Below are 56,206 nucleotides of genomic sequence, written 5' to 3'. Positions count from 1 at the left end.
CCACGAGCCTCGAGAGCCGCGGAGTTCAGTTCCTGACTGGGCTGCCGATCACGGAAGTGAACGGAGCTGTGGTCAGCCTGAAGGACGGGCGCACGATCGAAGCGGGCACCGTCGTTTGGACCGGCGGCGTACAAGGCAGCACACTCGTGGCGAACAGCGGCGTGGAAGTTAACCGCGGCCGCGCTACCGTTAACGAGTTCCTGCAATCCGTTTCCCACCCGGACGTGTTCCTGGCCGGCGACTGCGCGGTCGTCTTCGGTCCGGAAGGCCGCCCTTATCCGCCTACGGCCCAGCTGGCCTGGCAGATGGGCGAGCTGGTTGGCGCCAACATCGCGGCTCATTTCCGCAGCGGCAAAATGGCCTCCTTCCAGCCGGTGTTCTCCGGTACTCTCGCGAGCCTGGGCCGCAAGGACGGCATCGGCGCCATCGGCGAAACGGGCATCGAGTTGAAGGGCCTTCCCGCTTCCCTCATGAAGAAAGCGAGCAATGCCCGCTATCTGACGCACATCAACGGATTGTTTGCCCTGGCTTACTAATAGCCGGCCTGCACGATCCGGACACATTCATTCACCGCCAACCGTTTCCCCGGCCGCGTGCCGCCCGGGGGAGCGGTTTTTCTATTGCCATGACGGACAAGTCCGGTCTGCCCGATCGTATGGCAGGCCTATGTAGCAAGGGGCGGATCAGCGGGTAATCTATAGGAGAAAGCATTTCACCGATAGAAGGGAGAGGCAGGCATGAACATGATTCAGGAGGGCAATGCGTTTCTCATAAAGGAAGGAGACGAGGTGGTCGGGGAGGTGACCTTCCGGATGGCCGGCGATAAGACGCTGGTGCTCGACCATACTTTCGTGGCGCCGGAGAAGCGGGGCCAGAAGCTGGCCGAGGACCTGATCCGGCGGGTGGTCGAATATGCGCGGGAGACGAACCGCAAGGTCGTTCCCGCCTGCTCGTACGCCGACGCCCAGTTCCGCCGGCATAAGGAATATGCCGACGTATGGGAGCGTTGACGGCTTCCGTCCGCCCGGCATCCCTCCCCCTTTTGCCTCTGTAACCAAAAAGCCCTTCTCACTCCGATTGGAGCGGGAAGGGCTTTTGGTCTTGCCGGGGATTCCGTGCAGGGGCTATAGGTTAACAGCTGGAGCATAGTATTCGTGGAAACGGACGGGCTAGCAGCGGCCCGGCTTCGCTCAGCTCTTGGAGTACGAGCTTTGTAGCCGCTGCTTCCGTTCGCGGAAGGCGCTACGCCTCCATACGGGTGTGCGCGCTCGCCGCGAGAAGCTCCGGCAGCTCGGCCTTGTAGGCCTCCAGCTGGGCGGGAGTCAGGCTGCCCGCGGCGCACCGCTCCTCCAGCTGCGCGGTCAGCTCGGCCATCTGGAGGCCAACCACCTCCTGCACGCCGACGCGGCGGGCCTCGGCCACATCGGCCAGCGAACGGCCGCCGTAAAGCTCCTCGCGGAGTTCCTCTCCCGTCATGCCGAGGAGACCGGTCAGGTCCTTCCGGTCAGGCAGGGAGGGGGCGGCGGACGCTTTGGCGAGCTGGGTTTCCGGCTTGTCCGGGGCGGACGTTTTGGTCCGGTCGGAGCACAGGGTCCCGCCTACGGTAATGGTGAAGGCCATGGTGCTTATGATTAGAATTTGTTTGGGATTCATAAGGGATAAATCCTCCTTCAAGAGGTATGTACAACAGGTAATGGTTCGCGAGCCGCCATGCGGGCGGTTAACGTTTCTTACGTTTGAACGGACCGAAGGTTTCGCTTCCTGCCCTCTTCGTACCTCCAGTATAACGTCCAATTCTTAAAACCAACTTAAGGATCGATTAACGTATTCTGAATAAACGAGGCATATGCCGCCGGGAACCAGGGAAAACCATAAGAAGCGCAAGCATACCCTGGAAGAAAGCGGTGGCTCCTTTGGAAACGAAGTATGCAAAAGAAACTCGTTGTTTCAAAACCTCCCGGGTTTTCCCGACGGATGTCAACAACCATGAGACGCTGTTCGGCGGCAGGCTCATGTCCCATATTGACGATATTGCCTCCATCTCGGCGTCCAAGCTCTGCCGGGTGACGGCGGTGACGGCTTCTACCGACTCGGTGGACTTCCTGCAGCCGATCCGCACGACGGATTCGGTTTCGCTGGAGTCCTTCGTGACCTGGACGGGCAAAAGCTCCATGGAGGTGTTCGTCAAGGTGATCCGGGAAGACCTGAGGAGCGGCGAACGAAAGATTGCCGCCACCTCGTTCCTTACCTTCGTCGGTCTGGATGAGGACAACAAACCGGTTCCCGTTCCCCGGATCATTCCGGAAACCGAGGAAGAGAAGAAGCTCTACGAAACGGCGGAGATGCGGGCCCAGATGCGGAAGCACCGGCGGGAGGAGAGCAAGAAATTCGCTGATTATCTCGTGAGCACCTACCCTTGGGAATAAGGCTCACCAGTGAAGCACTCCGCCGTCCGTCCGTTTGATCCCCCGCACCTTCGCCAGCTCCTCCGCAAGCCGGAACAGGGAGAGGTCCTTCTGCTTGGCTTCCAGCATGACGTCGATCTGCTCCATGTCATGCTCCCGGCAGCGGCGGAGAAAGGCAAGCAGCGGCTCGGGATCGACATGATCGGCGTGGGAGCGGAACTCCTTGTCGTTCTTCGGGGTCGACACGTGAATCTTCATCGCCCGGTCTCCCCAGGTGGCCCGGATACGGGGAAGGAGGTCGGCGGCCGGCACAGCCGAAGGGTTGCACCAGTCATGGTGCAGATCCAGCACGAGCGGCTGCCCGAGCCGCTCGCACACCGCCAGCGTTTCCTCGGCGGTATACGTCTTGTCGTCGTTCTCGAACGTAAGCCGTTTCTTGACGGCTTCCGGAACGGCAGGGAAGTTGCGGTACAGGCGCTCGACGGCCGAGGCTTTGTCCCCGTACATTCCGCCTACATGAATATTGATGATGCCGTTCTCATCCATCCCCATCCCGTCCAGAATCGCCGCATGATAATTCAAATCGTGAATAGCGGCTTGGACAACGGAATCTTTGCCGTTCAGGAGCGTAAACTGGTTGGGATGCATGGAAAGCCGGATGCCGTGAGCGCGGGCGAATGCCCCGAGCTCCGCCAGCTCGTCCCGGTACAGGGCGCCGGCATCCAGCATCACATCGGGATGGGTGGCGAGCGGAATGAGGGACGAGGACATCCGGTAGAACCGGATGCCGTGAGCGGCGTTATAGTAAAGAATGCGCCGGGTGGCCTCCAGATTGCCCCTCCCAATCCTAACCGCATGGGCTATGGCTTCCTCGCGGGGAAGCTGCGCAAACCGCTTATACGTAAAAGTGGAGCTCGGGGTATTGTTATAGATGGCCAAAGCAATGGATACGAACCCGAGCCGGATCCTCACAAGCTTCCTCCTCCTAGCGCCTTATCCGTTAGAGTTACCGGATAAACCGTTGTCAGCTCGGCCGCGTTATCGGGCAGCCGGCCGCATACGTTTTTAGTTTACCCGGAATCCCCGTAGGTTGAACCTGGTAAGGCGGCAAAGCCGGGCAAGGGAGACGGGGGAGCCTCTCTTTGGTACAATGACAAGACGGGAAGAAGAGAAGGAGGCGGTGTTATGGAAACGACGGCGGAGCAGGTCGCCCGGTGGATGTTGGAGAAATTGAAAGCGGCGGGTATTCTGTACCAGAGCGAGGCGGTCAACTACATAGCGGCTCATTTCGGGGAGCGTTTCATTTATGTGAATGAGAACGGGAACCGGTCCATAGACAAAGAGGTTAAGAAGATTTTCAAGAAGCTTCACGGCGGACATGCGGCTTGGGAGCGGGACGGATTTTTCTGGGGCTGGCATTAATATTCCGGCCAGGCTCCTTATAAAAACAGGTCGACCAAGCTAACCTGCGAAAAGTTTAATTGACGGAATTGTCGGAATTTCGTTATAATTCAGATAATTCTTTCGAGAAGGAGGCTGGTTCATGTACGAGCTGAAAGACCGGGAGTATATTATCGTGTTCACCGGTCCCGACGGATCGGGACGCAAAGCGGTGGCGGATGCCGTAGGCCAAACCTTTCATATGGTCAAGGTACTGTCCCATACGACCCGGGCCCCGCGCCCCGCGGAAGCCGACGGGCAGGATTACCACTTCATTACGGAAGAACAGTACGACCGGATGGAAAGGAACGGCGAGTTCCTCGAGAGCATCCGGCTCGGAGCAAGCCGCTACGGCATCCGGGAAGAGGATGTGGCGAACTGCTTTCGCACAAGCGGCTGCCTTTATTTGATTCTGAATTGTGAAGGCGCTTCCATTCTGAAGAAGCTTTACGGGGACCGTGTCGTCCGTTTCTTTATCTATGCGGACCGCTCCGTCGTGGAAGAGAGACAGCGGGCGAAGGGAATCCCCGAGGACGCCATTCAGGCGCATATGAGCCGCTACGAGCAGGAGATGGAATGCCAAGCCGACTGTGAGCATGCTTACGAGAATTACGATTTGGCCCATACCGTCTTCGACATCACCAATACGCTCGAAGGTTACCTGAAGAGGGAGCTGGTGGAGAGGGACTAACCGCCTTATTTGTCGTATCCCGCCCCATCCGGGAGGAAAGGGCAGGAAATCTTCGAACGCCCCCCGCTCCGCCGTCCTCTCTCCGTTCTCTTCGAAAGGAGTCCGCATTCTCCGTCCTCAGCGCATTTTATTGGTTTCTCCCGTTCCGCTATACTTAAGAAGTGCCCTGTTACAACAAGCTTTACAAGAAGTTTCACACAGGGTGACGACTTAAACAGCTGCTCAGGAGGGAAAAGAATTTTGACTAAAACGGAAATGTTGGGACGACGGAGCGAGATTCTAAAAAGAACGATTGGCAGTCTGATTGTGAAAGACAACCAGCAGGGGCTCGATCACCAGGAAAGCCATTTTCTGAGGAATATGGTTAAGGAGCTTCACCAGAACGAGCACGAATTGCTGGCTTCCCGCAGCGGCAGCTAAAGCGTAATGCCCGCCGCCTTTCAGCGCTCCAGCTAAGAAGCTGAGTGCGTCATGATTCCTTATATAATCGAACGATAAAGCGAGACCCGGGTTCCCTTGGCAAGGGAGCCGGGGTCTTTTTGGTTAACGTACTGGTGGAGCTGGATGCCGGATTCAAAGCGGAGCTGACCGAGGCCATCGATACGATGCTGAGCAGAGGCTTCCCGAAAGAAGCGATCCGCGTGGAGCTGGAGACGGACGGGACCTTGGCTGTCGAATAGAAAAAGCCGGATTCGGGTTAACCGGATCGGGTTATTTTTGGTGCGGTGAAAGCTGGTTACAATGGTGGAAGGCCGGCCGGGGGGGCATTCCCTGCGGTTTCCTGCTTTCTTCCCCGGAAGGTCTCTTCCTTGGCATGATAGCCGACATTCCGGGAAAGGGTGACCGACACTTCCTTAGGGGCGAAGCGGCAAACCAACGTTTCGCAGAAGGGAGTCTCGGTAAAGCGGATGGCGAGCTCCAAGGTCCGCTCCTCTCTCCAGGCAGCCGCTGCGCACACGGGCGAGGAGTGGCCGTGAAGAAATTCGGTCGTGCCGCAGGCCCATTCGCCCATCCCGAAGGCCAGCCGATGCTCCCCGAACTGGTTCTCCAGATCGACGAGCAGCCTTCCTTCTTCGTCGAAATGCAGGACGAGGGTGCGGATGCCGAGCCGGTTGTCGTCAAGCTGGTAAAGGACTTCGGAGAGGGAGGAAGCGATAGGAGAACGGAGGCTTCCATCAGGAGGACGGTGCGCGAGCAGCATCAGCCGCTCCCGCAGGCGCACCTGCCCTTCCGGATCAGAGGGAAGGGGACGGCTCGACAGGGCGGGCAGCAGATGGGTCCAGACGGCATTCAGGATGGTCTTCTCCTGAGCGGTCCCTCCCGTTACAGCCAGCACGGCTTCCTGCTCCGGCAGAATGAGGCAGATCTGGCCGAAGGCGCCCGATGCCCGGTAAGCTCCATGGCGGCAGCGCCAGAACTGGTAGCCGTAGCCCTGGTTCCAATCGCTGCGGGGATCATCCCCGTTCGCGATCTGGCGGGCCGACGCCTCGGCGACCCAATCCGGCGGCAGCAGCGAGGTCCCGTTCCAGATGCCGTTCTGAAGGTAGAGCAGCCCGAACTTGGCCAGGTCTTCGACCGGCAGGCACAAGCCCCACCCTCCCGCGGAAATGCCCTCCGGGTTCGCCTCCCAGGAGGGGTCCGTTATGCCAAGGGGCGTGAACAGCCTCGGCAGCAGGTACTCCAGCAGGGAGACGCCCGCCACTTTAGTTACAAGGGCCGAAAGAACGTAAGAGGCCCCGTTATTGTAGACAAAATGAGTTCCCGGAGCATAGTCGGCCGGGGCGTGCAGGAAGCCCTTCACCCAGTCGCCATCCTCCCGCCCGTACAGCCACCGGGTCGTGTCTTCGCTATGACCGGAGCTCATGGTGAGAAGGTCCTTTACCTTCATGGCCAGCAGGTGGGGGGAGGGCACCGCCGGAAGCTTATCCGGAAAGAAGGAAGCAACCGAATCCCGGAGCCGGAGCTTTCCTTCGGCGGCCGCCAGACCGATGGCGGTGGCGGTGAAGCTTTTGCTGACGGAATAGAGCATGCGCCGCTCCTCCAGGGAGTAGGGGGCCCAGGCGCCTTCGGCGACGACGCGGCCATGGCGGACTAGCAGAAAAGTGTGGAGCTCGACCCGGGCTCTCTCCAATTCTTCCAGGAAGTGGGATATGGCCCACGAGGACAAGCCTTGCTTCTCCGGTGTGCTGCGAGGCAAACGTGTCTGTTCCATCTGTCCACTCCCCCTTGGCCGTGCTTGCCCGTTATTTGAATGTCGACGCGGGTTTTGAATCCTTTTACCCAATCCTTTCCCTTTCGAATAGGGGAGGAGACCTTCTTCGACAATGGGATGAATGAACATCATCAACCTGAAAAAAACCATCCTTAACGTCAGTTAGTGACGTCCGGGATGGTTTTTTGCTTTCAGGCGGGCTTAGGTCAGGCTTCTCCACAAGTAGAAGACCGCATAGGCCTCCCAGCCGCTCCACGGGGAGAAGATCCGGCGGATTTCCTCCTCCGTCGGCTTGCGGTCCAGGCCCAGCTGCTGCTTGAGGGCGTTGTGAAGCCCGGCGTCCCCGATGGGGAAGGCGGCGGGATGGCGGAAGCAGCGCATCATGGCGTAGTGCGCGGTCCAGGCGCCGATGCCGCGGATGGCCAGCAGGCGTCGCTCCGCTTCCGCGAAGCCTAGGGCGAGCAGGCCTTCCTTGGACAGCTCCCCGTCTGCCATCAGCCGGGCGATTCCCAGCAAATACTCGGCCTTCCGTCCGGTAAACTGGAGCGCCTTCAGCGCTTCGGCGGGAACATCCGCGAGCTCCTCCGGCTGCGGAAAAAGCCAGTGCCGCCTGCCGCCGGCCTCCAGGCTGCGGCCGAAGCTTTCCACGAGCCGCCGCTTGAGCATGTACGCGAACGGCAGGTTAATCTGCTGGCCGGTTACCGCCCAGCAGAGCGCCTCGAACAGGTCCGGCGCTCCGATGATCCGCAGGCCCCGGTAGCGGCGGGTCAGCGGCCCGAGAAGCCCGTCGTTCTCCGCCATCCGGTAGAAGGGCCGAAGGTCGGTATCTCCGTCGAGCCACTCCCGGATGTAGGAGACCGCCTGGGATAACGGCCAGGACGGACGGGGAGCCCCTTCGCCGAAGGTCAGCTCCAGGGCTCCTTGCCCTTGCTCCTGCAGCCGCACCAGCCCGGGTTCTCCCTGGAATTCCAGCAGCTTGTAGACGGTCCGCCCCTCCACCTGATGAAGGCACTCGGCCGGAGAGCGGGTCAAATAGTGGAGCGTTTCGTCCCAGCTGAACTCCTCCGGCATGGAAACCGAAAGAGATTTTCCTTCCTCAGAAGGAATAACGGGCATGTCCGGTCCGTTTGTAGTCATGTACTCCCTCCAATCCGAGCAGCAGCTCTTTGGCCTGAAGACCGCCCCGGAAGCCTGTGAGGGAGCCGCTTTTGCCGATCACCCGGTGACAGGGGACGAGGAGTGGCACGGGGTTCGCCCCGTTGGCGGTGCCGACGGCCCGGACCGCCGCGGGACGGCCCACCGCCGCGGCAATGTCCGAGTAGCTGCGGGTTTCCCCGTAAGGAATTTGCCGCAGGGCTTCCCAAACGGCCAGCTGGAACGGAGTGCCGCGAAGGTCAAGCGGAACTGGCAGCTCCCTCCGGCTGCCTTCGAGATATTCCTCGATGGGGAGGAGGCGGCTGCGAAGCTCTTCCGGAGCTTCCTCCAGCCGGGCTCCGGGCATTTTGCCAGTAACCCAGTCTTGAAGGGCTTCGAACGTTTCGTCCGGCCAGGTAATCCGGCAGATCCCCTTCTCGGTAGCGGCCACGTACAGGGGGCGCTTCCCGAACAAGCGGGGAGAGAAAGCCGACCAGTAGATGGGGATGGCGGTGGGTTGTGTCATGGTAAAATCCTCCTTATGGCAGCGGCTGGCTTCAGCCGTTTTGGAAATGGATGAAGGTCTTTTTAGGAGCAGAGGGCCCTGGTCTTCATTATAGACGGGTGAGGGGGCGGAGATAAGGAAACCGGAACAGGAGAGCAAGATTTCGACAGAGTGAGCATCGGCAGTCCGGCCATTCCGTTGGCTTCCCCGTCAAAGCGGGGGTATAATGAGACGAAAGTAAACCGGCCAATCTCTGGATGGAGGGTAAAAAGATGGAACGTTTATGGACCAAGCCTTTTGTACTTATGACCAGCGGCATGCTGTTTCTGTTTACCGGGTTTTATCTGCTTGTCCCGACTCTGCCGATTTACATCAAGCAGCTTGGCGGGAATGAATCCCAGGTGGGCCTCTTGATCGGGCTGTTCACCTTGACGGCGGTTGTCTTTCGTCCCGTGGTGGGCGGCCTGCTGGACCGGTACGGGCGGCGTCCTTTTATTCTGTGGGGGCTCGTTGGCTTTGCCGTTTCGATGCTTCTGTACGAGTGGGCCGCAGGGCTCTTCTTTCTGGCCGCCCTGCGCGTCCTGCATGGGTTCAGCTGGGCCCTGTCGACCACGGCCGTCGGCACGGCGATTACCGATATCATTCCGCCTGCCCGCCGCGGGGAAGGGATGGGGTGGTACGGGCTTGCCATGACGGTCGCGATGGCGATAGGGCCGCTGCTCGGCATCTGGCTCATCGGGGAGCATTCGTTCCGCGTGCTTTTCTACTTCGCCGTGGTCCTGTCCGCGATCGCCCTGGCGCTGGCGTACGCCACCCGGATTCCGTTCGAACGCCGGGCGGAGCGCGGAAAAATGCAGCTGTTCGAGCCATCCGTTCTCTCTGTATCCGTCGCCGTCTTCTTCCTGGCTATCGCGTACGGCGGAATCACGACCTTCCTTCCGCTTTTCGCCGAATCCATCCGGGTCAATGCCGGAACGTTCTTCCTCGTCTACGCCATCGCGCTGACACTGATCCGGCCGGTGGCCGGAAAGCTGTCGGACCGCCTCGGGGAAGCGTTCATCCTGCTGCCCTCCCTGCTCGTGACGGCGGGGGCCCTGCTCGTGCTGGCCTTCTCGACGGGTCTTACGGGAGTCGTCGTTTCGGCCGTGCTGTACGGCATCGGCTTCGGCTCGGCCCAGCCGGCTCTGCAGGCCGCGACCTTGCGCCTCGCGCCGCCGGACCGCAAAGGCGTGGCCAACGCTTCCTTTTTCACGGCGTTCGATTTGGGCATCGGCTTGGGAGCGATCGGCCTTGGCTGGATTTCACAGCGGACGGGGTACCCGGAGCTTTTTGCGGTTGCCGCAGGCTCAGTTGTGGTGTCCCTGCTCGTGTTCTTCTTCCAGGTAAGACGGCTGCTTCACCGGCCCGAAAGGGAACCGGTGGTTCGGATCGCAGGCAAGGACCGGCAGGCTTGAACCGGCAGGCTGCAGGAAGGCGGCGGGTCTCTTGGGGCGGATTTGGATAGTTGGGTAAAAACGTAAGTAGACGAGAAGGAGAGAAGATGCGAATGGAACAATCGGTGGAGAGGCTGTTCGGAGAAGCCGTCTTGGAGGAAGCGGCGTCACGGTTCGGCCTGAAGGCGGGCGGTCTGAAGAAGCTGGGGGATTTTGAAAACTACGTGTACGAAGGGGAAGTGGAAGGTGAAGCAGAGGGGGAGCCGCGTATTCTCCGGCTGACTCACAGCTCCCACCGCTCGGAGGAGGAGCTTCTGGCGGAGCTGGATTGGATCCGTCACTTGGTGGAGGCAGGGCTTAGTATTCCAAAGTATTACTCCTCGCTGGAGGGGAGACGGACGGAACGGGTGACGGTCGGGGACAGTTATTTCACGGCATGTGTCTTTGCCAAAGCCCAAGGGCATGCGGCGGACCCGGCTAACACGGCCGATTGGAACGAAGAGATGTACGCCGCGTGGGGGATGCTGACCGGCCGGATGCATGCGGCTACCCGGAGCTATGTGGTTCCGGAGGGATTGACGCCGAGGCCTTCGTGGGCGGAAGACGAGCTCCTGCAGGAGCCGGAAAAACTGGTGCTGCCCAGAGACGAGTACGTTCTGCAGCGGCTGGAGGAAATCGTGACTCATCTGAAGGGGCTGCCCCGGGGCCCGGAGGCGTACGGCCTCATTCACACGGACATCCATTCGGGCAATTTTTTGGTGGAGGACGGCCGGCTGACCGTCTTCGATTTTGATGACTCCGCCTACAATTGGTTCGCCCATGATCTGGCCATCCCGCTTTATTATGCCGTATCGGCGGGCAAGCTGCCCGAAATGTACAAGGGAGACCGGGGGGCTTATGCGGAGGACTTTTTCCGGTCGTTCTGGGCGGGCTACCGAAGTGCTTACGACTTGCCGGCCGAGTGGCTGCGGGAAATCCCTTATTTCCTGAAGCTCCGGGATGTGACCCTGTACCTGGTCCTTAACAAAAAAATCGATCCGGCCGACCGGACGCCCGGGATCGTCAGGTGGCTGGAGGAGATCAAGGACCGGATCCGGCGGGACGTTCCCGCGGTGGAGCTCGATTACAAGGCCATGGCGGCAGGGGAGGCGGGACGATGACAACTCCCCGGATCCACGTGCTGGCCTTGTCCGGCAGTCTGCGCGCAGCCTCCGCCAACACCCGGCTGCTGAAGATCGCCGCGGAGCTCGCTCCGGCGGGAATGAGCGTGGAGCTCTACGAGGGGCTCGGCGACCTGCCGCACTTCAATCCGGACCTCGACGGGGATGATCCCCCGGCGGCGGTCCGGCGGTTCCGGGAACGGCTGCAGGCGGCCGACGGGGTGCTCGTCTGTACCCCGGAATATGCGAACGGCGTTCCCGGCATGCTGAAGAATGCGATGGACTGGGTCGTTTCGTCCGGCGAGTTCTACGAGAAGCCGACCTGCACCATCAGCGCTTCGCCTTTGGCTATCGGGGCCCGGACGGCGCATGACTCGCTGCTTCTGACGCTCGGCATGATGACGGCGAAGCGGGTGGACGGCGGGAGCCTGACGATCCCGCTCGTGAACAAGAAGCTTAGCGCCGAAGGCGGGCTGACGGATGACGCGACGGAAGCCGAGCTGCGTCGGCTGCTGGAGGCGTTGGCAGCGGCTTGTGGCTCGTGAGCGAGAAGCTGCGGGCGGAGGGCGGGTTGGCGGAGGCGGGGACAGGAGCGGAGCTGCATTGGCTGCAGGCGGGCGGCCTTGTCGGCGGCCTGCGGCTCGTGAGTTAGTGTTTCAAAGGCTTCGCCGATCCGATTTGATCCGGCAGCCAGCTCCCCCTTGCCCGCCTTGCTTACCGAGAAGCGGTATCTCTGCTGGCTGCTGCTTCTGAATGCCGCCGACAAGGGATCAGCAGTTACCTTGCTTCCGGTTACCCGTGCTATGCGAATAGCGGAACGGAAGTTCCTTATTCCGCCAAATGGGAGGAAGCCAGAGAAAATAGAGGAACACAGAGGCTCTATTTCGGCGGAAATGACCCGAAACGGCCTCTTTTTGCTGATTGGCCGTCTAAATAGAGGATTTTCGTTCCGCTAAGTTCGGCTTCTGCCGGGAAAAGGGGCCATTAGCGAACCGTAGTTCCTCTATCGTTGTCTTCCCGCAGAGGAATGGCGCGGAAGACCGGCGTGAGGACCCAGCCTAAGCTTCCTCACTCCTCTTGCGTCTCACTTTCTCCACAGCAGCCCGCCCAAGCCTGGCATACGTCTCGACCCGCCCAAGCCTCTCGCGTCCCGCCTTCCTCCATGGCGGCAGGGCCCTGCCCGGCAGCCTGCCGCTGATTATTTTCTCGAGCGCCGTCAGATCGGGCTAGACGGCGTCCCACCGGCCCGGCGTCTCGATCGGCAGCTCCTGGATGTTTTGCGGAGGAGGACGAGTCCGACCACGAGGCAGACCATGCCCGCCGTCAAGAAGAGGCCGGACCAGATCAGCTTCAAGGACCGGTCCAGCGCTAGGGACATCCGCACGGCTTGCTCCATTCCCTGGCCCCAAGTTGGGGCGAAAGGGTTTCTTCGCGCCTCCGCTACCTCAAGTACTCCAATCAAGGCCCAAGTGACGAAGAGCAGGTGGGCCGCTAACCATCCGTAAGCGGAACGGTGTCTTCGAACCCATAGTCCCAGTAAGGCTAAAGAGACGGAAGCTGACACAAGCCCGAGTCCCCCCTTCACCCAACCAATCATTTGTTCACTCATCAACAAGGCTGCTCCATTCTTTGATTAATGTATTACATATTTTACCATATTAAGGATTAGGGATCGAAGACATTGCCCAAAAGCTGTAAGACAATGAACTAATAACGAATCGATGTACTACAAACCCATGCTGTATTCCCGTATCCAAACACCATTATATGGTATTATTTGTTAGATTGGATTGATAGGAGTGGGAGGCGGACTTTATGATTTATGTCGTAAGGCATGGGCAGACGGATTTGAACAAAGAAGGAAGACTTCAGGGACGAAAAGGCTTGCCTTTAAATCGGCAGGGCAGGGAGCAAGCGGAAGCCTTAAAAAACGAATTAACCCATATCCGCTTTGACTACGTGTACTCCTCCCCGCAAGAACGGGCTGTTCAAACCGCCGAACTGGCAACAGGGGCGGCTGTTATCATCGACGAGAGGCTGGACGTATTTGACTTAGGGGAAGCCGATAACCGGAAAAGAAGTGAAGTGACGATGGCAGGCGTCATTCCGAACCCGAGGCTTTATAAGGGGGTGGAGGATATTCAAAATTTCATGAAGCGAGTCTTTGAGTTTATGCATCAACTCCAAGCCAAGTTTAAGGGAAGCGGCGCCACGATCATGTTATCCGGGCATAGGTGTACGACCGGTTGCATAGGTGCCTACTTCGAAGGAATCCCAGCAGACGGGAATATCTTGAAATTCTCCTCCGACAATGGAAGGTTTAAGGTCTACCCGTTCTAAAACCGACGCCCTCTCAGCGGGTAAAATCTCTCTGGGCTTGCCATTTCCGGCTGTTCCCGCTATACTACTGGAAATTGCATAGCGGAATCAGGCCAATGATGAGAATCCAACTCGGAGGCGTTTTCGTCAAGGGGATCCGACTCGGATTCGTTCCGGATCCGTCCCGGACTCCCCCTAAGTCATCCGGCACCGCCCGTTACCGCGGAACCAAAGTGGATCGGACCTCGCGTCCGGTCAAGTTGGGTGGCACCGCGAGTACAGAAGCGCTCCTCGTCCCATAAGGATGAGGGCGCTTTTTGTGTTTTTTAGAAAAGGAGCGGATGCGGATGCTGGACATCAAGTGGATCCGGGATAACCGGGAAAAGGTACAGGAGGCGGCTGACCGGAAAAATATCCGGCTGAAGGTGGAGGACCTGCTGGAGGCGGACCGGGTCAAACGCCTTCTGCAGCAGGAGACGGAAGGGCTGCGGCAGGAAAGAAACCGGCTGTCCCGGGAAATCGGCCGTCTGCTGGCGGGCCGAGTAGAAGGCCGGGCGGAAGAAGCCGAGAGCCTGGCGGAGGAGGTCAAAGGCCAGGCAGGAGATGATAAGGCGGAGGAGGCCAAGGGCCGGGTCGGCCTTATCCAGGATAAGCTGAACGTCCTGCAGCCGAAGCTGCAGGACGCCGAGCGGAGGTTCGGGCAACTGATGGCCCTGGTGCCGAACGTGGTCTCCCCCGATACCCCGGACGGGGAATCGGACGAGGACAACGTGGAGCTCCGGCGGGTCGGGGAACCGCCGGCGTTTCCCTTTGAAGAGGCGGACCATGTCACGCTCGGGGAACGGCTCGGCCTTCTGGATTTGGCCAGAGGGGTCAAGACAGGCGGAAGCCGCAGCTATTATTTGAAAGGGGCAGGCGTCCTGCTTCACCGAGCCGTCCAGCAGCTGGCGGTAGACCGGCTGGCGGCCAAAGGTTTTACCCTTCTGGAAGTGCCCGTCATGGTTCGCACGGAGGCGATGCGGAATACCGGCTATTTTCCGCTTGGGGAGGAGCAGACCTATCGGCTGGCGGAGGAAGACAAATGGCTGGCGGGCACCTCGGAGGTGCCGCTCGTCAGCTATTACGCGGACGAGGTCGTGGACCTGCGGGAGCCTATCCGGCTCGCGGCGGTGTCGGCCTGCTTCCGCCGGGAGGTAGGCTCGGCCGGCCGGGACGTTCACGGGCTTTACCGGGTCCACCAGTTTGCCAAGGTGGAGCAGGTGGTCTTGTGCGAAGCCGATCCCGCGCTGTCGGAGAGGCTCTTGCAGGAGATCACGGGCCATGCGGAGGAAATCCTGCAGCTTCTGGAGCTGCCGTACCGGGTCATGGCGGTGTGTGCGGGAGATATGGCGCAGAAAACCTACAAGCAGTACGACATCGAAACGTGGATGCCGAATCGCGGGGCGTACGGGGAAACCCACTCGGCGTCGAACCTGCACGACTTCCAGGCCCGCCGTTCGCGTATCCAGTACCGCGGGGCCGACGGCAAGCTGCACTTCTGCCACACCCTGAACAATACGGCAGTGGCAAGCCCGCGCATCCTGATTCCTCTCTTGGAGATTCATCAGCAGGAGGATGGAAGCGTGCGGATCCCGGACGCTCTGCAGCCGTATATGGGAGGACGAAAAGAGCTCCGCGCGTAAAAGCTGACGGACCGGCTCAAGGAGCTTCTTTGCAGCTGACTTAGACTTTGACTTAGATTTTGACCGTCTTCCATCAAACGTTGACGTTAACGTTAACTATTGATATACTAAAGTATAGAAAGCACAACCGGAGAGAACAGTAATAAGGAGCGCCGATGAAATCGGCGCGCTTTTTTATGTATAGAAGGGAAGCGCTGGGCACGGCGGGCTCTTGCTGCCTCGCCTATCAGCCAATCATCACATCCCGGACGTGCGACTTATACGGAAGTGGAGGATGTCATCTATGAAATCTTATTCAGCAGGGTCTGACGGGCTCCCGCGGCGGGGCGGTTTTTTTGACCAGCCGAAGGCGGTTTGGGCCGTTGCTTTTGCTTGTGTTATTTCCTTTATGGGACTGGGGCTGGTCGACCCCATCCTTCCAGCCATTGCGGAGAAGCTTCATGCCAGCAAGAGCCAGGTCTCGCTGCTTTTTACAAGCTATAACCTCGTAACCGGGATAGCGATGCTCATTACCGGGGTAGTCTCGAGCCGGATCGGCGTCAAATGGACTTTGTTGAGCGGAATTCTGCTCATCGTGCTCTTCTCGGCTCTCGGCGGTGCCGCCGGCAGCATTGAAGGAATCGTCGGGTACCGCGGCGGCTGGGGACTCGGCAACGCCTTGTTTATCGCCACCGCCTTGTCCGCCATCGTGGGCTTGTCGACCTCCGGGACCGCCCGGGCGATCATTCTGTACGAAGCGGCGCTCGGACTCGGCATCTCGGTCGGTCCGCTGCTCGGCGGGGAGCTCGGCTCGATCTCGTGGCGGGGGCCGTTCTTCGGGGTCAGCGTACTGATGGCGATTGCCTTCATCTCGATTGTCTTCCTGCTGCCCAAGACCCCCAAGCCGAAGAACCGCAGCTCGCTCGCCGATCCGTTCAAGGCCCTCGGCTATCCGGCGCTGATGACCTTGGCGATCACGGCGCTCTTGTATAACTACGGCTTCTTCACGCTGCTCGCCTACTCTCCCTATGTAATGGAGCTTAATGAGCACGGATTGGGCTACGTGTTCTTCGGCTGGGGCATGATGCTCGCCATTACGTCGGTCTTCGTGGCGCCGAGGCTGCAGCGCCGGTTCGGTTCCGTGCGGTCCATCTGCGCCATGCTCATCTTATTCGCTGTCGACCTGCTGGTGATGGCCGCCGGTACGATCCAGCATTCGCCGAAGACGGTCATCATCGCCGTCATTGCCGCGGGCATCTTCCTCGGCATCAACAATACGCTGATCACCACCGCCGTCATGCAGGCGGCGCCGGTCGAGCGTTCCGTCGCTTCCGCGGCTTACAGCTTTGTCCGGTTCGTGGGCGGAGCCATCTCCCCGTGGCTAGCGGGGAAGCTGTCGGAGTGGTACCGGGCGGAGTCGCCCTTCTATATGGGGGCGTTCATGGTGCTGATCGGCGTTGTCGTCCTGATCGCAAGAAGAAGACATCTGAGCGGAATCGACGCCGCCGATGCCCATTAAGGAGGAGATTCCTATGTACGAAAAGCTTCTTGTGCCGGTGGACGGATCCGAATCCTCCGCCCGTGCCCTTGCTCACGCCGTATCGCTGGCCCGTTCGCTTCCGGTCCCGCCCGAGCTTGTGGTTCTTCACGTGAACCCGAGCTTTGCCATGAACGAGCCGCCAATCGGCGTCAATCTGGAGGAAGCGGTGGAGGAGGAGGGACGCCGCATTCTGGAGCCGGCCGTGGCTGCCCTGAAGGATGCCGGCATCCCGTACCGCTCTCTCGCCCGGAACGGCGACCCGGCGGAGATTATCCTGCGGCTTGCCCGCGAAGAGGAATGCGGACTGATCGTCATGGGCTCCCGGGGCAACGGGCTCGTCAAGGAGCTTCTGCTTGGCAGCGTGAGCCATGCCGTCATCCAGCAGGCTCGCTGTCCGGTGATGATCGTCAAATAAGCAGCGGCTAACGCCAAAAAGGCAGACCTCGCAGGGTCTGCCTTTTTTGGTATGGAGCAAGGCCGGGCTGCCCGCACTGCGGCGAAAGGCCATCAGCGCCTTCCTAAGAGGGCCCGATGATCACTGGCGCGCAGCCGGAAGCGAGCCGGCGCTCTCTTCTTGGCCGGGCGGGCCGTTCCTGCCAAAGCGGGCCGCTCGTTCGATCGCGAGCGCGGCCCTTTCGTCACTCGATCGCAGCCCAGCCTGCTGCCCCTGGTCTCACCCTACCGGGCGTAGCCCCGCCGGCGGCCCATGTCCGTGTGCCGGCCCCTTTGGCCCTTGCGGCGGATATATGCGCCAAGCGCCTCCAGGTGGTCGCCGATGATCAAGGATTCGATGCGCTGGCGGTTCTGGTGATGGCTCTTCTTCGGGTTGGTTCGGCCCACCTCGATGAATTCGACCGCCTTCATCCTGAGGCCGGACGCGGCGGCCACGGCGTGGGCCTTCGGAGGCACGGCCAGCTTCCGGGTGCCGATCCTGCGGACAGCTTTTCGGCTGAGCGCATGCGGAATCGTCGTTAGCGAGGCTCCCTTTAAGTCAGGGCGGGAGATGAGCAGGTTAAGGGCATGCTTAACCAGCGGGATCTTGTGTACAGGCCGGCCGGAATAGCGGTTCAAGGCGACATCGACCCCGTTGTCGACAGCCCTCACGAGCTTTCTAAGCTGATAGGCCGGGATAATGATGTCCCCGTCGGTAAACAGCAAAATCCGGCCTCTTGCCTTGCGTGCGCCGATGCTGCGGCCCACATCGAGCCCGAGCGAATGCCCGTAGCTGTAGACGCGCGCACCCATTCTTCGGGCCAGCTGCTTGGACCCGTCCGTCGAGCCATTCGCAACCACGACGACCTCGGTATGCGGATGCACCTGGTAGGCCTGGTGGATGACGCGCCTCAGGGTCCGGACCTCGTTCTTGACCGGAATGATAACAGAAACCTTGGGATGCCGCGCGTTGCGGTATTTCCCGTGGAAACGGGCAGTCATTTCGCATCCCCCTTCAAAATCCGTTATAGGGTATTGTATGGGAATGCTCCGCCCGTGTACACGGCGTTTGTACCGGCGGCGGTCAGGCCGGCCCGCAGGAAATGGCCAGCTCGGTCACGAGCGTTTCCCCGGCCGGAATCATCACGAGCTCCTCTTTGAGATTCATTTCATTTGTCTTCGCCATCCAAGGCTCCACACAGACAAAAGGCTTGTCCGGCACCGACCACAGGACGATATAGCGGAATTCCCCGCCGTAGGACATCCGGATTCCGTACCCTTCCGCCGGCTGAAAGGCAATCTCCCGCTGCTTCGTCCCGAGCAGGAACACCGCCTCCTTCCGGCCGGTAAGGTCAACCGAGCCGTGGAAGGGCTTCTCCCTCCCGTCATTAAGATCGAGAACAGAGGAAGCATCCGAGGCGTAGGCCAGCTCCTTCCGGTCGGAGGCAAAGTACGGATGGAACCCGGCGTAGACCGGCAGGCTTGCTTCCGAGCGGTTTCCGTACTCCTGCCGAATGGTGAGCCCGCCGTCCTTCAGAAGGTAAGTAAACCGCAGCTCAAAATCAAAAGGATACGACTCCAGCGTCCCGGCATCGCTCGTGAGCTTCAGCGTAATCGCGGCATGTCCCTCGGTTTCCGTACCGGCAACCTCCCACGGCCGGTTCCGGGCCACTCCGTGATTGGGCATCGTAAAACTTTCCCCGTCCCATTCGTAACGCCCGTCGGGCAGCTGGCCGCAGATCGGGAACAGTACCGGAATCCCTCCCCGAATGTTCGCCTCGGGGTCTTCGTACGTTTGCCGGTCCAGATACAGCAGCTCCCGCCCCTTCGACCGAAATCCGGTTACGATGCCGCCCCGTTCCGGGCAGATCCGGACGACCGAGCGGGTGGCCTCCTCCACCAGCTCCCAGACAGGATAACAATCTACGGTTTGAACGACTTGATAACGGCCCATGGGTTTCTTCTCTCCTTTTTCCTTTAACGGTAAAAACGCATTCTTCCCCATCATCCGGTTCATACTACCCAATAAGAATAGAAAGATCAAGGAGCGAAGAGCCCATGCCGCATGAATCCACCCGGAACCCTTCTATTAACCGTTCTCCTGAAGGGGAGATCTTCCCCGGGACCGAGGTGCCCCTCCGCCGGAACGGGGTGCTCCTCGTTCTTCTTATCGGGTATGCCGCCTTCTGGGCGTGGCTTGCGATTAAACCGGTCAACCGGCAGGATTGGCTTCTCGAGAATATTCTCCTCGTGCTGTTCCTAGCCGTCATGGCCTTGACCTACCGGCGGTTCCGCTGGAGCCGGCTGTCTTACGTCCTCATCGCCCTGTTCCTCTGCCTCCATACGATAGGGGCTCATTATTCCTACCAGCAGACGCCCTTCGACCATTGGGTGAAGGCTATGTTCTCCACCCAACGCAGCTACTACGACCGGCTTGTTCACTTCTCGTTCGGCTTTCTCCTCGCCTACCCGGCGCGGGAGCTGCTCGTCCGCCTTCTCGGTCTCCGGGGCTTTGCCTCCTATGCGCTTCCGGCTGCCGTCATGATGACGGGAAGCGCCGTTTTTGAAATCATCGAAATGCTTGCCGCGTCTCTCGTCCCCTCCAAGCTCGGAGCGCTGTATCTGGGGCTTCAGGGGGATCCTTTTGACACCCAGAAGGATATGGGGCTCGGCCTGATCGGAGCCTTGCTTGCCCTGGCCATAACCGCCTTCCGCAGGCGCCGAAAATCAGAATGATACGAAGTGTAACAAATCGGCTTGTTAAGGTGTCTTTAAGAGAGAGGGGCAAGATTTACATAAGCTTCACAAAAGAAAGCAGAGAAGGACGTTTCCATACGGGAAAGAAACGAACGGAAGGGAGGCGGAAAAGGCCGGCCCAAGGCGGAGCAGACGGGAAGGGAAAAGCATTGACAGTCCTGGACTGGCGCGGTTTTTTGCGAAAAGGTGCCGATTATGGTATACTTATGGGGTGAGGCACGACCCGGCGCGGGAGTGCTTTTTGCTTTTTCAAAGGGGTTTTTTATGTCCATATACTTTTATAGAGAACGGCTTCCTCCACCATTTACCAGGGAAAATTAATGTTTTCTTAATCTTGCATCCTTACAATAAGCGAAATATGGCGGAGGAGAGATAATCGGAAAGGAGAGGTTCGCGAGCCATGCGGCCATTACACTTCATGCGCTACTTCAAGCGGCGAAAGCCATGGGACAAACGCGATTCCTGGTCCTTCGGGGCTAAATACGGATTTATGGCGGGAGCTTTGCTTCTCTTGCCCCTGCTTCTCGTATTCGGGATTGAGCTCATACAGAGAGGCTCCGTGCACGAAACCTGGAGCTGGGTTTACGCTAATCCCAAGCTTTACGAATTGAACGCGCTGCTGACTTTATTTGTTTTTGCTTTCTTCTACGGATTGATCGGTTCCCTGCTGCCTTCGGCGGCGGTGACGACTCTGTTAATGAGTATTTTTGCTCTTATCAGCTTTTTCAAAACGAAATTAATCGGGGAGCCCTTCTTCCCTTGGGATATTCTGCTTAATAAAGAGGGAGGGAACATCATCCCTCTGGTCACCGGCAAGGAAGCCCTTAAGCGGCTCGCCGTCGTGTTCGCGGTGGTGGCCGGGCTGTTCCTGCTCCGTCTTAAGCTGCCCCGCTTCCGGGTGCCGATTGCGGGACGGCTTGCCCTTGTCGCCCTGTCCCTGTTCTCCCTGTATTCCTTCGGGCTCCGTTCCCCGTGGGCGGGAAACATGATCAACCGGGCCGGGGTGAACGAGATTCCCTGGAACCAGCAGGAGAATTACGGCAACAATGGGACGGCGCTTGCCTTCACCATGAATGTGAAGAATTCGATCGTGCCGAAGCCAGACAACTATGGGGAGTCGACGATCGCCGATCTGGCCAGCCAGATTACCGGGACGAAGGCGGAGGCCAAAGCCGCCGCGGCTCCGGCTGATCCGTTCGGCGGCAAGAAGCCCAATGTTATCTTCATCATGAACGAAGCGTTCTGGGACCCGACCCTGCTGCCGGGCGTCACCTACAGCGAGGATCCGGTTCCGACGATCCACCAGCTGCAGAAGGAATCGACCTCCGGGTATCTGCTTTCCCCGCAGTTCGGGGGAGGCACAAGCAACGTGGAGTTCGAGGTGCTGACCGGCAACTCGATGAGCTTCCTTCCGGCTGGCTCGGTTCCGTACGAGCAGTATGTAAACAAGCCGACGCCAAGCCTTGCGAGCTATTTTGATTCCCAAGGGTACAAGAGCATGGGGATTCACTCGTACGACGGCTGGTTCTGGAACCGCAACAACGTATACAAGCAGCTCGGCTTTGAAACCTTCAAGAGTAAGGAGCATTTCGATAACCCTGAGTATGCCGGACCGTTCATTTCCGATGCGGAGGTATCCCGCAATATTATCAAGGAAGTGGACAGCACCGACCGCTCCATGTTCATCTACGCGGTGACGATGCAGAATCACGGCGGCTATGATGGCGACCGGTACCCGGGCGGCAACCCGATCAAAGCCCAGGGCAACTTGACGCCAGACGCCAAGCAGATTCTCGAGAACTACACCCATGGAGCCCGGGATGCGGACCAGAGCCTGAAAATGCTCATCGATCATTTCCAGCAGTCCGATGAGCCGACGGTGATCGTATTCTACGGCGACCACCTGCCGATGCTCGGCATGGACTATGACGTATACAAGCAGGGCGGCTTCATCCCGACGTCGAACACCGAGCAGTGGACCGATGAGGAGAACCGCAAAATGCACAGCGTTCCGTTCGTCGTCTGGTCGAACGTGAACCTTCCGACGAAGCAGTACCCCGCACTGAGCGACGCGTTCCTGGGAGCCAATATGCTCGATCTGATGGGCATGGAAGCCCCGGCTCCGTTTCGCTACAACCTGGAGTTCTCGAAGCAATTCCCGGGACTTCTGCGCAACCTGGTAATCGACGGGCAGGGCAACCTGCACAAGAACGTGCCGGAGACGCTGCAAGCTCAGGTGAACCAGTTCCGCGATCTGCAGTACGACAACCTGTTCGGCAAACGGTACCTGGCGAAATTCCTCGATCAGGAGTTTCTGAACAAGGAATCGCTGCCCAACTATAACGCCGAATTCGGCGGGACCCCGCCGAGCGGTCAATCGAAGGGCAAGGGAGCCAGCTGAGGTTGCGCATATGACCAAACCCCCGGATCGTCGAGATCCGGGGGTTTTTTGGGTCTCGGACGGAAGCGTGGGCGGTTGGCTTAGAGAAAGACAAGTTTAGGTAGCTGATGAGAGGTTCTTGCCTTATGATGGAAAGAGAAGGAACCAGCCACACCACAAGGAAGGGAATGGGGAACCATGCCAGCTAACCAGAGGCCCGGAGCGGGCGAATACGGAGACTATTTCGGAAAGTACGTCAAGCTTGTGCCGGATGGAGACATCACGGACATTTTGCGGGCTCAAGGCGAGGAAACGGCCCTGCTTCTGGCGGAGCTGTCCTCCGAGCAGGCGGAGTACCGGTACGAGCCGGACAAGTGGAGCTTGAAGGAGGCTATCGGCCATCTGGCCGACACCGAGCGGGTCATGAGCTTCCGCTTGCTGTGCGCGGCCCGCGGGGAGACCGCTCCCCTTCCGGGGTTCGACCAGGACCGGTTCGTCACGAATGCCTCGTTCGGGGATCAGCCTCTATTGGCGGTTGCGGAGGACTATGCCGCCGTCCGGCAGGCTACCCTGTGTCTCTTGGAGGGACTCCCCGAAGCCGCCTGGACCCGGCAGATCGAGGCAAACGGCGAGAAGGTGACGGCGAGGGCTTTTGCTTACATCATAGCGGGTCATGAAGCCCATCATCTTCAAGTCATCCAAGACCGGTATCTCGGCGGGAAATAGGCCCGCTTGGGAATCAAGCGCTCCGTGAGAGGGGCGCTTTTTTCATTGATTATCCTCTCCCTCTGTAACGTTTCAGCCGGGTATCTTAAGGCCTATATTTTTGCGGCCGAGAAATGGTGCAGAAGGCCCAAAATGGGTTAAGTACAAAGGGCGGCCTTGGAAAAGGAAGGAAATCTTCCTTGGCACGCTTACTATGACTACGCGAAAATAGCGGGGAACCAAACGCATGCGTAAGAAAAGGATTGCGATCACATGGATATTGGCGGTGCTGGCGATGATGGGCTGTAGCACACAAAAGGGGGCGTCCGACTATATCATCTACTACGGGCCGGGGGACGATCAGGCAGTAAGCCGGCTCTCCGGGTATTCCTTGGCTGTGATCGAGCCCCGGCACTTTTCGAAGGAGGGCCTGCAGGAGCTCCGCCGGGCGGGAACCGTTCTGTACGGCTACGTCTCCTTTGTGGAGCAGAACGAGAACAGCCCCGATTTCCGCAGGCTCAAGGAAGAATGGTACTACCAGGACGACGGGAAAAAGCAGAAGAACCCCGAATGGAATTCGTGGATCATGGATCTCCGGAAGAACAGCTACCGGGAGTTTCTTATGGACACCCTCCGGGAGGAAATTATCGGCAAAGGGCTGGACGGCGTCCTGATCGATACCGTGGGGGACATCGATGATTTCCCTTGGAACGAGGAGGATAAAGCGGGCATGCGTGAAGGATACTGGAAGCTTCTAGAGCAGATCCGGAACGAATTCCCCGGGCTGAAGCTGATCCAGAACTGGGGCTTCCAGACCGCCTTGACGACTTCACAGGAGTATCTGGACGGCATCATGTGGGAGAATTTCAGCTGGTCCTCTGTCAAGCGCGATGAATGGTCGCGGGTGAATTATGAGGCGATACGCCGATCGGGCCTTAGCTTGTATGTCGTATCGTCCAAGCCGGACGAAGCCCCGTCCCAGCCGACGCCGGCTTCCTTTCACCGGTTTTATAACAAGGACTCCGTCTATAACGAATTGAACTAAGCTTATTCGCTTAACCAGAAAAAGGACACAGGAGGGCTATATGAATATTTTGATTACGGGCGGAGCGGGCTTCATCGCTTCCCATCTGACCGACGCTTTGCTGGAAGAAGGCCACCGCGTAGCGGTGCTGGATAATTTCTCGACCGGCAAAAGGGAAAATGTTAACCCGAAGGCCGAAGTTTACGAGATGGACATTCTAGATGAGGGGCTTTCCCGGGTCTTTGAAAGCTTCCGGCCGGAGGTGGTTTATCATCATGCGGCTCAAATCGACGTCCAGACCTCGCTTAAGCAGCCGATGTTCGACGCGAAGGTTAATATCCTGGGCACGATCCACCTTCTGGAGCAGTGCGTAAAGCATGGGGCGCGCAAAATCATTTACGCTTCTTCCGCGGCCGCTTACGGAACGCCGGAATACCTGGGAGTGGACGAGCGCCATTCCGTCAAGCCCCTTTCGTTCTACGGAATATCCAAGCATACGCCCGAGCATTACATAGAAGCGTTCTCCCGGCTGCATGGGCTCGATTACACGATTCTCCGCTATGCCAATGTATACGGAATCCGCCAGGATCCGAAAGGGGAAGGCGGCGTGGTGTCGATCTTCCTGGACAAGCTGCTGTCCGGCGAACAGCCTCTGATTTACGGGGATGGGGAGCAAACCCGGGATTTCATCTATGTCCGGGATCTGGTAACGGCTAACCGGCAAGCTCTCACCCGTGGAAGCGGGGGGTTGTTCAACATCAGCCGCAACGAGCAGACCAGTGTGAACGAGCTGCTTCAGCTGATGGGCGGCATTCTCGGGACGCAGGCCGAGCCAAGCTACCGCGAAGCGAGGGAAGGGGACATCGTTCACAGCCGGCTCGACAATACCCGGGCGCTGGAGGCTTTGGAGTGGACCCCCCGGTACACCCTTTCGGAGGGGCTGGAGGAAACGTGCGCCTATTACCGGCTCGCTTACCGGAAGGAGCGGGAAAAGAGTCCCGTCTAGAGGGAACGGGCTGCCAATCTCATTCCCTCCGGTTAAACTGCCGGTCATGAAAAAAGGCAAGCCCGTGGGCCTGCCTTTTTTCTCTACTACCAGCGTACGTATTCTTTGGCGGCATGATAGGGAACGAGTCCCAGGGACCGGGAATAGCTGGTGCTCTTCGCTTTGGAGGTGAAGGAAACGGTGAACACGGTGATCGGGTACCGCTTCTGGAGAGCCTTCAGCGCCTGGATCTGCTCTTGGGCCCAGTCATCCTTTTGGATCGTGCCGTAATCGAAGCTTTCCCACATGAAGCCGTCCACATAGGGCGCGGTGTAATCAAGCAGGGTTCCGATTCCCCAGTTCTGGATAAGGGGGAGAGCGGGATTCTGCTTTTTGACTTCCCGGAAGAAATCGGCCATGGCCTGCTGCTGGGCGGCCATCTGGGCCGGGCGGTCATAATATTGATCGTCGATGTCTCCGACGGTATCGAAGAAGACGCCGTCGAGACCCTTATCCGTAATCTGCATCCGAATTTCGTCGATAAGCAGCTGCTGGTAATGCGAAGACGCGATATTGGTCAGGTACGAGTCCCATTCCTCGAAATAAACCCGTTCTCCGCCGCGGTGCGCAAAGTCACTTTCCCTCATTTTGGATAGAAAGGCCTTATTCCACTTGTCGACTTCCATGGAGTTGATATAGCCCATTACCTTGGTCCCGTTTTTACGGATCTGGGTGATTTGCTCCTTGGTATAGTTAAGCGGCTCGACGATGACCATCTGATAGTTCTTCATTTGGTCCAGTACGTTCCGGGTCGGGGTGCCGTAGAAAATTTTATAGGAGGTGATTCCCTCGAGAGCGGAGCGGCCGGAAGCTTGAGCCGGTGGTGCGGTGAAGCCCGATAAGGAGAAGGCGACAAGGAAAGCGAACAGGGCGACGGATAATTTCTTCATGGTGCCGAACAACATGGTATGTAGGTTCCTCCTGTTGGGTTATTTTGGTTTCCCTTTTTGGATTATACCTGGATAGCGACTTTTTGCCTACCTAATCAATCATTTATGACTAAATACCTAAAAATGTAAAAAAATACCTGAAAAATAACCAATATGACCTATGAAGAAAAAGAGGGCGAATAAACGAGTGTAAGGGCTTGCAGGAAAAAAGTCCTACTTTTTGGGTTTCGTTAACAAATCGTTGGGGTAATGACACGTTGGATGGATTTGGAATTGTGACTATTAGACTATCCAGAGGAGTGAACTTGTTGAAAGGTCAATTCAAGCCAAAGGTCATCAGCTTCGAAATGGCGATCGCTTTTATGTTGGTTGTGTTTCTGGACAAATGGTCGGGGTATACCTTTTCGGAGGGCCAGCCCAGTCCGTTGTTGATTATCACCCTTTTGTTCGGAATCCGGTACGGCTGGCGGACGGGGCTTGCGGTCTCGTTTGCTGCCTTGGCCTACGTACTGGCGGCGGCCAGCTTCCGCGGGGAAGATCTTTATTTGATGCTGTTTGATTTTGCAAGAGCGAAGCAGCTTCTGTTTCTGATGCTGATGGGCGTCGTCCCCGGAATGTTCAGCTCCGGCTACAAAGAGAAGTACGAAGAGCAGTACAGCCGGAGCGAGAAGCTCGCCGCCTCCCAAGTCGAGCTTATGCAAACCGTGGAGCTGCTGGTGGAGTCCCGTAAGGTGCTGGAGGAGAAGGTTCTGGAGTCGGAGCAGAGCATGGCCAGCATGCTGAAAATCGTTCAAACCTTGGACGAGAAGGACCCGGAGAACGTGTTTACCGGAGCGGTCAAAGTGCTGGCCTCCCTGTTCGAATTTGAAGTGTTTGGCCTGTACCATGTGGACAAAGGGGGGCAAACCTTGAGGCTCAAGACCGGAATCGGTCACGGGAAGCTTGCTCCTACCTTAATGGTCGAGAAATCCCCCTTTCTCCAAAGGTTGATGGGGAATGCAGGGGTGCAAATCCGGCAGCCGGAAGATCACGAGGCTGATCCGGTCATGGGAGGAACGCTGATGCGCCGCGGAGCCGTTACCGAGCTTCTGGTCATTCATAAGCTTCCTCTTCAAAGGTTGACGGAAGCGAACCTCCGCATGCTGGGCATGATGCTGGAGCTGATCTCAAGCTGCGTGGATAGGGCCCATGTTCATTACGGGGAGAGGATGCCTATGCTGATGTACCCTCATACCTCTATCCATACCATGAAGTCTTTCCAAGACCGCGTGGAGTTGGAGAAAAAGCGCCAGCAGGAGCTGAATCAGCCTTTTGCCCTCTGTACCTTAAGTTTACAGGACATGCCGCAAAGGCCGCTGACCGAGTGGGAAGCCCTTCTGCGCTCCGGCATGCGGCAGGTGGATATTCTGGGATACGACCGGACGGATAACCGCCTGCATTTCCTGCTCCCTTCCACGGAGGAAGGCTATGCCCAGCTGTTTCTGAAGCGGATGGAAGCTCTGCTGGACGAGCAGACAGGAGGGTTCACGTGGGTATCCTAATCTTCTATCTGCTGCACGGCCTGCTGGTGTTCGGCGTCGGCCGCCGCCTGTTGAAGTCGGCCCGGCCGGAGGAACGGGGAGTCCTGGTCTGGATGGGCGGCGTGTCGCTGTTCCTGCCCGTGCTGGCCGAGCTTCTCTTTGCCGGGGGGCGGCTTCTGACGCCGAAAACAGCCAGGGTGGTCCCATCCGTTGCGGAGGAGCCGGCCATTCTTGAGGAGGCAGCGGAAGACGGCCTTCTTCACGAGATTAAAGAAATCCGGGCGATGGCTTCGGAAGATTACCGGCTGATGCCTCTGATCGATGAGCTGGAGGGGGAGGACAACGAGCACAAGAAAGAGCTGATCATCGGCCTCCTGGATAAGAGAGTGTCCCGGAAGGGGAAATATCTTCATGCCGCGCTGGAACATGATGATCCGGAGGTGGTGCATTATGCGGCCACTACTCTTAATGTGCTTAAGGATCAGTATGCCGACCGTATTCAGGAAGCCTCCGGGCTCACCGAATCGGGAGGCCGGGAAGCCTTCAAGGAGCTGGACCGCCTCTACCGGGACTACTTGGCGAGCGGGCTTCTGAACAAGGATATGCAGAGTCTTGTCCGCAAGGACTATGTCACCTTCCTGAAGAAGGCGCGGGAACACTATCCCGAAACGGCCCTCTATTATGAGCAGCTGGGCAGCCAATACTTGGAGCTGGGACAGTTGGGCGAAGCAAGGGCGGTGTTCCTCGAAGCCTGTTCCCGGTTTCCCTCGTTCCAAGGAGGCTATGTCGGGATGCTGCGGACGGCTTATGAGGGTCTGGATTGGAAAACGGTCCGGCACTACTTGGGGCTGATCGACAAGCATATCCCCGCCGAACAGATTCCGGAGCCTTGGAGTCCCGTTATCCGGCAGCTCAAAGGAGTGTGTGGTATTCAATGATAACCTCGCTGCGCAAGTGGATATGGATTTCCGGAGGCTTTCTGCTTCTCTTTATTGCCGGTCTTCAATTCTTCCGGGTGGAGAAGCTCTACCGGCTCATCACGCCGGCAGAGGCCGGCACGCAGCCCGTTGCGGTCATGGCCGCGGCTGCTCCTCCGAAGCAAGGGGAAGAGCTGGTCGTATACATAACGGAAGGCATGAACGATAGTGAGAAGAAGCTGCAGGGCAACCTTCAATATGCCTTGGACTATGCCAAGGTTAAGCACGAGTCGATCGCTTCCCGGGACATTCCTTCTTTGTCTCCGAATCCCTACCATATTCTGGTCCTGACCGGAGAATCCGCCAAACAGTATCCGCTCGCGGAGCTGCAGGCTTATGTTAGGCAGGGAGGGCGGCTGGTGGTGGGCATGCGGTTGGACGGCACTGGCTGGGAGCCCCTTGCCGGGGTCCGGGAGAATCGGGGATTCTATCCGGAGGAAGTCTTCGGCATGAAGGTGAACCAGGCCCTGTTCCCCGGCTATCCCGACGTGGACAAGGAAGCGGGGCTGCTCTCCAACAGCATGCTGGACGTGACCCTGGAGCCTGAGGCTAAGGTGTACCTCTCGGCGGAGAGCCATCCCATGCTGTGGACGTACGACTACGGCAAAGGAAGAGTGGTTTACTGGAACGCCTCCAGCTTGGGAAGCAAGCTGCTGAGGGGTTTGCTTCTTCATTCGGTCGGTCTGGCCTCGCCTTCCTTCGTTACCGGCCAGGCCGCCGTCAAGAGCGTGCATATCGATGATTTTCCCGCTCCCGTTCCGGGAGGGAATGCGGACATCATTACCGGGCAATATGGGATGAGTGTCGCCGATTTCTACAAAAAAGTATGGTGGGCCGATATGAAGACGTATGCCGAGCGATATAACCTGATTTATACGGGCTACATGATCGGCACGTACCGAAGCGACGATTCCCTCGACGCCGGAGCCCTGATTTCCCAGGATGAAGAAGCGTATCTGTACTACGGACGCGAGCTGCTGGCCATGGGAGGAGAGCTGGGCCTGCACGGGTACAACCACCAGCCTCTGGTGAAGGAAGGGGAGGCGGTGAATCCGGAGCTCGGGTACGAGCCGTGGAACAGCGGGGCGCTTATGGAAGCGGGACTTGCCAGGATGAAGACCGCGTTTACCCATTTCTACCCGAACGCGGTGTACCGCAGCTATGTGCCCCCTTCCAATATTCTGAGCCGCACCGGCCTGCAGGCTCTCCATAGAGCTCTCCCGGAAATCAACAATATCGCAGCTGTCTATAACGGTTCCGCCGACAAAGGGGATTTCGTTCAGGAATTCGGCTTTGATGCCGACATTCCGGGGCTCTATCACATGCCTCGGATATCAAGCGGCTACCGCTTCAATCAGGAAACGCAGTTTTATCAAGCCGATGCCGTGGCCACCATGGGCGTTTTCCAGCATTTTATCCACCCTGACGACCTGCTGGATCCGAAGCGGATCGTGGGCAGCGGCTGGGAAGACATGAAGGCGGGCTTCGAAGGCATGTTCCGGCATACGAACGAAGTGTTTCCTTATCTGGAGCCGCTTCGGGCAAGCAGCATGCGGGAGAAGCTGATCGCCTACCAGAAGGCGGAGCTGAACGTCCGTTATACCGAGGACCGCATTAGCCTGACCGGGCGAAACCTCGTCTCTCCTTCCGTATTCACCGTGCGGGTAGAGGCCGGGAAGAAGCTCGCCACCGCCTCTGTGAGCGGGGTGGAGGTCAGCCCCATGAAGGAAGCGAAGGGCCTCTACCTCGTCAAACTTTCGAAGCCCCAGGCGGAGCTTACGATTATAAAGGATGAATAACCCATGAAAATAGGCATCATTGCCGAAGGCAGCTACCCTTATGTAAGAGGCGGCGTTTCGAGCTGGATTCACATGATTCTGGAAAGCATGCCCCAGCATGACTTTCATCTTATTTCCATTTCGTCGGGGCCGCGCACGCCGGCTGACCGCAAGTATGAGCTTCCGGCCAATGTGACGGGAATCACGGACCTTATTCTGGAGACAGACAAAGAGAAGATTCCTTCCGGAGAGACCCGGCTTACCCCGGAGGAAGAAAGCGCGGTCCGGTCCTGGCTTATGCTGGAGGAAACGGATGGAGAGGCTCTTAAGCTCATCGGAAGCCGGGAGAAGATGGGCGGTCCGAAAGGTTTTTTTGAAAGCCGGGCGTACTGGAGAATAGTGAAGGACGCTTACCGCAAGGAGAACCCGTCGTCCTCCTTTCTCGATTATTTCTGGATGTGGCAGTCGATGTACACCCCGCTGATCGCCCTGGCGCAGAATCCGCTTCCTTCTCTGGATCTTATCCACGCCGTGTCCACCGGATACGCCGGTCTTCTGGCTGCTCTCATCAAGCAGCGGCAGGGGATTCCTTTCTTGCTGACCGAGCACGGGATTTACTCCCGCGAGAGGGAAGAGGAGATTCTGCAGGCGGCTTGGGTACCGGTTCCTTACAAGCAGCGGTGGATCCGCTTCTTTCACCAGCTTTCGAAACAGGCTTACCGGCAAGCGGACGACGTGATCACCCTGTTCGGCCGCAATTCCCGCTACCAGCTGGAGGCGGGAGCTCCCGAAGAGAAGCTGAAGGTTATTCCGAACGGCATCCCGTTCGAGAAGTATGCCGGCCTCCGGCCGCAGGGAGGGGGAGACACCCTGGCCATCGGCATCATTGCCCGCGTGGTGCCCATCAAGGACATCAAGACCCTGCTGTATGCGGCCAAAATGATCAAGGACCAAGGCATTCCCTTCCGGCTTACCGTCATGGGGCCGACGGAGGAGGATGAAGCCTATTATGAGGAATGCCGGTTTCTTATCCGTACGCTTGAGCTGGAAGGGCAGGTGCAGTTTACCGGCAATGTCAAGATTCTGGAGTATTTGCCGCGGTTCGATCTGCTTGTGCTGAGCAGCATTTCCGAAGGGCAGCCGCTGTCGGTGCTCGAGGGTATGGCGGCCGGAATTCCGCATGTGGTGACGGACGTCGGCTCCTGCTCGGAGCTTATAGAAGGTACGGAAGGGGATCCGTTCGGTCCGGCCGGCTTCGTCGTCCCGCCGGTCAATCCGTCCAAGCTTGCCGAGAAATGCATCTGGTTTCATTACAACCGGGAGGAAGGCCGGAAGCTTGGCGAGAACGGCCGACGCCGGGTACAGGCCTATTATTTGACCGCGGACGTGATCGGGCAGTATGAGGCTTTATATGAACGAAGGGGAGAAGAATATGGCCGGAATCGGATTTCACCTGAAGTCCCTATATGAGAAAGAAACCTTTTCATCCCGTGTAAAAGCTTACGGCTATGCCGGTTTTATTACGGCAGGGCCCTGGCTTAGCATGGTGTTATCGATAGCGGTCATCGGGTGGATGCTGCAGGCGTATCATCCGGTGCCTTATGCGGAGAAGGAGCTGTTCCTGCTGAGCGTCTCCTACAGCTTTATCTTCTCTCTCATGCTGCACGGGCTCGTTCAGCTGGTCCTGACCCGCTATTTGGCCGACCTGCTCTACGAGAAGAGAGATAAGGAGGTTTTCGCCGCTTTTCTCGGGAGCTCCAAGCTGGTCGGCTCGGCCGCTCTACTGATCGGCACGGTCTTCTGCCTGTTCTCCCCGCTGCCACTTCTGTATAAAGCGGTGCTGCTGGCCTTGTTCCTCACCGTAAACCTGATCTGGCTTCTGATGGTATTCCTGACAGCCGCCAAGTTCTACCAGGCGGTCGCCTATGCATTTGTTGCCGGTACGGGAACCGGGGCCGTCCTTGCCTTTCTTTTTACCCGGTACGCTTTGTTTCCGTCAACGGAACACGGGCCCGCCTTGAACCAGCTGGCCGGCTTCACAGCCGGCATGGCGGTGACCCTGGTCTTCCTCTTTCAGACCTTGGTCCGGACCTTCCCGGAGCGCGGGACGGAGGGACAGTTTGCTTTCCTGGCCTACTTCGACAAGTATCCAACGCTGGCCGCCATTGGTTTCCTGTACAATGCCAGCATCTGGGTGTGCAACTGGGTAATCTGGTACGGAGAGGGGTCCTTTACGGTTGCTTCCACCTTTCGTTTCCATACGGCGAACGACAGCGCCATGTTCTGGGCATACCTGACGATTATTCCTACGCTCGTCTCCTTCCTTATTTCAGTGGAGACGCGGTTCTACCAGAGCTACCGGCAGTTTTTCGGCCAGGTGAACAACGGGGGGACGCTGGAGCAAGTCGAGCAGGCAAGGGACGGCCTATACGATGTTCTAAAGAAGGAGCTCGGCAAGCTGCTCCGCAACCAGGGCTTGGTGTCCCTGGCCATTATCGGAACCGCCGGGTTCCTCACCACGCTTATGAATGTGAACGGCGTCTTCGTGTCCCTGTTCCGGTTTACGGTCGTGGGTGCCTTCGCGAACGCCATGCTGCTTGTGATCATGCAATTGATGCTGTATTTCGATGACCGCCAGGGGGCCTTGCGAAGTATCATGGTCTTCTTCGGCTGCAATGCGGGCTTGTCTCTCCTGTTTCTGCCCTTAGGGTATCGGGGGTATGGTTTGGGATTTGCCCTGGGTTCCACGCTGGCTTTAATCTATGCCGCCATTCGGTTCGCGGAATATTTGAACGAAATCGATTATTACGTTTACTGCCGCCCCGGGGAAAGGGAAAGGCCGGCCGGCCGATTCCATCGCTTGGGGGGATGGCTGGACAAGAAGGCGGCTCCGGAGAACCGGTGGTCCGCGACGGATCAACCGAAGGGATACGCCGGCTAAGCGGGGGAAAGGCTGAAACGGGGCAATGGCGGGAGAAGGGGCGAACATCGTTTCGCCTCTTCTCTCATTCTATCAACGCGCCAAAAAAATATTTTTTGGGCTTCTGTGGACCTATTAGCTTTGTGGATAACGTTGCCCACATTATACACACGCATAAAAGATGGACTTATCCCCGTTACCAACAGCCTATCAACAGGTTTTCCACAAAAGCCTGTGGATAAGGGAACAATTGTTCTTATTTCCAAATTATGATAGAGTAGCAAGCAAGGAGGGTGATGCTCATGGGCTTGCTGAATGACGCCAATCTGATTGAAGCCTATCGAAAAGCGATTGAACTGGAGCTGGACGAAGAGTTTATCGACATGCTTGAGACGGAAGTCAGAAGACGCCGGCTGCACTTGGTCTTGACCCGCAGCGCGATGTAACCCTGACCCTTTTGCCGACAAGACGCCTAAGCGCATTAGTCATGGGATAATGCCGCTTTTGAGAGCCCTTCATGTGGATGACGTACAAGCCCGGCCTTGTCCGGGCGTAACGACCTTAATCTTTCATGCGGCTAATAACCATGACGAAGCCTGCGGGACTGCCTGCGGGCTTTTTTTTGCCGGTAAAGGTGTCCTGAGCCTAAGGAGTTTGATCCGGTCTTATATAGAAAAAATGAGAGGAAGCAGAAGGGGGAAAGCTTGTGGCAGTTATAGATAGTCCGAATATTCCATCCGCTCGTATCCAGCGTCTCGTGCGGGTGCAAGCCGATCAGAATTCTGCCGTCCTTGGCGAATGGAGCTGGGAACGGTTAAACTGGATGGCCTCAAACAGGGTGACGGGTGGACTTTACCGCTTAAGAGGGACTGCATCCGTTGGGGGAAACCATTTCGCCTGGTCCCTGGTAGGCAAGCATATCCTTCCGTCGGAGGAGACGGACAGCTGGACCCACTACTGCTGCTGGAGGCGGGAGCCGGAGCTATACCGGTCAGGCCTGTTGGACCGTCTTCCCCAACCAGTTCGGGCCCCTGTGTGCTATGGAGTAGAGGAGGAACAGGACGGAACGTGGTGGATTTGGATGGAAGACGTGGCGAATACGGAAGAAGAGTCCTGGACGGAGGAGCGCTATCTGGAAACGGCCTGCTTGCTAGGAAGGTTCAACGGGGCCTATGGTAGTCGACAGCCTCTTCCGGATGAGCCTTCGCTGTGCCGGGGCTTCCTTGCCTCCTGGATTAGGGAGTGCGACAGGTTCGATAACGGCTCCGCCCTTGAGAGGAGCACCTGGAACCATCCCCGGCTGAAGACGATATTTCCGGCGGATATGTATGAGCGCTACGCCAATTTCAGGAGATTCCGTCCGGAGCTGCTGCATGTGCTAAGTCTCCTGCCAAAAGTATTTACACATAATGACGCCTGGAAGCCGAATCTATTTAGGGGAAGAAGCGGAGAGTTGATTATGATAGACTGGTCCAATGCGGGAATCGCGGGAGTCGGGGAGGAGCTTGGGCGTTTCTATGGCCTGAGCTTGAATCATGGTTTGGGAGCGCTCGAGGATAAAGAAGCGTTCGCCAGCCGGCTCTCGGAGCAGTACACGCTTGGACTGGAGCAGGCGGGCTGGAAGGGCGATCCGAGGTACCCGCGGATAGGCTTCCTGGCATCGGCCGGGATCCGGTGCGGGATGATGGTGCCTAAGCTTACGAATCAGCTTTTGGTGCTGGACGATGAAGCTTCCGTCCCGCAGACTCTCATGGAGCGGTCTCACGTGGCCGTTCATCTGCTCGGCTTAGCGGAGGAAGCGATGCGGCTCGCGGAAGAGTCAGAGCTCTTCCGCAACGGTATCGTTGAGGACTTCCGTAATCGAAAATAGATTGCATTGTTATAAACCAGTGTGAGTTACTTACACGGAAAGGAGCCTGACATGCGCATTGTATCGCTGTGCCCGAGCAACACCGAAGCGCTGGCCTTCCTGGGCCTGGAGAAGCTGCTCGTCGGCACGGACAATTATTCGGATTGGCCGGAAGGCGTCCGGGAGCTTCCCAAGCTCGGACCCGACCTGGATATTGACATGGACCGGGTGGAGGCGCTGAAGCCGGACCTTGTCGTCGCTTCGCTGACGGTTCCCGGCATGGAGAAGAACGTCGAGAGGCTGGTCGAAAGGGGGCTGCCCCATCTCGTGCTGAGCCCCAATAAGCTCGACGATGTGGCGGATAATCTGCTTACCTTGGGGGAAGCGACGGGACGCCAGGAGGCCGCGGGCCGGGCCCACGAGGCCTTCACGGAGACCATCCGCCGGTACCGGGAGATCAGCCGCCGGGCGGAGTCCCGGCCGAGCGTTTATTGGGAATGGTGGGCGAAGCCCGTCTTCACACCGGGCGGGGGCAACTGGCTCACCGAGCTGACGGAGCTGGCCGGGGGGCGCAACCTGTTCGCCGACCGGCCCGAGCCGAGCGTCCGCTCGACGTGGGAGGAGGTTGCGGAGCGGCAGCCCGATCATATCGCGCTCGCCTGGGTAGGCATCCGGCCGAAGCTGGTCAAGCCGGATACGGTGCGGGCAAGGCCCGGCTGGGATGCCCTGGAAGCGGTACGCCGGGACCGGATTCATGTAATGGAGGAGGCGCTCTTCTGCCGGCCTTCCCCCCGGCTGCTGGACGGGCTGAAGAAGCTGGCCACCGTGCTTCATCCGGAGCTGTACGGACCAATGAAGGGAGGAGAGCCGATATGACGGAGAGTAGGGAGTGGAACGGCCGGAGAGCCCGCAGCAACGAGGAAACCGACCGGGACGAAGCGGGACCGGATGCGGGCGGAGGGAGCCGGCGTCTGGTGGTGGCGGCGCCCAGCAGCGGTTCGGGCAAGACCACGGTCACCTTGGGCCTGATGGCCGCACTGAAAAACCGGGGGTACGAGGTGCAGGGCTTCAAGTGCGGCCCGGATTACATCGACCCGACTTATCATACGGCCTTGACCGGTCGGCCTTCCCGCAACCTGGACAGCTGGATGACCGGCCCGGAGGCGGTGAAGGAAATCTACATACGGGGCAGCCGCGGGGCGGATATTTCCGTGATCGAGGGCGTCATGGGCCTGTTCGACGGGAAGAATCCGCGCTCGAACCAGGGCAGCACGGCGGAAATTGCCATGCTCCTTGACGCCCCGGTGCTGCTGGTGGTCGACTGCTCGGCGATGGCCCGCAGCGCGGCTGCCATTGTTAAAGGCTTTCAAACCTTCGCGGAAGGCCTTCGCGTGGCCGCCGTCATCGCGAACCGCGTCGGTAGCATTGGCCATTACCGGATGGTCCGGGAGGCCGTCGAGCAAGAATGCGGCATCCCCGTAGCCGGGTATTTGCGCCGCGAGGACGCCGTCTCGATCCCCGAGCGGCAGCTCGGGCTTATTCCGTCGATCGAGCGGGGCGACTGCGACGAGCTGTTCGGCCGCCTCGGCTCGCTGGCGGAAGCCCACCTGGACATGGAGCTCCTGGTCCGGCTGTCCGAAGGAGCCCCGGTGCAGGCGGAACCCGTCCTGTTCCGCGGCGAGCCGCAGGAGCCCCGCGTCCGCATCGCCGTGGCGAAGGACGCCTCGTTCTCCTTCTACTACCCGGAGAACCTGGAGCTCCTTGAGCATTACGGAGCGGAGTGCGTGTATTTTTCGCCGCTTGCGGGAGAGCCGGTACCGGAAGGAGCGGACGGGCTGTACCTGGGCGGCGGGTTTCCGGAGGAGTTCGCCGGGCCGCTCTCCGAGCATGCGGAGGCGGCCGCCTCCATCCGGAGGGCCGTCGAATCCGGCATGCCCGCCCTGGCCGAATGCGGCGGCTTCATGTACCTGACGGAGAGCCTGGCCGATACGGAAGGGCGCGAGCATGCGATGGCCGGTCTGCTGCCGGGCCGAGTCCGCATGCAGACGAAGCTGGCCGCGCTCGGGTACCGGACCGTACGCGGCCGGGAAGGGAACTTTCTGCTGCCGCCCGGCGAGGAGGCCAAAGGGCACGAGTTTCATTATTCCGTGCATGAGCGGCCGGACGAAACGGACCTGCCCCCGGCCTATGAAACGGAGGGTCTCTTCGGCTCGAAGCAGGAGGGTTTCGTAAAGGGCAGCCTCGCCGCAGGCTACACGCACCTCTACTTCCCTTCGAACCCGGGCATCGTCGAACGGTGGATCGAGGCCTGCCTGCGTTACCGGGCTTCCGCCGTTCCCACCGGAAGCCGTTCCCCCGGAACAGCGCCGCTCCGCTAGCCTATAGCCGATCCCGCCTGCCGGGACCACGACAATAAGCGCCTTCCCGTAACGAACGGGAAGGCGCTTTTGCCATTATACCGGTGCGGCGGCATCCGGCTTAAGCGGAGAAAGCCCGCTGCTCCAGCCGGCCGGCGGATGACCCCGGCTACAGCCCGTCCTGCTTCAGGCGCGGGGTGGCCGGGCCCTCCTCGCTCGGAGCGAACCAGGCCTTCCCGGCCATGAGCCGGACCAGCGATACGCTCCAGGCCTCCAGCCACAAGGCGGCTGCGATAGCCAGCATCAGCCCGAGCAAGGTGACGGCCACGGCCACGGGAAAGGACCAGACTGTATCCGGATGGGCGAAGAACGGAACGAGCGAGAGGGCGAGAATGGGCGGAGCGTTCCATTTCAGCCGGGTCATCAGCCACACGGTCAAGAGCGAAGTGCCGAGAAAGCAGAGCAGCCCGGACGAGAGATGATAGGTTACCGAGCTGATCGTGGACACCAGGACCGCTCCCGCCACGACCTTTCCCAGCTCCCGCAAGTGGAACGTCCGGTGCATAAGGAGAAAGGAAAAGGCGCCGAGAGAGGGGTAGAAGAACCAATGCAGCGTCCCATAGTGGACGGAAAGCCAATAGATTAGAAGCAGATAAAGGCAGATGACTAAGGTTTTGCTGTTCATGACACGTTCCCATCTTATGTATAATGATCCTTTACCACTTTAGTCTATAGGACTTTACTCCGTCAATGGGAAAAAGCGACCTTCTTGGCCGCCGGAATTCTTCTCGGGGCCTGGCCGCTTGAATAAAGGGGGCAAGGCCCCTCCCGGAAAGGCTCTGCCCCGGGTTAGGCCATTACGCGGTATGCCTTAGAGCAGCAGCAGCGTGATGACGAGCAGCTCATACAGCACGAGCGGCAGGATGACGTTGTTGTAATAGAGCGACCGGGCACCGGGAGTCGGCACCTCCAGGTACAGGTGGCCGCCGTCGATTCCGGCGACGGTTCCTTCGTACACCTGACCGTCGATCGTCTGGACGCGGATATGGCGGTTCATGCAGCTTTGGCCGAGGGAGTACATTTGGTCTCGTTTAGATTTCAGCGTTTGGGTAACGGCCGGGTCGGCTTGATACAGCACCTGCGGCTGTCCGTAAGCGGTTGGATTCATGGGGGAAGCACCTCCGAAGCATATGGGTTGCTCCATTCTATGCATTCGCCCAGAAAAGGTGCCGGGAAGGACGGGGGGCAGGGGGCTTTATTCCTCAATCAGGCCCGTCCGCTTAAAACACGTCTCCACATGATCGTCGATCAAGCCGGCGGCCTGCAGGAAGGAATAGCAGATGGTAGAGCCGACGAAGGAGAAGCCGCGCTTCTGCAGCGCCTTGCTGAGGCGGTCGGACAGCTCCGTCCGGCCGGGAACGTCCCCTTGGGTCGTCCAGTGATTGACGAGGGGAACTCCCCCGGTAAACGCCCAGATCCAATCGGAGAAGGGGCCTTCCTCCTTCTCGAGGGCGAGATAAGCTTGAGCGTTGCGGACCACGGACCGGATCTTGAGGCGGTTGCGCACGATTCCCGGGTTGTTCTGAAGCTCCTCGAGCTTCTCCTCCCCGTAGCGGCTCACCGTCCCGGGGTCGAAGCCGTCGAAGGCCACGCGGTAAGCCTCCCGCTTCTTCAGAATGGTATACCAGCTTAATCCGGCCTGCGCTCCCTCGAGACAGAGTAGCTCGAACAGCTTCCGGCTGTCCCTTACCGGGACCCCCCATTCTTCATCATGGTAACGGATGTACAGCGGGTCTGTGTTGACCCAGCCGCAGCGGTGAAGCATCGGTTAACCGCCTCCTTCGTTTTCGCTTAGTTTATCACATTCGGCCAGCAGGTAGGAAAAGGAAGAAATCTGTCGAATACCTTCTCTGAACGCTTACTTAACCGACTGACAAGGAGATTATTCATCATGGTTGACCAGCCTGTGGCCATTGCCTTTCTGCTGTATCTTCTTCCTTCGTTCTTTCTGCTGTACATTGCTTCGGAAATTTACACCCGAAACCGCCAGGGACGGGTTAACCGGACCGGTGCGTTTTTTGTGCTATGCTTCTGCGTGTTTTTCCTCACTTTGTTTCTCGCGGCCGTCTCCCCGGAGGAGATGGCGGAAGGGCTGTACCGCACTTTTCTGATCCCTTCGCTGTTTCTCGCCGTCGGGGTCGGCATGAAGTTCTTTCTCTATCTGGGCAAAATGTCCCTGCCTGTCCCCCGCACCGTTCTCCCTCTGCTGTACTATGGGCCGTCGCTGGCCATGCTGGCCATTGATTGGTCTTCCGGGGCTTTCCTAAGAGACCTTAAGAAAACGGGCATCTGGATAAAGCCGGAGTACGGCCCCCTTTTTCCTTACGCCCTTTCCTTTCTCATTCTGTACACCTCTCTTCAGCTTCTCATGATTGTCGCCGGCATGCGCCGTTCGGGGGACAAACAGAAGGGCTATTACCGGATTCTGCTTGCCGCAAGCTTCTTTACCCTGGTCTGGGGCTTCACTGTAGCCGTAGCGGGGAGGCTTTTTCCCGGCCTGCTGGAGGGGGTGGAGCTATCCGGCCATTCCTTTATCGGCTGGGCGTTCGCGGTGCATCTCATCATGGCCAAGCATGAGTTTCTTCCCTTTGAAACGAAGAAATACGAAAGGCTTTTTCAGCTGTCTCCCTTTGCCATCGTCCTTCTGAACGAACAGGCGGGCATTGTCGAGATGAACCCCGCTGCGAAAAGGATGGCGGACAGCTTTGGCGGAACGGACGGGGAGAAGGTGTTGGATCCTTTGTTTCCCCGCCTGCAGGAAGAGGTGCTCGACAAGCTTCGGCAATCGTTCCAAAGCCGGGAAACGGAGGATAACCTGGAAGTCACCGTCACCTGCCGGCCCGGCCGGCCCGTCACCTTAAAGGTCGACTCCGCTTATATCGAAGCCGACGAAGAGGTGTTCAAGTATTACGTTGTGCGGGATGTGACGAAGGAGAAGGAGCTCGAACGCCAGCGCGCCGAGTCGGAGAGAAGGTATCGGGAAACGGCCGAGCGCCTGGAGGTGGTCTCCGTTACGTCCAATGACGGCGTGTGGGACGTGGATTTGATCCGCCAGCAGGTCTTCCTCACGGGTCGGCTCTTTCACCAGCTCGGACTGGTGGACCGGGAGCATCCGATTGCGTCCTGCGCAAAGCTGATACACGGGGAGGACCTCCCGCGCATCCACCGGACGGCGTGGGAGCAGATGGGGGAAGACCAGCCGATCTCCCTGGAGTTTCGGATCCGCAAGCAGGAAGGCGGCTATGCGTGGGTCTCGATCACCGGGCGCGGGATAGCGGGGGATGGAGGGCGGACGGTACGGCTGATCGGCTCGATCAAAGACATCTCGGAACGAAAGCAGGCGGAGGAGCAAATCCGCCATCTGGCGTACCACGATACGCTGACGGGCCTTCCCAACCGGGGGCTTTTTCATAAGGAAATGAACGGCGCGCTCGAGACGGCCCGGCGCGAAGGCCGGGTTATGGCGCTGATGCTGCTCGACCTGGACCGTTTCAAGATCATCAACGACAGTCTGGGGCATGGGGCAGGAGACGAGCTGCTGAAGCATGTGGCCCATGTTCTGGAAAGCCGGATCGGGCCGGCCGGTACGGTCGCCCGGCTCGGGGGAGACGAATTCGTCATCCTGCTTCCCCGGCTGAAGGAAGAGGAAGCAGCCCTGGATACCGCGAACGCCTTGTTGAATGCTTTTCGGGACAAGCCTTTCGCTTTCGGGGGAACGGAGTGGTATCTTACCTGCAGCATGGGAATCAGCTTTTACCCGAGGGACGGGAGCGATACCAGCGTGCTGCTCAAGAGCGCCGACATTGCCATGTACCGGGCCAAAGGGCAGGGCACCAACCAGGCGGTCGTCTTCGACGCGGGGATGAGCGTAGAGGCCGAGGAACGCCATTTGCTCGAGAAGGAGCTTCGCAAGGCGCTCGAGCAGGAAGAGTTCGAGGTGCATTACCAGCCCTTGATGAGCACCCAGACAGGCGAGATCAGCGGGGCCGAGGCGCTGTTAAGATGGAACTCGCCAAAGCGGGGCATGGTTTCTCCGATGAATTTTATCCCGATCGCGGAGGAAAGCGGGCTGATTCTTCCCATCGGCCAGTGGGTCTTGAACCGGGTATGCCGCGAGATGAAGCAGAGGGAGGCGGAGGGGTGGCCCCCGGTAACCGTGTCGGTCAACTTGTCCCCTCTGCAGTTCGACCAGCCGTATTTGGTGGAGCAGATCCACTCGGTGGTGACGGAGCACGGTCTGGAGCCGTCCCGGCTGTGCCTCGAGATCACGGAAAGCATGACGATCCAGCACGTGGATGCCTGCATAGACAAGCTTCATAAGCTGAACGAGATGGGCATCCGAACCGCTGTCGACGATTTCGGAACCGGCTACTCCTCTCTCTCGCTGCTCCAGAAGCTCCCCATCTCCTTCATCAAAATCGACAAATCGTTCGTTCAGGAAGCCGGAGCTTCCACTCCTCTCGTGGAGAGCATGATTTCACTCGCCCACAGCCTGGGGCTTGGGGTCGTAGCGGAAGGAGTGGAGACGGAGGAGCAGCTGAATACGCTCCGCCGGCTGGGCTGTGACTTTACCCAGGGTTATTGGATAGGGCGGCCGGTTCCTTTGGATACGTTTAACGCCCGGTTTCCGACAGGGAAGGTGCCCCTTGGAAACGGCAGTTTACGCTAGCCGAATCGAAGGAATCCATACGAAAGACCGGGGGCTCACTTGTTCGCAGAACACCGTTTCTTCCCGAAGCGGTGTTCTTTTTATATGTCCAGGGCGAATCCTGTCGATTAAAATTTAATTTCACCGGATAAAAATGTATTGAAATTAAATTTCAATGACGTTAAAATAAATGGGTGTGTAAGCGTTATCATATTCTCGATTTATTCCAAAGGAGTGAAGCCATGAAGTTGTTTCCAAAGCATTTGTCCCGCCGCATCCTTCCGGTTCTGTTGACCGGAGCTTTGATGGGCGGCGGTCTGCTCCCGGCCGGCTTGGGGAGCGTTCCCCCGGCCTACGCCGAGAGCGCCGGAGGCCTGTCCGTTATCCAGCCGGCCGCTTCTCTAGTGACGGATCCCCTGCACGAGAAAATCATGGCCAAGAACCCCGCCGCCGGCACGATCGAGCTGGAGCTGACGGGAACGCTGGCGCTTGCCCCGGGCTATCTCGTCCAACAGACGCTGAACGGGCAGACCCTGACCCGCTCGCTTGCCGATGTCATGGTGGGGGCCGCCAACGTGACGGTGACCCGCGATGAACAGGGACGGGCCGCGAAGCTCGTCATCGAGGGCGAGACGCCGGCCGACCGCATGCGGGTGGGCATCCGCCGGGATATTGCCAACATCGCGGACAATTCCACGTTCGATCATACGCGGCTCGATCTCCAATCGAAGGACGGCTACCGGCTTCTCGACAAGAGGGCCGGCCGCAGCTTCGACATCGCGCCCGGCAAGCTCGCCGCCTTCACGATCGTGGATGGCGTTACCGTGGTCACCGTAGACGGGACCGAGCTGTACCGCACCGCCAACCGGCTCTACGCCGAGCAAAAGGACCCGAATGCTTCCCTGCTGCAGATCATGACCTTCAAGCGCGCTCAGGGGAACCCGCTTTACCGCGGTACGCTGGAGCTCTCGCTTACGGCGGCGAAGGACAAGCTCCGGGTTGTCAACGATGTGACGCTGGAGCAGTATCTGTACCAGGTGGTGCCGAGCGAGATGCCGGCCAGCTTCGGCCGGGAAGCGCTGAAGGCCCAGGCGGTCGCGGCGCGGACCTATGCGCTGACGGATTACTACAGCTCCCGGTTCGCCGACCGGGGCTTCCATATCGACGACAGCACGCTCAGCCAGGTGTTCAACAACAGCGCGGAGAACGACCTGACCACCCAGGCGGTCAACGAAACGGCCGGCCTGATCATGAAGAGCGGAGGCAGCCTGGTGGATGCGCGCTTCTATTCGACCTCCGGCGGGTTCGGGGCCTCCAAGCATGAGGTTTGGTCGGATACCGGAAGCAATCTCTTTCCGGGGACCCCGATTCCGTACCTGACGGCCAAGAGCTATACCTATGACCCGTCAGACCCCGCCCGGATGCTGGCGCTGGACATGGCAGATGAGAACGCGGTCAACGCCTTCTACAAAACTCTGTCCTACACCGGGTATGATTCGGATTCGCTTTATTTCCGCTGGAAGGTGGGCCTGACCCGGCAGGAGCTGGAGACCACCATCAACAAGAACCTGGCCGACCGCTATGCGGCCGATCCGGCCTTCATTCTCACCAAGCTGCCGGACGGAAGCTTCGCGTCGAAAGCCATTCCGGCCGAAGGCATCGGAACGCTCCGGAATCTGTACGTGGCGAAGCGCGGGGCGGGAGGCAACGTGACGGAGCTCGTGGTGGAAGGGACGACAGGCACTTATAAGATCATTAAGGAATTTAACATCCGGTTCACGATCCGTCCTTCCAAAACGTACACCCTCGGTCCGGACATCCTTGCTTACCGGGCGAAGGGGGGCTCCCTGGATTACGATCCGGCCGGAACGCTCAAAAATCCTTCGATTCTGTATTCCGCCTTCTTTACTTTCGATCTGGCGAAGGATGCCGCAGGAGCGGTTACCGGCGTAACCTTCTACGGGGGAGGCAACGGCCATGGCGTCGGAATGAGTCAGTACGGGGCGTCCGCTCTGGGAGCGAAGGGCTGGAAGTTCGATCAGATTCTGAACGGCTACTACAGCCAAATGCAGCTCGTAACGGCCGCCGGCCAGCCTTACGAGGTGCGGGCTCTCGAGCTTGGCGGGCTCGGCCCGATGAATCCCGGCGAAACCCGGCAGGCTCAGGTGAAGGCCGTCTATAACGACGGCTCCCGGGTGGATTGGACCGCCGGGGTCACCTTCACGAGCAGCCGTCCTTCCGTGGCGGCGGTGAGCCAGACCGGTCTCGTAACGGCCATCGGCTATGGCGAAACGCTGATCACGGTCCGCTACGGCGATCTTTCGGCGGCTTACCCGCTGTCCGTGTCGAGCCGCGCCGTTTCGCTCGAGATCAGCGGCCTCGCGCCGATGACGGCCGGAGAGACCGCCCAGGCGACGGTAACGGCGGTCTATGCCGACGGCTCCCGCCACGCGCTGACGTCCGGCGTGGCCTTCACGAGCAGCAGCCCGCAGGTCGCGGAGGTGGAGGCAACCGGGACGGTCCGCGCTTTGAGCCACGGGCAGACGGTCATCACGGCCGAATTTGAAGGAAGATCTGCGGCGTATTCGCTGACGGTTTCGCCGGCGCTGACCGGCCTCACCTTAACGGGTCTGGCGCCTATGAGGCAGGGGGATACCGCTCAGGCGGTCGTGTCCGCCGTCTACTCGGACGGATCGTCGGTTCCGCTGGCCGGAGGCGTCACGTTCACGAGCAGCCAGGCGTCCGTTGCGGCGGTGGACGAAGCGGGACGGGTCACGGCTCTCGCCAAGGGAGAGACGGAGATCACGGCGAGCTACGGTGGGAAGACAGTCTCTTACCGTCTGGCCGTCACGGCTTCTCTGGTCGGGCTGCGGGTCGACAAGCTGCATCCCCTTCAGACGGGGGAGACCACCCAGCTGAAGGTGTGGGCGCTGTATTCGGACAACGCGGTCCAGGAGGTGACGGTGCAAGCCGTCTGGACGAGCAGCCGTCCGGAGGTGGCAGCCGTGGCTCCCGGAGGCCTCGTGACCGCCCTTGGCAAAGGTAAAACACAGCTGACCGCTGGTTATGCCGGAAGCCGGGCATCCGAGGAGCTGGTCGTCACGAAGGCTCCGAAGGGCCGTTCCTCCGCCGGGAATGCCGAGGAAGAGCCGAATGGAGTGGAAGAAGACCGGTAACCGGCTTGGCCCGGCCCGGGCTCGCAGCTGGTGCCATGCCGGATGGTGCCCAAGGGGCTTCCCGGCATAAGCCAAAAAAGACGCTTTCTTCTCCCCGTATACCGGGGGAAGGAAGCGTCTTTGCTCATTTTGGGGAAGGCGGGCTTCGAAGGACTCCTCTTGAGCCGGCCCTCTTTGTTGCAAACGACAGGCGGCAGGCCTGTGCTGTTTAGCTTCAGGTAGCGGCAGGCTGGTCCGGATCGTCCATCCAGGCCATCAGCAGGCAGTACGTCCGGGGGCTGATGTTCTTACCATTCTCGGCGCGGTAGACCGACAGGGCGTTGATATGGACCCGCTCGGCCAGCTGCTGCTGGGTCAGGCCTCTCAACTTCCGCATGGCTTTAAGCTCCTCATATCTCTCTAGAATCATCTGTATGCTCCACCTTGTCAAATAAATAGGAGAATTCACCTATTTACCTTATCGACAGATGGAAAGTAATACTTTAGACCTATTTTTCTTGAATAATAAGTAGGCACAAGGAACTAGTTATCCGCCTGATTTGGACCATGGCCGTTACCGGTACAAGGCCGCCGCGGCTTCCGCGGCGCAGCGAACCCGCTCCCGCAGCTCCTCCGGCTCCAGCGCTTCAGCCGATGGGCCGAAGCCGAGGACGACCCGGGCCCCCCAGTCAAGCGTCTGGAGGTCCGCATGGACGGTTACCCAGCCCGGCTCCGCTTCTTCTGTTCGGAGAATCCGGACGTATCTCTCCTGCTTCAAGAGCGGCAGGCATTCCGGCTTGAGCCGGATCCGGGCCGGGCAGCTGGGGAGGCTTGATTGAAACGCCTGAACGGAGCTCTCCCAATAATCCGCCAGGCTGAAATCCTCCGGACGCCGGAACGTCTCTTCGAGCACTACGGCGTCCAGCAGGCGGGAAATGCGGAAGGTGCGCATCCCTTCCTCGGTCCCGGCCACCAAATACCAGATGCTCCGCTTGGCCACGAGCCCGAGGGGACGCACGATGCGCTCCTTCTCCTGGCCGTCCCGGTCATAGCGCAGACGTAGGAGCCGGTCTCCCCAGACGGCCTCCTGAACGGCCGCCAGGGAGCCAAGGGACTCTTTCGCCTGCCGCCAGCCCGCCCCGTCCAGATGGATCCGTTCCAGCACGTCATCCACGTCCCGGCGGATGGCCTCCGGAGCGGCGGCGAGCAGCTTCTGGAAGCCCGACTCAAACGGATGCCTCCAGTCCAGGTCGGCCAGCAGACCGGCGGGACTGGCGACGAGAAGGGAGAGGAGCTCCTCTTTCTTCATGCCGGTGAGCTGGGTGCGGTAGCCCTCGGCCAGCATCCAGCCGCCATTCGTTCCCCGCTCGGCATAGACGGGAACTCCCGCGGCGCTGAGCGCCTCCATGTCCCGGAACACGGTGCGCTCAGACACCTCCAGGCGGGCCGCCAGCTCGCGGGAGGTCAGGCGGCCGTGGTTCTGCAGCAGCAGCAGGATATTCAGAAGACGGTCGGCTCTCATTGTCCATTCCTTCCTTCGTTCATTCGTTCTCTTGGGTTCCCATTCCGGGGTTCTCTTCACCCGTTAAGAGAATTGTATCACGGATATAAGACAACGGTTGTCATATTGGAGGGATACCGCAGGCGGGGCTTTGCCGGTTCGGCCGTTCCTCCGATGGGACGTCCATTCCGGCCGCGGTTTCCCGGTAACGTTTAACTTTCCCCCCAAAAGGGTAATTCTTTATAACCCTAACACAAAGGAGATGGAAAGCATGAGTGGATTAGGAGATAAAATCAAAGGCGGCGTTTCCAAAGCGAAGGGCGAAATCAAGGATCAGGTCGGAAACGCGACGAACGATAAATCGATGCAGGCCGAAGGCAAGAAGGACAAGCTGAAGGGCGAAGTCCAGGAGGGCATTGGCAAGCTGAAGGACAACCACTAAAGCCCATCAGGCCGTCAAGCGCGGCTGGGACGCAGGCAAAAGAGCTCCGGCCGAGGCAGGCCGGAGCTCTTTTGTATTCGCGGGCAGGAGCGGCGTTCCATCAGAACGTTAACGGGAGGAGGCTCCAGGGCCCTCCGTTTACTCGGCCGATTCGGAACGCTTGGCACCCGCGTCATAGCAGCCCGGGAACATGCCGAACGAAATGGCGATCCGGTTCCAGCAGTTGATCGTGTTGATCGCCATGATCAGGGCGATGAATGCGGTCTCGGAGAAGTGCTCCCGGACTTTGGCGTACAGCGCATCCGATACCCCTCCATCGCCGATTCGGGTCACGGCTTCGGTCAGCTCGAGCACCGCTTTTTCCTTATCCGTGAACAGCGGCACCTCCCGCCAGACGGAAATAAGGTTAACCCGCTGCTCCGATTCGCCCATCCGGCGGATATCCTTGGTGTGCATATCCAGGCAGAAGGAGCAGCCGTTCAATTGAGAGGCCCGGATCTTGATCAGCTCATACAGGATAGGATCGAGACCGGTGCTTTTGACAAACTCCTCGAGCTTGCGCATCGTCTGGTAGGCTTGCGGATTGACGGTTTGGTGATGAAGCCGAACTTGCATAGAAGGCGTCCTCCTTGGTGGAATAATGGATTGCCTTCTCTATGACAACCGGGAGGTCTGATTTGTGACACGGGTTGTGTCTGCTTCGATTATTCCGGCAAAAGGGGACCCGGAGGCAGCGCCCCAGACTCCCCCAAAGGAGGCAGGAGGGTCAGCTTGTCGGGATTGCTGAGCAGATAGATCGCGGAGATGCGGCTTCCGTCGGCCGTCCAGGCGAAGCTGAAGACGAAGGGGGGCCGTCCGGGACGATCCAGAACGAAGGAGGCGGGACCATTCCCCGGCACCGGCCGGACGCTTCCGTGAAGAGAGCCCTTCTTGCGGATGCCGGTGAAGAAAGCCCCGATGCGGGCCCGGCCCTCAATGGGCACAAGCGCGGAACGCACCTTGCCGCCGCCGTCGCTGACCATAACCGCCTCCTCCGCTAGCAGCCGGACGAAGGGCTCGAAGCGCCCGCTTGCCGCCGCCTCGAGGAAAGTCCGGATGAAAGCCTCCGCGTCCGCCGGTGGCTTCTCCACGGGAGGGCCGCTCTTCCCGAGCTTCGCCTTCGCCCGGCTGAACAGCTTCCGGCAGGACGGCTCCGTCTTGTTCAGAAGCGCCGCCAGCTCCTTGTAGTCGTAGCCGAGGGACTCGCGAAGCACGAAGACGGCCCTTTCCTGCGGGGTCAGCTCCTGAAGGAGAACGAGCAGGGCATAGCTGACCGTCTCCCGGAGGATGAGCTGCTCCCCCGGTTCCCCGGGATCCCGCCCTTCGGCTCCGGGGTGATCCGCTACGGAGAAATCGGGCTCCGGCAGCCAAGAGCCGGGGTAGGTTTCTCTCCGCCGCCGTCCCGCCTTCAGCAGATTAAGGCAGCGGTTGGTCAAGAGCTTGACCAGATACGCCTTCGGATGGCGGAGGGGCTCGTGAGCCGACTGGCGCAGGCTCAGGAAGACATCGTGCACGGCGTCCTCCGCCTCGGTCCTCGAACCGAGAAGCTTGTACCCGAGCGACAGCAGGAGAGGCTTATAGGTGAGGTAAAGCTCCTCCAAGCCGGGCTCTTCTATAGGAAAAAAGCTTTCTGACGGCAACTCGCTCATCCTCCCTCGTTCCATTTGGCAGCCTGCTCGCGGATGGTGTCCCGGGAGACCTTCCTCCGGTGAAGGGAGAGGCTCGGGGCCATCAGATTCAACTCGAGAATCTGCCGGTTAATAAGGAGCAGCTGGTCGTCCACGGCCTGTTCTCCGGCCCCGGAGTCCATCAGCTCGACGGCGTACTCCATCGCCACGCCGATCTCCCGGCGCAGCATGACCCAGGGGGGAGGGATTTTGGCATTCTGCATAATCGTCTGCAGCACATCGCCCTCCGGCACCTTCAGCGGCTTGCCTTTGCCGGGGAGGTTGTCGAAGCCGCCCCGGCGGGCGAAGTCGTCGACCGCTTCGTCCACCCACTGGATGAGCTGCCTCTCGGCATGCAGGGCAACGTCGGTATCCTCGAGTGTTTCCGCAGGCAGCGGAATCATGGGGCGCTCTTCCCCGGTCCCGGGCTCCGCGTCCTTCGGGCGGTTCGGCTTCCGGCTTTCTTTGTCTCCTGCAGGGGTGCGGCGCGGCCATAACGGCATAGGGTCGTCCTCCTCGGGCTTTGATGCCTTCAGGGTAATGGAAATTCCTTTTTCGTTCAAGTGCTCCTGTCTCTTCAGCCGCTGCACCTTAACGAAACGTCAGCCGGCAGCCAAGTTCTGTTATGGAAACGGGGCCGCCGATGAGGTAAGGTAGAGGGGATGGGATTAGGAGAATAGGAAAAGGGCATCCGGCCCGATCCGTGAAAGAGGGGATATCGGTTGAGTAAGCGCTTTATTCTTTCCATTGACCAGGGAACGACCAGCTCCCGGGCCATTTTGTTTAATCATGAAGGAGAGGCGGTCCGATCCGCCCAGCGGGAGTTCACGCAGTTTTTTCCCGAGCCCGGCTGGGTGGAGCACGATGCGCTGGAAATATGGGACTCCGTACGCACGGTGGTGGCGGAGCTGATGGACAGCGGGGTAACCCGCCCGGAGGAGGTTGCGGCCATCGGGGTCACGAACCAGCGGGAGACGGCGGTCGTCTGGGACCGGGCGACCGGCGAGCCTGTCTACCGGGCGATCGTATGGCAGTCGCGCCAGACGGCGGATTTATGCGAGGAGTGGCAGAAGGCGGGCTACGAAGCAGCCATCCGTGATAAAACGGGGCTGCTCATCGATTCCTACTTCTCCGCCTCGAAGATCAGGTGGATTCTCGACCACGTGGAAGGAGCGCGGGAGAGAGCGGAGAAGGGGGAGCTTCTCTTCGGCACGATCGATACCTGGCTGATCTGGAAGCTGACCGGCGGCCAGGCGCATGTGACGGATTATTCCAACGCGTCCCGGACGCTTCTCTATAATATTTACGAGCTTGCCTGGGATCAGGAGCTCCTCGAGATGACGGGCATTCCGGCGGCCATGCTGCCGGAGGTTCGCTCCTCCTCCGAGGTGTACGGGCACGCGCTTGCCGAGTGGGTCGGAGGCGCTCCCATACCGATCGCCGGAGCGGCAGGTGACCAGCAGGCCGCTCTCTTCGGGCAGGCGTGCTACTCCGAGGGCATGGTCAAGAACACCTATGGAACCGGCTGCTTCCTGCTGATGAACACCGGCTCCAAGGCGGTCCGTTCGACGCACGGCCTGCTGACCACGCTCGCCTGGGGCATCGGCGGCCGGGTGGAATACGCCCTGGAGGGCAGTATCTTCGCGGCCGGCTCGGCGGTTCAGTGGCTGCGGGACGGCTTGAAGCTCATTTCGTCCTCCGCCGAAACCGGCGAGCTCGCCGCAAGCGTCCCGGATAACGCCGGCGTGTACATGGTGCCCGCTTTTGTCGGGCTGGGAACGCCGTACTGGGACAGCGACGTGCGCGGGTCGTTCTTCGGCCTGACGCGGGGAACGACCCGGGAGCATATGGTCCGGGCCGTGCTGGAGTCGATAGCTTACCAGACGAAGGATGTGCTGACGGCGATGGAAATCGATTCGGGCCTGCCCACCTGCGCTCTGCGGGTGGACGGCGGGGCTTCGCTGAATCCCTTTCTCATGCAGTTCCAGAGCGACCTGCTGAACGTTCAGGTCGACCGGCCGGCGGTGAACGAGACGACGGCGCTCGGCGCCGCCTATCTCGCCGGCCTTGCCGTCGGCTTCTGGAGCGGCACCGAGGAAATCGCCAGCCAGTGGCGGATCGCGGCGGCCTACGAGCCGTCTATGCTTTCCGAGGCGAGAGAAGAGTTCTACACCCGATGGAAGAAAGCGGTGGCCGCAGCACGCGCTTTCGTTTAGCCGCCGGGCAAACCGGGCCGGCAGGATCAGCCTCCGGCGGCCGGGGACTATCACACTGCGGCAGGAAAGAGGGACACCATGATGAGAGAGCAGACGTTTGCGGGAGCCGGCCGGGAGGCGGTTCTGGCCAGCATGGAGGAACAGGACTTCGACCTCCTGGTGATCGGAGGAGGGATTACGGGGGCCGGCATCGCGCTTGATGCCGAGACCCGGGGGATCCGGACCGCGCTTGTCGAGATGCAGGACTTCGCCGCGGGCACTTCCTCCCGTTCCACGAAGCTCGTCCACGGAGGACTCCGTTACCTGAAGCAGCTGGAGATCAAGCTGGTCGCCGAAGTGGGCCGGGAGCGGGCGGTCGTCTACGAGAACGCCCCGCATGTGACGACGCCGGAATGGATGCTGCTTCCGCTCGTTCAGGGAGGCACCTTCGGCCGGATGGCGACCTCGGTCGGCCTGCTCGTCTATGACCGTCTCGCCGGGGTTCGCCGCAGCGAGAGGCGGAGGATGCTCAGCCGGTCGGAAGCCCTGCAGCGGGAGCCTCTGCTCCGTGCGGATATTCTGAAGGGGGGCGGCTATTACGTCGAGTACCGGACCGATGACGCCCGCCTGACCATTGAGACGATGAAGGAGGCGGTCCGGCGGGGGGCCCGTGCGGTTAATTATGCCCGCGCCGTCGAAGTGCTTTATGACGGGGGACGCGCGTCCGGCGTCCGGATCGCCGATACGCTGACCGGGAAGACCCGGGACCTGCGGGCGAAGATCATCGTGAATGCCGCCGGTCCTTGGGTGGACGAGCTCCGGGAGCTCGACCGCTCCCGCGAGGGCAAGCGCATTCACCTGACGAAGGGCGTTCATCTCGTGGTGGACGGCGGGCGCTTCCCGCTGCGGCAGGCGGTTTACTTCGACACGCCGGATAAGCGGATGGTGTTTGCCATTCCCCGGGAAGGCAAGACGTATATCGGCACCACCGATACGAACTACACCGGGGATATCGCGAATCCTCGCATGACGGCGGCCGACCGGGACTACCTGCTGGAGGCGGCTAACGGGATGTTCCCGAGCCTTGAGCTGACGCCGGACGATGTGGAGTCGAGCTGGGCCGGGCTGCGGCCCCTTATCCACGAAGACGGCAAGTCGCCCTCGGAGCTTTCGCGCAAGGACGAGATCTTCGAGGCGCCCTCCGGCCTGCTTTCCATAGCCGGGGGCAAGCTCACCGGCTACCGCAGGATGGCCGAGCGGGTCGTCGATCTCGTCACTTCGCGGCTGGCCGACCAGGGCCGGGGGCCTTACCGCGAGTGCGGAACGGAGCGGCTCGCTCTCTCGGGCGGCCAGGTCGGCGGCTCCGCCGGCTTCGAGGCGTTCGTGCGGGAGAGCGTCCGCGCCGGCACGAACGCGGGCCTGACGGCCGAGACGGCCGAATGGCTCGCCCGGCGCTACGGCTCGAACGCCGCCGAGCTCTACGAGCTCCACCGCGTCCGCGGCGGCGAAGCGCGGGAGTTCGGGCTCCCGCCCCGCACCTTTCTTACGCTCCTTTATGCCATGGAGGAGGAGATGGCCGTCACGCCGGCGGACTATTTCATCCGCCGGACCGGGGCGCTCTATTTCGACATCGAAGAGGTGCGCCGGACGCTTGGCCCCGTGACGCGCTACATGGCCGCCCATTACGGCTGGTCCGAGGAGATCCAGGAAGAGCGTATGGCTGAGATGAAACGCCGGCTGGAGGAAGCCGTTACGCCGGTCGACGGGTAGAGTGCCGCTGCCGCATACCCCCACGCTGCCGGGCAGCGGGGGACACCGGCCGCCGAATCCCCCTTGCCTCAGCGGCACCGCCGGAGGCTAAATTCCCGCTGCCTGGCCGCAGCGCCCCGACTCTAGGGTTCCCCTTTGCCGCGCAGCAACGCCGCCGGCGCCGGAGCCCCTTTATACGTTTTCGGCACCGTTCGACATCTGCCCCCCGTTCTGCTTCCTGCAGAGAACGGGGTTTTTATCGTGTGGACATCAGGAGCCTGAAGGAAGCAGCCAAGCTCTTGCCGGCCTGCCGCGAGCGGCCCCGGGACCGGACAGCCTAGGCAAGGATGCCCGGTTTTGGATCGAGCCTTCCGGCTTTCTAGGAATACCTGTCTACTTCCGCCGGAAAGACTGGTTAATTGGAACGAATTTTGTCGCATGGGAAGGAATCTTACATTTTCATACAGAAGACAGTAAGTCCTTTCTCCAGAGAAAGACGACACGAGCAGGTCATTAAGCGATAGGGCTCGCGGCACGGCAGGGAGTGGCATACTTGAAAAGAAACTGGATTCCCGAAACCCAAACGATGGAAATGATCTCGGCCAACCTGCGGTGGTTCATCGTCGCGGTCTGCCTGTTCATCGTCTATACCCCGTCCATAAACGGGTTTCTCGGCTACAGCAAGGCGGGGTTTACGTGGACCGCGCTTTTTGTGGTGCTGTACACCGCTGTGGACCAATATGTGCTGCTTCGTTATCCGGTGACCTCGGGCGTCTACAAGGTGGTCACGCGGACCTCCATTGTGATGGACGGGGTGGCCGTACTCGCCCTGGTGGCCATGACGGGAGGCGGACACAGCCCGTTCTACATGGTCTTCTATTTGCTTCTGCTGCATTCCGCCATCTATTGGAATCTGGCTGGCGCCCTGTATGCGGCCGGTCTCCTGACCGGGGCGTATTCCGTGATGCTGCTGCGGCTGGATCCCGGGGTCTTTACGGACCCGTACCGGCTTTATCTGTACAGCCTGCAGGTTATGTTCACGTTCGTCATCGCTTTCTACTGCGGGGTGATCGCTTCCCGGGAGCGCAAACAATTCAAGGACAGCAATTATTACCGGGACCGGCTGAACGAGGATTATTTGACGGGTCTCTTTAACCACCGGTATTTCCAGGAGACGATGGACCGGATTTACCGGGAACGGCAGCCGGCCTACCTCATCATGGCGGACATCGACCATTTCAAAACGATCAACGACACCTACGGACACGCCACGGGAGACGAGGTGCTCCGGCAGGTATCCGGCGTTCTCTCCGCGCGTTTGCGGGACCGGAACGGCTTGGCCTTCCGCTACGGGGGAGAGGAGTTCGCCATGCTGGTCTACACGAGGGAGCCGAACGAGGCCGCCCAGCTGATCAAGGCGATCCAGGGGGACGTGAACCGGCTTAAGCTTGCGGTGCGGGGACAACCCGTACGCGTAACGCTGAGCTTCGGGGCGGTCTATTCAGGAGACTGTCCGACCAAAAACGAGCTTGCCGAATATGCGGACAAGCTTCTCTATGCCGCCAAGGCCCAAGGGCGAAACCGGGCGGTGTTCGAAGACGGAAAAAAGGAAGCGGGCCCCGGGAAGGCCGCCGGTCAGTACCGTGCGGCTAGACGCCCCCGCCGCTAGCGCGGGGAGAGACGGTTCCCGGCGGCCGGGCTTCCATAACGAGACGGGAGGGCGGATGGCCGCCCGACCAGCCGCGGGTCCAGGCACCAGGGAAACCCGCGGTTTTACTTTGCCCGGCATCCGCATAAAATGGGATATTCCATCATGCCAAAGGCAGGTGTTCCCATGATCCGCGTGCAAGGGATGGCCCAGCCGATTGATCCGGCCATGCTGCCGGACAGGCAAAGAGACATCTATCTGCAAAAGGACCGGAGCCCGACCGTCTACTCCTATGATAGTGTGGACCAGCTGCTGTTTGAGCTGCGGGTCCGGGTGTCGATCACCGAGGCGGCCGCCGCCTTGTATGAGAGCGGGGCCCAGTTTGCCACGTTTGCCGATTCCCGCTGCAACCCGGTCTTCTGGGACCGGACGGAGCCGGGGGGATTTCAGCTGAAGCCGGGAGTGGCGCCCGCCGAGGGGGTCCGGGATATTTTCCGGAACGGCCGGCTGTATGCCTTCGAATGCGCGACCGCCATGGTCATCTGCCTGTACCGGGCGGTGAACGTGAACATCGGGGATCCCCTGTTTAACCGATATTTTGCCGATCTGCTGCTCTTTGACTGGCATTATGACAGCGATCTGCGCCTGATCACCCTGGATACGCACCAGGAGTCTTATCCGGGTGATATTCTGTATTTCATCAACCCGGACTATTCGCCGCTGACCCCTCAGTGGCGGGGGGAGAATGTGATCAAGATGGGTGATAACCTGTATTTCGGCCACGGAATCGGGGTCCGGCCGGCGGAAGGCATCATCGCCAAGCTCAACAGCCACCGCGTGCCGGGCAGCCCGTTCTCCGCCTACTTGACGGATCAGGCGTCCTATCCGGATTACCGCTATCTGTACTCGCTTGGTTCCGGCGTGCCGGTGCCTCCTCTTCAGAACCCGACTGGCCCCCGGCGGCAGGGGGTTATTGTCGCCCGGATCGGCTCCTTTACGTATCTCAAGCTTTAAAGCTTCGGCCCGCCCCTATTCTCTAAGAAGATTTGGGGAAGAATAGCCAAAAGGTCTCCCGAATGGAAGCCGTGAGCAAGAAACGCTTCCCGGGAGACCGGCTGTTGGGAAAGGGGCCAGGGCCATGAAGCCTTTTCAGTCGTGTGCGTGGCCGGAGGATCCGGTGCCGCCGCCATTTGCAGGCTGCCGGCGCTGTGAGCTGGCGGGGCATGGCGGGAGAATGATTTGGGGAGAGGGGAATCCGGGAGCTTCGGTTCTGGTGCTGCTGGATAATCCGGGGGCGCGGGAGGATAAAGAAGGGGAGGCCTTCGTCTGCGGGACGCGCGAAACGCTTCAGGAAGCCGCGCACCGCGTCGGTCTCGGTCCGGACGAGCTGTATGTGACGTATCTGCTCAAGAGAAGGCCCGCCCGCGCCTATAACAAGGAGGCGGCCCGGCAGGCATGCCGTCTCCATCTGGAGCATCAGCTTGCCGTACCGGGCCGCCGCTATGTGCTGTGCCTCGGCAACGTTTCGGTCCAGGAGTTCTTCCGGAATCCGGAAGCGGAGGTAAAGGCGCTTAGGGGGTCATGGCATACGGTAGACGGTTTGGAGACGCTCGTTTCCTATCATCCGCTGGCCGTCCGCCGGCGTCCGGTGCTTCGCCGTCTGTTCGACGAGGACTGGGAGCGGCTGGCAGCGCGCCTGGCGGAGAGAGAATAGGGGAGGGGCAGACCGCCCGGCCTGCCCCCTAGCCTGTCCCATCCGTTCACGCTTCCTCCGCCCTCTCGGGGCGATGAAGGAACCGCTCGAGCTCCACGTACCGGCTGTTCTTCACCTCCACGCCTTCCGCCTCCAGCAGGAAGGCCTGCATCTCTTCCGAGCCGTCCTCCCGCGGGGCGATTTCCCCCTTGGCCGAAATCACCCGATGCCAGGGGAGGCGGTGCTTGCCGCTCATGGAATGGAGGATTCGGACG

54 protein-coding genes (2 of these 54 running past the window's edge) are annotated in these 56,206 nt (G+C 59.7%); 36 read left to right on the top strand and 18 right to left on the bottom strand.

Going from position 1 to position 56,206, the window contains the following annotated elements; translation table 11 throughout:
* On the top strand, nt 1-536 hold the final stretch of the coding sequence (locus MJA45_RS25720) for an NAD(P)/FAD-dependent oxidoreductase (protein ID WP_315604751.1). Its footprint begins 643 nt before the window's first position; 536 of the gene's 1,179 nt are visible here — the last part of the coding sequence; its start codon lies off the left edge, out of view; the stop codon is at nt 534-536.
* Between the two features lie 201 nt (nt 537-737).
* Nucleotides 738-1,010, top strand: coding sequence for a GNAT family N-acetyltransferase (locus MJA45_RS25715; protein WP_315604750.1), 273 nt, complete (start codon nt 738-740; stop codon nt 1,008-1,010).
* A gap of 232 nt (nt 1,011-1,242) precedes the next feature.
* Here the strand turns inward: MJA45_RS25715 and MJA45_RS25710 are convergent, their stop codons facing one another.
* A complete protein-coding gene (locus MJA45_RS25710) occupies nt 1,243-1,653 on the bottom strand; it encodes a hypothetical protein (RefSeq protein ID WP_315604749.1) in 411 nt (136 codons plus the stop codon).
* A gap of 260 nt (nt 1,654-1,913) precedes the next feature.
* On the opposite strand from MJA45_RS25710, the gene MJA45_RS25705 reads away from it, so the two are divergent.
* On the top strand, nt 1,914-2,426 hold the full coding sequence (locus MJA45_RS25705) for an acyl-CoA thioesterase (RefSeq protein WP_315604748.1): 513 nt from the start codon (nt 1,914-1,916) through the stop codon (nt 2,424-2,426).
* Between the two features lie 3 nt (nt 2,427-2,429).
* Here MJA45_RS25705 and uvsE read toward each other — a convergent pair whose 3' ends face one another.
* Nucleotides 2,430-3,377: a UV DNA damage repair endonuclease UvsE gene (gene uvsE, locus MJA45_RS25700; RefSeq protein WP_315604747.1), complete on the bottom strand. Its 948-nt coding sequence runs from the start codon at nt 3,375-3,377 to the stop codon at nt 2,430-2,432.
* A 213-nt stretch (nt 3,378-3,590) separates the two neighbouring features.
* Between uvsE and MJA45_RS25695 the strand changes: the two genes are divergently transcribed.
* The 4 genes from MJA45_RS25695 (at nt 3,591) to MJA45_RS25680 (ending at nt 5,216) form a co-directional block, all read left to right on the top strand.
* The gene (locus tag MJA45_RS25695) at nt 3,591-3,827 is read left to right on the top strand and encodes a DUF6953 family protein (RefSeq protein WP_315604746.1); all 237 of its coding nucleotides are present in this window, start codon (nt 3,591-3,593) and stop codon (nt 3,825-3,827) included.
* 121 nt (nt 3,828-3,948) lie between these two features.
* Nucleotides 3,949-4,536 carry a guanylate kinase gene (locus MJA45_RS25690; protein WP_315604745.1) on the top strand — a complete coding sequence of 196 codons (588 nt, stop codon included), beginning with the start codon at nt 3,949-3,951 and terminating at the stop codon, nt 4,534-4,536.
* Nucleotides 4,537-4,776: 240 nt separating this feature from the next.
* Entirely contained in the window at nt 4,777-4,956 is a 180-nt protein-coding gene (locus MJA45_RS25685) for a hypothetical protein (RefSeq protein ID WP_315604744.1), read from the top strand.
* A 119-nt stretch (nt 4,957-5,075) separates the two neighbouring features.
* Nucleotides 5,076-5,216, top strand: a complete 141-nt coding sequence (locus MJA45_RS25680; RefSeq protein WP_315604743.1) for a hypothetical protein — start codon at nt 5,076-5,078, stop codon at nt 5,214-5,216.
* Nucleotides 5,217-5,272: 56 nt separating this feature from the next.
* Here the strand turns inward: MJA45_RS25680 and MJA45_RS25675 are convergent, their stop codons facing one another.
* The 3 genes from MJA45_RS25675 to MJA45_RS25665 all read right to left on the bottom strand — a co-directional run bounded on the left by MJA45_RS25675 (nt 5,273) and on the right by MJA45_RS25665 (nt 8,408).
* Entirely contained in the window at nt 5,273-6,748 is a 1,476-nt protein-coding gene (locus MJA45_RS25675; protein WP_315604742.1) for a serine hydrolase domain-containing protein, read from the bottom strand.
* Nucleotides 6,749-6,949: 201 nt separating this feature from the next.
* The gene (locus MJA45_RS25670) at nt 6,950-7,885 is read right to left on the bottom strand and encodes a DNA-3-methyladenine glycosylase family protein (RefSeq protein ID WP_315604741.1); all 936 of its coding nucleotides are present in this window, start codon (nt 7,883-7,885) and stop codon (nt 6,950-6,952) included.
* A complete protein-coding gene (locus tag MJA45_RS25665) occupies nt 7,845-8,408 on the bottom strand; it encodes a methylated-DNA--[protein]-cysteine S-methyltransferase (protein WP_315604740.1) in 564 nt (187 codons plus the stop codon). The genes MJA45_RS25670 and MJA45_RS25665 overlap by 41 nt, the downstream gene beginning before the upstream one ends.
* A gap of 251 nt (nt 8,409-8,659) precedes the next feature.
* On the opposite strand from MJA45_RS25665, the gene MJA45_RS25660 reads away from it, so the two are divergent.
* From MJA45_RS25660 to MJA45_RS25650, 3 genes are all read left to right on the top strand, one after another.
* Complete coding sequence (locus MJA45_RS25660; RefSeq protein ID WP_315604739.1) at nt 8,660-9,841, top strand: MFS transporter; 1,182 nt, start codon at nt 8,660-8,662, stop codon at nt 9,839-9,841.
* A 92-nt stretch (nt 9,842-9,933) separates the two neighbouring features.
* Nucleotides 9,934-10,980 (top strand): phosphotransferase enzyme family protein, encoded by a 1,047-nt coding sequence (locus tag MJA45_RS25655; protein ID WP_315604738.1) that lies wholly within the window; start codon nt 9,934-9,936, stop codon nt 10,978-10,980.
* Complete coding sequence (locus tag MJA45_RS25650; protein ID WP_315604737.1) at nt 10,977-11,525, top strand: NADPH-dependent FMN reductase; 549 nt, start codon at nt 10,977-10,979, stop codon at nt 11,523-11,525. Before MJA45_RS25655 ends, MJA45_RS25650 begins: the two co-directional genes overlap by 4 nt.
* Nucleotides 11,526-12,196: 671 nt before the next feature.
* On the opposite strand, the gene MJA45_RS25645 is transcribed toward MJA45_RS25650, so the two are convergent.
* Complete coding sequence (locus MJA45_RS25645) at nt 12,197-12,589, bottom strand: hypothetical protein (RefSeq protein WP_315604736.1); 393 nt, start codon at nt 12,587-12,589, stop codon at nt 12,197-12,199.
* A 206-nt stretch (nt 12,590-12,795) separates the two neighbouring features.
* On the opposite strand from MJA45_RS25645, the gene MJA45_RS25640 reads away from it, so the two are divergent.
* The 4 genes from MJA45_RS25640 (at nt 12,796) to MJA45_RS25625 (ending at nt 16,915) form a co-directional block, all read left to right on the top strand.
* The gene (locus tag MJA45_RS25640; RefSeq protein WP_315604735.1) at nt 12,796-13,320 is read left to right on the top strand and encodes a histidine phosphatase family protein; all 525 of its coding nucleotides are present in this window, start codon (nt 12,796-12,798) and stop codon (nt 13,318-13,320) included.
* A 326-nt stretch (nt 13,321-13,646) separates the two neighbouring features.
* Nucleotides 13,647-14,981 (top strand): serine--tRNA ligase, encoded by a 1,335-nt coding sequence (gene serS, locus MJA45_RS25635; RefSeq protein WP_315604734.1) that lies wholly within the window; start codon nt 13,647-13,649, stop codon nt 14,979-14,981.
* Between the two features lie 283 nt (nt 14,982-15,264).
* Nucleotides 15,265-16,479: an MFS transporter gene (locus MJA45_RS25630; protein ID WP_315604733.1), complete on the top strand. Its 1,215-nt coding sequence runs from the start codon at nt 15,265-15,267 to the stop codon at nt 16,477-16,479.
* 13 nt (nt 16,480-16,492) lie between these two features.
* Nucleotides 16,493-16,915: a universal stress protein gene (locus tag MJA45_RS25625; RefSeq protein WP_315604732.1), complete on the top strand. Its 423-nt coding sequence runs from the start codon at nt 16,493-16,495 to the stop codon at nt 16,913-16,915.
* Between the two features lie 263 nt (nt 16,916-17,178).
* Here MJA45_RS25625 and MJA45_RS25620 read toward each other — a convergent pair whose 3' ends face one another.
* Nucleotides 17,179-17,934: a glycosyltransferase family 2 protein gene (locus tag MJA45_RS25620; RefSeq protein ID WP_315604731.1), complete on the bottom strand. Its 756-nt coding sequence runs from the start codon at nt 17,932-17,934 to the stop codon at nt 17,179-17,181.
* 82 nt (nt 17,935-18,016) lie between these two features.
* The gene (locus tag MJA45_RS25615; RefSeq protein ID WP_315604730.1) at nt 18,017-18,886 is read right to left on the bottom strand and encodes an aldose epimerase family protein; all 870 of its coding nucleotides are present in this window, start codon (nt 18,884-18,886) and stop codon (nt 18,017-18,019) included.
* A gap of 104 nt (nt 18,887-18,990) precedes the next feature.
* Between MJA45_RS25615 and MJA45_RS25610 the strand changes: the two genes are divergently transcribed.
* From MJA45_RS25610 to MJA45_RS25590, 5 genes are all read left to right on the top strand, one after another.
* Nucleotides 18,991-19,668, top strand: a complete 678-nt coding sequence (locus MJA45_RS25610) for a DUF2238 domain-containing protein (protein ID WP_315604729.1) — start codon at nt 18,991-18,993, stop codon at nt 19,666-19,668.
* A gap of 439 nt (nt 19,669-20,107) precedes the next feature.
* Nucleotides 20,108-22,090, top strand: a complete 1,983-nt coding sequence (locus MJA45_RS25605; RefSeq protein WP_315604728.1) for an LTA synthase family protein — start codon at nt 20,108-20,110, stop codon at nt 22,088-22,090.
* A 177-nt stretch (nt 22,091-22,267) separates the two neighbouring features.
* Nucleotides 22,268-22,795: a DinB family protein gene (locus tag MJA45_RS25600; RefSeq protein ID WP_315604727.1), complete on the top strand. Its 528-nt coding sequence runs from the start codon at nt 22,268-22,270 to the stop codon at nt 22,793-22,795.
* Nucleotides 22,796-23,021: 226 nt separating this feature from the next.
* On the top strand, nt 23,022-23,819 hold the full coding sequence (locus MJA45_RS25595; protein ID WP_315604726.1) for a putative glycoside hydrolase: 798 nt from the start codon (nt 23,022-23,024) through the stop codon (nt 23,817-23,819).
* A 40-nt stretch (nt 23,820-23,859) separates the two neighbouring features.
* Nucleotides 23,860-24,804 (top strand): NAD-dependent epimerase/dehydratase family protein, encoded by a 945-nt coding sequence (locus MJA45_RS25590; protein WP_315604725.1) that lies wholly within the window; start codon nt 23,860-23,862, stop codon nt 24,802-24,804.
* Between the two features lie 86 nt (nt 24,805-24,890).
* Here MJA45_RS25590 and MJA45_RS25585 read toward each other — a convergent pair whose 3' ends face one another.
* Complete coding sequence (locus MJA45_RS25585; protein WP_315604724.1) at nt 24,891-25,733, bottom strand: glycoside hydrolase family 191 protein; 843 nt, start codon at nt 25,731-25,733, stop codon at nt 24,891-24,893.
* A gap of 308 nt (nt 25,734-26,041) precedes the next feature.
* Between MJA45_RS25585 and MJA45_RS25580 the strand changes: the two genes are divergently transcribed.
* The 9 genes from MJA45_RS25580 to MJA45_RS25540 all read left to right on the top strand — a co-directional run bounded on the left by MJA45_RS25580 (nt 26,042) and on the right by MJA45_RS25540 (nt 37,155).
* Complete coding sequence (locus tag MJA45_RS25580) at nt 26,042-27,274, top strand: GAF domain-containing protein (RefSeq protein WP_315604723.1); 1,233 nt, start codon at nt 26,042-26,044, stop codon at nt 27,272-27,274.
* A complete protein-coding gene (locus tag MJA45_RS25575; protein WP_315604722.1) occupies nt 27,262-28,191 on the top strand; it encodes a tetratricopeptide repeat protein in 930 nt (309 codons plus the stop codon). The genes MJA45_RS25580 and MJA45_RS25575 overlap by 13 nt, the downstream gene beginning before the upstream one ends.
* Complete coding sequence (locus tag MJA45_RS25570) at nt 28,188-30,029, top strand: DUF2194 domain-containing protein (RefSeq protein ID WP_315604721.1); 1,842 nt, start codon at nt 28,188-28,190, stop codon at nt 30,027-30,029. Before MJA45_RS25575 ends, MJA45_RS25570 begins: the two co-directional genes overlap by 4 nt.
* A gap of 3 nt (nt 30,030-30,032) precedes the next feature.
* Nucleotides 30,033-31,478 (top strand): GT4 family glycosyltransferase PelF, encoded by a 1,446-nt coding sequence (pelF, locus tag MJA45_RS25565; protein WP_315604720.1) that lies wholly within the window; start codon nt 30,033-30,035, stop codon nt 31,476-31,478.
* Nucleotides 31,420-32,949: an exopolysaccharide Pel transporter PelG gene (pelG, locus tag MJA45_RS25560; RefSeq protein WP_315604719.1), complete on the top strand. Its 1,530-nt coding sequence runs from the start codon at nt 31,420-31,422 to the stop codon at nt 32,947-32,949. The genes pelF and pelG overlap by 59 nt, the downstream gene beginning before the upstream one ends.
* Before the next feature lie 281 nt (nt 32,950-33,230).
* Nucleotides 33,231-33,374, top strand: a complete 144-nt coding sequence (gene sda / locus MJA45_RS25555) for a sporulation histidine kinase inhibitor Sda (RefSeq protein WP_315604718.1) — start codon at nt 33,231-33,233, stop codon at nt 33,372-33,374.
* A gap of 260 nt (nt 33,375-33,634) precedes the next feature.
* Nucleotides 33,635-34,798, top strand: coding sequence for a phosphotransferase (locus MJA45_RS25550; RefSeq protein WP_315604717.1), 1,164 nt, complete (start codon nt 33,635-33,637; stop codon nt 34,796-34,798).
* Between the two features lie 51 nt (nt 34,799-34,849).
* Entirely contained in the window at nt 34,850-35,653 is an 804-nt protein-coding gene (locus MJA45_RS25545; protein ID WP_315604716.1) for a cobalamin-binding protein, read from the top strand.
* Complete coding sequence (locus tag MJA45_RS25540) at nt 35,650-37,155, top strand: cobyrinic acid a,c-diamide synthase CobB (protein WP_315604715.1); 1,506 nt, start codon at nt 35,650-35,652, stop codon at nt 37,153-37,155. Before MJA45_RS25545 ends, MJA45_RS25540 begins: the two co-directional genes overlap by 4 nt.
* Nucleotides 37,156-37,303: 148 nt before the next feature.
* Here the strand turns inward: MJA45_RS25540 and MJA45_RS25535 are convergent, their stop codons facing one another.
* The 3 genes from MJA45_RS25535 to MJA45_RS25525 form a co-directional block, all read right to left on the bottom strand.
* A complete protein-coding gene (locus MJA45_RS25535; RefSeq protein ID WP_315604714.1) occupies nt 37,304-37,819 on the bottom strand; it encodes an HPP family protein in 516 nt (171 codons plus the stop codon).
* Between the two features lie 186 nt (nt 37,820-38,005).
* The gene (locus MJA45_RS25530; protein WP_315604713.1) at nt 38,006-38,302 is read right to left on the bottom strand and encodes an acetyl-CoA acetyltransferase; all 297 of its coding nucleotides are present in this window, start codon (nt 38,300-38,302) and stop codon (nt 38,006-38,008) included.
* 87 nt (nt 38,303-38,389) lie between these two features.
* Complete coding sequence (locus tag MJA45_RS25525; protein ID WP_315604712.1) at nt 38,390-38,959, bottom strand: DNA-3-methyladenine glycosylase I; 570 nt, start codon at nt 38,957-38,959, stop codon at nt 38,390-38,392.
* A 126-nt stretch (nt 38,960-39,085) separates the two neighbouring features.
* Between MJA45_RS25525 and MJA45_RS25520 the strand changes: the two genes are divergently transcribed.
* Nucleotides 39,086-41,863 carry a sensor domain-containing protein gene (locus MJA45_RS25520; RefSeq protein ID WP_315604711.1) on the top strand — a complete coding sequence of 926 codons (2,778 nt, stop codon included), beginning with the start codon at nt 39,086-39,088 and terminating at the stop codon, nt 41,861-41,863.
* Between the two features lie 221 nt (nt 41,864-42,084).
* The gene (locus MJA45_RS25515) at nt 42,085-45,018 is read left to right on the top strand and encodes a SpoIID/LytB domain-containing protein (RefSeq protein ID WP_315604710.1); all 2,934 of its coding nucleotides are present in this window, start codon (nt 42,085-42,087) and stop codon (nt 45,016-45,018) included.
* A 214-nt stretch (nt 45,019-45,232) separates the two neighbouring features.
* Here MJA45_RS25515 and MJA45_RS25510 read toward each other — a convergent pair whose 3' ends face one another.
* Both MJA45_RS25510 and MJA45_RS25505 read right to left on the bottom strand, forming a co-directional pair.
* Complete coding sequence (locus tag MJA45_RS25510) at nt 45,233-45,394, bottom strand: helix-turn-helix domain-containing protein (protein WP_315604709.1); 162 nt, start codon at nt 45,392-45,394, stop codon at nt 45,233-45,235.
* 177 nt (nt 45,395-45,571) lie between these two features.
* Complete coding sequence (locus MJA45_RS25505) at nt 45,572-46,519, bottom strand: helix-turn-helix transcriptional regulator (protein WP_315604708.1); 948 nt, start codon at nt 46,517-46,519, stop codon at nt 45,572-45,574.
* A 241-nt stretch (nt 46,520-46,760) separates the two neighbouring features.
* Here MJA45_RS25505 and MJA45_RS25500 point away from each other — a divergent pair, with 241 nt between their 5' ends.
* Nucleotides 46,761-46,940 (top strand): CsbD family protein, encoded by a 180-nt coding sequence (locus tag MJA45_RS25500; RefSeq protein WP_315604707.1) that lies wholly within the window; start codon nt 46,761-46,763, stop codon nt 46,938-46,940.
* Nucleotides 46,941-47,078: 138 nt separating this feature from the next.
* Here the strand turns inward: MJA45_RS25500 and MJA45_RS25495 are convergent, their stop codons facing one another.
* The 3 genes from MJA45_RS25495 to MJA45_RS25485 all read right to left on the bottom strand — a co-directional run bounded on the left by MJA45_RS25495 (nt 47,079) and on the right by MJA45_RS25485 (nt 49,149).
* Nucleotides 47,079-47,555, bottom strand: a complete 477-nt coding sequence (locus MJA45_RS25495; protein WP_315604706.1) for a carboxymuconolactone decarboxylase family protein — start codon at nt 47,553-47,555, stop codon at nt 47,079-47,081.
* Between the two features lie 89 nt (nt 47,556-47,644).
* A complete protein-coding gene (locus tag MJA45_RS25490) occupies nt 47,645-48,619 on the bottom strand; it encodes a sigma-70 family RNA polymerase sigma factor (RefSeq protein WP_407083082.1) in 975 nt (324 codons plus the stop codon).
* Nucleotides 48,620-48,624: 5 nt separating this feature from the next.
* Nucleotides 48,625-49,149, bottom strand: coding sequence for a DnaJ family domain-containing protein (locus tag MJA45_RS25485; protein WP_315604704.1), 525 nt, complete (start codon nt 49,147-49,149; stop codon nt 48,625-48,627).
* 219 nt (nt 49,150-49,368) lie between these two features.
* Between MJA45_RS25485 and glpK the strand changes: the two genes are divergently transcribed.
* The 5 genes from glpK to MJA45_RS25460 all read left to right on the top strand — a co-directional run bounded on the left by glpK (nt 49,369) and on the right by MJA45_RS25460 (nt 55,952).
* Nucleotides 49,369-50,862, top strand: coding sequence for a glycerol kinase GlpK (gene glpK, locus MJA45_RS25480; RefSeq protein ID WP_315604703.1), 1,494 nt, complete (start codon nt 49,369-49,371; stop codon nt 50,860-50,862).
* A 78-nt stretch (nt 50,863-50,940) separates the two neighbouring features.
* Nucleotides 50,941-52,611: a glycerol-3-phosphate dehydrogenase/oxidase gene (locus MJA45_RS25475; protein WP_315604702.1), complete on the top strand. Its 1,671-nt coding sequence runs from the start codon at nt 50,941-50,943 to the stop codon at nt 52,609-52,611.
* A gap of 532 nt (nt 52,612-53,143) precedes the next feature.
* Nucleotides 53,144-54,259, top strand: a complete 1,116-nt coding sequence (locus MJA45_RS25470; RefSeq protein WP_315604701.1) for a GGDEF domain-containing protein — start codon at nt 53,144-53,146, stop codon at nt 54,257-54,259.
* Between the two features lie 165 nt (nt 54,260-54,424).
* Entirely contained in the window at nt 54,425-55,252 is an 828-nt protein-coding gene (locus tag MJA45_RS25465; protein WP_315604700.1) for a protein-glutamine gamma-glutamyltransferase, read from the top strand.
* Between the two features lie 124 nt (nt 55,253-55,376).
* Nucleotides 55,377-55,952 carry a uracil-DNA glycosylase gene (locus MJA45_RS25460; protein ID WP_315604699.1) on the top strand — a complete coding sequence of 192 codons (576 nt, stop codon included), beginning with the start codon at nt 55,377-55,379 and terminating at the stop codon, nt 55,950-55,952.
* 46 nt (nt 55,953-55,998) lie between these two features.
* Here the strand turns inward: MJA45_RS25460 and MJA45_RS25455 are convergent, their stop codons facing one another.
* Nucleotides 55,999-56,206, bottom strand: partial view of an MGMT family protein gene (locus MJA45_RS25455; RefSeq protein WP_315604698.1) — the 3' portion only. Its footprint extends 116 nt past the window's final position; only the last 208 of its 324 coding nucleotides appear in the window; its start codon lies off the right edge, out of view — the gene reads right to left on this strand; its stop codon occupies nt 55,999-56,001.

This window comes from Paenibacillus aurantius (assembly GCF_032268605.1).
GTDB lineage: Bacteria > Bacillota > Bacilli > Paenibacillales > NBRC-103111 > Paenibacillus_AO > Paenibacillus_AO aurantius.
This window is presented reverse-complemented; position numbering and strand designations above follow the sequence as displayed.

Excerpts from the sequence above, each read along its gene's own strand:
- MJA45_RS25670 (WP_315604741.1), bottom strand. The coding sequence starts at position 7,885 with ATGACTACAAACGGACCGGACATGCCCGTTATTCCTTCTGAGGAAGGA.
- MJA45_RS25570 (WP_315604721.1), top strand. The coding sequence starts at position 28,188 with ATGATAACCTCGCTGCGCAAGTGGATATGGATTTCCGGAGGCTTTCTG.
- MJA45_RS25535 (WP_315604714.1), bottom strand. The coding sequence starts at position 37,819 with ATGAACAGCAAAACCTTAGTCATCTGCCTTTATCTGCTTCTAATCTAT.
- MJA45_RS25675 (WP_315604742.1), bottom strand. The coding sequence starts at position 6,748 with ATGGAACAGACACGTTTGCCTCGCAGCACACCGGAGAAGCAAGGCTTG.
- MJA45_RS25715 (WP_315604750.1), top strand. The coding sequence starts at position 738 with ATGAACATGATTCAGGAGGGCAATGCGTTTCTCATAAAGGAAGGAGAC.
- MJA45_RS25655 (WP_315604738.1), top strand. The coding sequence starts at position 9,934 with ATGGAACAATCGGTGGAGAGGCTGTTCGGAGAAGCCGTCTTGGAGGAA.
- MJA45_RS25500 (WP_315604707.1), top strand. The coding sequence starts at position 46,761 with ATGGAAAGCATGAGTGGATTAGGAGATAAAATCAAAGGCGGCGTTTCC.
- MJA45_RS25660 (WP_315604739.1), top strand. The coding sequence starts at position 8,660 with ATGGAACGTTTATGGACCAAGCCTTTTGTACTTATGACCAGCGGCATG.
- MJA45_RS25615 (WP_315604730.1), bottom strand. The coding sequence starts at position 18,886 with ATGGGCCGTTATCAAGTCGTTCAAACCGTAGATTGTTATCCTGTCTGG.
- MJA45_RS25605 (WP_315604728.1), top strand. The coding sequence starts at position 20,108 with ATGCGCTACTTCAAGCGGCGAAAGCCATGGGACAAACGCGATTCCTGG.
- MJA45_RS25630 (WP_315604733.1), top strand. The coding sequence starts at position 15,265 with ATGAAATCTTATTCAGCAGGGTCTGACGGGCTCCCGCGGCGGGGCGGT.
- MJA45_RS25520 (WP_315604711.1), top strand. The coding sequence starts at position 39,086 with ATGGTTGACCAGCCTGTGGCCATTGCCTTTCTGCTGTATCTTCTTCCT.
- MJA45_RS25590 (WP_315604725.1), top strand. The coding sequence starts at position 23,860 with ATGAATATTTTGATTACGGGCGGAGCGGGCTTCATCGCTTCCCATCTG.
- MJA45_RS25525 (WP_315604712.1), bottom strand. The coding sequence starts at position 38,959 with ATGCTTCACCGCTGCGGCTGGGTCAACACAGACCCGCTGTACATCCGT.
- MJA45_RS25505 (WP_315604708.1), bottom strand. The coding sequence starts at position 46,519 with ATGAGAGCCGACCGTCTTCTGAATATCCTGCTGCTGCTGCAGAACCAC.
- MJA45_RS25460 (WP_315604699.1), top strand. The coding sequence starts at position 55,377 with ATGAAGCCTTTTCAGTCGTGTGCGTGGCCGGAGGATCCGGTGCCGCCG.
- MJA45_RS25600 (WP_315604727.1), top strand. The coding sequence starts at position 22,268 with ATGCCAGCTAACCAGAGGCCCGGAGCGGGCGAATACGGAGACTATTTC.
- MJA45_RS25610 (WP_315604729.1), top strand. The coding sequence starts at position 18,991 with ATGCCGCATGAATCCACCCGGAACCCTTCTATTAACCGTTCTCCTGAA.
- MJA45_RS25530 (WP_315604713.1), bottom strand. The coding sequence starts at position 38,302 with ATGAATCCAACCGCTTACGGACAGCCGCAGGTGCTGTATCAAGCCGAC.
- sda (WP_315604718.1), top strand. The coding sequence starts at position 33,231 with ATGGGCTTGCTGAATGACGCCAATCTGATTGAAGCCTATCGAAAAGCG.
- MJA45_RS25475 (WP_315604702.1), top strand. The coding sequence starts at position 50,941 with ATGATGAGAGAGCAGACGTTTGCGGGAGCCGGCCGGGAGGCGGTTCTG.
- MJA45_RS25620 (WP_315604731.1), bottom strand. The coding sequence starts at position 17,934 with ATGACTGCCCGTTTCCACGGGAAATACCGCAACGCGCGGCATCCCAAG.
- MJA45_RS25695 (WP_315604746.1), top strand. The coding sequence starts at position 3,591 with ATGGAAACGACGGCGGAGCAGGTCGCCCGGTGGATGTTGGAGAAATTG.
- pelF (WP_315604720.1), top strand. The coding sequence starts at position 30,033 with ATGAAAATAGGCATCATTGCCGAAGGCAGCTACCCTTATGTAAGAGGC.
- MJA45_RS25640 (WP_315604735.1), top strand. The coding sequence starts at position 12,796 with ATGATTTATGTCGTAAGGCATGGGCAGACGGATTTGAACAAAGAAGGA.
- MJA45_RS25545 (WP_315604716.1), top strand. The coding sequence starts at position 34,850 with ATGCGCATTGTATCGCTGTGCCCGAGCAACACCGAAGCGCTGGCCTTC.
- MJA45_RS25585 (WP_315604724.1), bottom strand. The coding sequence starts at position 25,733 with ATGAAGAAATTATCCGTCGCCCTGTTCGCTTTCCTTGTCGCCTTCTCC.
- MJA45_RS25690 (WP_315604745.1), top strand. The coding sequence starts at position 3,949 with ATGTACGAGCTGAAAGACCGGGAGTATATTATCGTGTTCACCGGTCCC.
- MJA45_RS25485 (WP_315604704.1), bottom strand. The coding sequence starts at position 49,149 with ATGCCGTTATGGCCGCGCCGCACCCCTGCAGGAGACAAAGAAAGCCGG.
- serS (WP_315604734.1), top strand. The coding sequence starts at position 13,647 with ATGCTGGACATCAAGTGGATCCGGGATAACCGGGAAAAGGTACAGGAG.
- MJA45_RS25650 (WP_315604737.1), top strand. The coding sequence starts at position 10,977 with ATGACAACTCCCCGGATCCACGTGCTGGCCTTGTCCGGCAGTCTGCGC.
- MJA45_RS25625 (WP_315604732.1), top strand. The coding sequence starts at position 16,493 with ATGTACGAAAAGCTTCTTGTGCCGGTGGACGGATCCGAATCCTCCGCC.
- MJA45_RS25515 (WP_315604710.1), top strand. The coding sequence starts at position 42,085 with ATGAAGTTGTTTCCAAAGCATTTGTCCCGCCGCATCCTTCCGGTTCTG.
- MJA45_RS25665 (WP_315604740.1), bottom strand. The coding sequence starts at position 8,408 with ATGACACAACCCACCGCCATCCCCATCTACTGGTCGGCTTTCTCTCCC.
- MJA45_RS25710 (WP_315604749.1), bottom strand. The coding sequence starts at position 1,653 with ATGAATCCCAAACAAATTCTAATCATAAGCACCATGGCCTTCACCATT.
- pelG (WP_315604719.1), top strand. The coding sequence starts at position 31,420 with ATGAACGAAGGGGAGAAGAATATGGCCGGAATCGGATTTCACCTGAAG.
- MJA45_RS25645 (WP_315604736.1), bottom strand. The coding sequence starts at position 12,589 with ATGAGTGAACAAATGATTGGTTGGGTGAAGGGGGGACTCGGGCTTGTG.
- MJA45_RS25495 (WP_315604706.1), bottom strand. The coding sequence starts at position 47,555 with ATGCAAGTTCGGCTTCATCACCAAACCGTCAATCCGCAAGCCTACCAG.
- MJA45_RS25510 (WP_315604709.1), bottom strand. The coding sequence starts at position 45,394 with ATGCGGAAGTTGAGAGGCCTGACCCAGCAGCAGCTGGCCGAGCGGGTC.
- MJA45_RS25540 (WP_315604715.1), top strand. The coding sequence starts at position 35,650 with ATGACGGAGAGTAGGGAGTGGAACGGCCGGAGAGCCCGCAGCAACGAG.
- MJA45_RS25595 (WP_315604726.1), top strand. The coding sequence starts at position 23,022 with ATGCGTAAGAAAAGGATTGCGATCACATGGATATTGGCGGTGCTGGCG.
- MJA45_RS25465 (WP_315604700.1), top strand. The coding sequence starts at position 54,425 with ATGATCCGCGTGCAAGGGATGGCCCAGCCGATTGATCCGGCCATGCTG.